Raw genomic sequence first — 40,619 nt, 5'->3', positions numbered from 1 at the left:
TTTCTTGTTTCAAGCTCGGAGTTTCTTGTTTCAAGCTCGGAGTTTCTTGTTTCAAGCTCGGAGTTTCTTGTTTCAAGCTCGGAGTTTCTTGTTTCAAGCTCGGAGTTTCTTGTTTCAAGCTCGGAGTTTCTTGTTTCAAGCTCGGAGTTTCTTGTTTCAAGCTCGGAGTTTCTTGTTTCAAACCTGAATTGTCTCATTTTAATGAAAAAGGACACGCCCCTTTTTCAGCGAAGCGAAAAGGGGTACTTCACGCTTGGAATTTCTCATTTGAAACGCGATCGCTCAATAGAGAATTTGAAAGCGCGATGTCTGATATCAAGTTCGGGTAATTAGTTATACTTCCCACAGTCATTGTACCCCACCCCTTAATCCCCTCCCCGCACGCGGGGAGGGGAGGTTTTGGCGTTAGACAAAACCGGGGTGGGGTTCAAAGGGAATTAGAAGTAATCAAGCGAACCTGATATGACGACAAGTCGCTGCGCGTCTACGCATCAAAATCCCCGATTTTTATCAAAAATCGGGGATCTTGTTTAGAGTTTCAAAAATTGCGATGCTCCCAACTTAACCAGCTAACACTTGTGTTTTTTCCTTTTCTGGCACATAGGGCTTTTCTGCACCTTGGGCGAGATATTCTGCTAACTGGGATTCAATTTGATCTCGAACAATTTGGCGATACTCTAGGAAATGTTCGTTGTGGGCGCAGGTAGCCAGGTAATGTTCAGCAACACCAGGGTTATGCTTAATAATGCTAAAGAGATGATGCCAGAATTTCCAACGAGTTTCCCGTTTGATTCCTTGGCGCCAAATCACAATTAACAAGGCTTTGATAACTACCCACTCTGGCATTTTAAAGGGTGCTTTCCATTTTGGTGTACCCATCATGAGAAAACAACGATAGGTGCGGTCTAAGTATTTAACTGGGTCATATAAATCACAAAATGCTTCAACATATTCTCTGGCAATTTCTTCCAGGGGACGAGTGGCAATAAAGTTCATCAAAGTAGTTTGGTTGATGTTGCCATCTTTGTTTTCCCGCAGTCGTCCTTCTTTTTTGAGGCGATGCCACAAGGCTGTATCTGGTAGCGCTTGTAACATGGCAAAAGTAGTGGAAGGAATTGCTGCTTGTTCTGCAAAACGGACAATGCGATCGCCTGCGCCTGTTTTTTCACCATCAAAACCAATAATAAATCCCGCCATAGGACGCAAACCTGTTTTGATAATGCTTTGCACAGATTCAACTAAAGAATTGCGGGTATTTTGAAACTTTTTCGTCATTTGCAGACTTTCTTCATCCGGTGTTTCAATTCCCAAGAACACCGCCGCAAAACCGCATTCTACCATTAATTCCATCAATTCTGGATCTTGGGCTAAGTCAACGGATGCTTCGGTGTCAAAGCGGAAGGGATAATTATGTTGTTGCATCCAAACTTTTAACTCTTTGAGCAACAACTTAACATTACGTTTGTTGCCAATAAAGTTATCATCCACCATGAAAACACCCCGCCGCCAACCTAATTCATAGAGATAATCCAACTCTGATAATAGTTGGGCTGGTGTTTTGGTACGAGGTTTGCGACCATAAAGAACAATAATGTCACAAAATTCGCACTGAAAAGGACAGCCGCGCGAAAATTGAATTGACATCATGTCGTAAGCATCAAAATCTAGCAAATCAAAGCGAGGAATCGGAGTTGAAGTGACATCTGGCTTTTCTGTAGCCCGTAAAGTACCAGATGTTTCTCCCCGTTGAATTGCTTCGACAAACATCGGGAGGGTAATTTCTCCTTCATCCAAAATCAGAAAATCTGCGCCAGCTGCTTTTGGTTCAGTTGGTGTAGAAGTAGGATAAGGACCACCCACAGCAACTAACTTCCCACGTTTTTTTGCTTCTCGAATTTGATCAAGCAAATCTTGTTTTTGGACAATCATTGCTGAGAAAATTACTAAATCTGCCCAAGCCCATTCTGCTTCTGTCACTGGACGAATGTTACGATCCACTAATTTAAATTCCCATTCCTGGGGCAAAATCGCGGCTACAGTTACCAAACCTAATGGTGGCAGCAAAACTTTTCGATTTACTAATGCTAATATCTTTTCATATGACCAAAAAGTTTTGGGAAATATCGGATAGACGAGTAATACTCGCATAAAGTTTCAATCCTCCTCACACTTTGATTATTAAATGACGCTGACTAAATAAAGAGTGTAATTTACTGTATCTAAATCTGTTAAATTCTAACATTATTAAATTTTTTCTTGGCGTTATCTAAATTTTTAGTTATGTATCTATCTGCGTTTCATGGCTATATTTGCCTTGCTTTGCACTAAATGAGTACGATAGTTAGAGTTAATTAATTCTGCTTCAGTGAAACTCTGAAAATCCAGTTAAACATACTCAACGATTAATTTACAAAAATCAAAAATGTTCCACTCGTAGCATCAAAGCTAGAGCCAGCTATGCTCAAAATCATCCCAGAGGCAATTGTTCACAACGAGAGCATAAATTTTTACTCCTCTTACACCTCCAATACGGTTCGGTTAAGAATTTTTCCTCATAATTTTGGACATGTAGAGACGCGAAATTACCCTGAGGGAAGCAAGCTCTAAGTAAATACAAAGAAGTTTATTAAATTTTTAACAATATACTGAGTAATTTATACTATACTGATTTAGTAAGGGTGAAAGTAAGTTAAAACCCTACATCCAAAATATAGACTCATTTATCAGGGTATTTTCGTTATCCAGAGTTTGGAGCGAATAACATTTGCTACAGAAAAAATTTACTTAGATTTTGCACCAGTCTCAACAACGTCAAGGAAACGAATTCTTGAGCTATTGCCAAGAAAATTTATTTTCTGATGAGATATTAGCCAGGTGGAAAATCTGAGTTCATGTCAATTACAAACGTGAACAAATGTAAAGCATAAACATATCATGACTAGAATTGCAATATCTGATATTTCTCTGGAACAAAGTTATTTTGCAGACTTATCTGAAACGGAGTCTGCATTGGTTAAAGGTGGTTTAGATTTTAACAGCTTTCTTCTCAGTTTGGCTACGCTTTCTGCTGTAGTTGCGTTGAAAAAAATTGATGCCATCCAAACGATTTTTGTTTCCTCAATTCAAGCGATCGCTGGGGTTTAATCGAGCGGGCGATATTGTGTAATGTCAAAAAAAACAGGGAATTTCCATAAAATTCAAGAATTCCCTGCTTATTGTGAGTAATTTAGACTAGTAAATTAGGAGTTATTTATATTAACTCCTAAATCTTCAATCATTACGCAAACGCTGCTGTTTTCACATCGTTGTTTGCCAACAAGTCTTGCAACTCCTCAGCGTCTACAGTTTCTTTCTCAACTAACATTTCTGCAAGTTGATCGAGAACGTGGCGGTTCTGTGTCAATACTTTCTTGGCACGGGCGTAAGCTGAATCTACTAATTGACGGACTTCTTCATCAACAGCAGCAGCAGTTTCTTCGGAAAAATCACGTTCTGACATGATATCCCGACCTAAGAACATATTGCCTTGCTGACGACCAAGGGCAACTGGGCCAAGTCTTTCACTCATACCAAATCGAGTTACCATTTGGCGAGCAACACGTGCTACTTGTTGCAGGTCGTTAGAAGCACCTGTTGTGACTTCTTCTTCACCAAAGATTAATTCTTCAGCAATACGACCACCTAAGGCCACAGCCATCTGATTCTCTAGATAGGAACGGCTATACAAACCGCTATCCATACGGTCTTCGCTGGGGGTAAACCAAGTTAAACCACCAGCACGACCACGAGGAATAATGCTAATTTTTTGCACTGGGTCATAGTCTGGCATTAAAGCACCAACCAAAGCGTGACCAGCTTCGTGATATGCGACCAATTCCTTGCGTTTTTCGCTCATGACTCGGTCTTTCTTTTCTGGACCTGCCAAAACGCGATCAATCGCATCGTTGATTTCATCCATCGAAATTTCGGTCAGGTTGCGACGTGCAGCCAGAATCGCAGCTTCGTTGAGCAGATTTGATAGATCCGCACCTGTAAAACCAGGACTGCGACGGGCAATTTTATCTAAGTCCACATCTTTTGCCAGAGTTTTGCCACGGGCGTGAACTTTGAGAATTTCCACACGTCCGGAGTAGTCTGGGCGGTCTACAACAACTTGACGGTCGAAGCGACCGGGACGCAACAAGGCTGCATCTAGAACGTCGGGGCGGTTAGTAGCAGCGATAATAATAATACCAGTGTTACCTTCGAAACCGTCCATTTCTGTGAGTAACTGATTGAGGGTTTGTTCTCGTTCATCGTTACCACCACCTAAACCTGCACCTCGCTGACGACCAACAGCGTCAATTTCATCGATGAAGACGATACAAGGCGCATTGGCTTTGGCTTGCTCGAATAAGTCGCGAACGCGGGATGCACCCACACCTACAAACATTTCTACGAACTCAGAACCAGAGATAGAGAAGAAGGGGACACCTGCTTCGCCTGCTACAGCACGAGCCAATAGTGTTTTACCTGTTCCTGGAGGGCCTACTAACAAAACGCCTTTAGGAATTTTGGCTCCAACAGCAGTGAAGCGATCGGCATTTTTCAAAAAGTCTACGACTTCGTTTAATTCCAGCTTGGCTTGGTCAATACCAGCAACATCCCCGAAGGTAACTTGGGTTTGTGGTTCCATTTGCACTCTGGCCTTGGATTTACCAAAGTTCATCGCTTGGCTACCAGGTCCATTTTGGGCGCGGCGTAATAAGAAAAACAAACCAACTAGAAGTAATACGGGGAAGAATAAGCTACTTAGTGCCTTAAACCAGAATCCTTCGTCTGTTTGAGGTAGAACAATAATATCAACGCCTTTTTCATTAAGTTCGTTGATCAGATTGGGGTCGTTAACCAAAGTCACCAATTTCTTTTTAGAGTCAAATTTGGGCGTGACTATAGCTGTAGACCTATCCGCACTAATACTGACTTTTTCTACCTTGTTGTTTCGGACTTCTTGAATAAATTGACTGTATCGCCATGTCTCTCTACTTTGGGGTTGCTTGTCAAAGAAAGCTGTTCCCAAAGCAACGACAACAATAAAAAGCAGTGCGTACAGCCCCGCATTTCTCCATCGTTTATTATTCACTGAGGTCAATCCTCCTAAGTTTGTCGTGCGAGGGCATTTTAAGAATTATGTTAACTTATCTTAAGGTATACCAAATTCCACACCTACAATGCTAGTAAAAATCTCCGTATTTTTTGAAAACAAGTATGGTGGGGATTATATTGTAGCGATCCTGTAGGCTGAATGACGGTGTGGATAGGAACAATTTCGACCACACTGTTACAATAGGCGATCGCTTCCATTTTTTTGACTAGTTCCGGTGTCCAGGGTTCCTCTCGTAATGGCTGCTGTTGTTTCAAATAGTTGATAAGTTGCGATCGCATTATTCCGGGTAAAATTCCCATTGTCAGGAGAGGTGTCCACCAACAACCATCGCACCAACCGAAAAGATTACCTGTACTTGTTTCTAGCCAATTTCCTAGACTATCTACTAATATTGCTTCTTGGATGTCTAGTTTTTGAGCGCTATTTTTCGCTAGCCAAGCACTGAGATAATTGCCAGTCTTGTGATCGGGTAAACTCCGATAGTATTTTGGGAGCGATAAGGTAGCAGATACCCCATGATTTTGTTTTTCTGTTAAGTCTTTTGGTAATTCCCTACCAGTAATCCATTCTCGCCCATCAGGAAATACAGAGATTCTGAGGATGGGGAAATGCATTGTGAGCAATTCTGCACCTTGACGTAATCGCTTTTGTTGTGGTTCGCACCAGTCAAAAGCTTGCAAACTAAATTTCAGGCGATCGTAGTGGGCTTGCCAGTTAGTTAGTCGATGCTCCAAAGATTGATTATAAACCCGCAAAGTTGTAAACACAGTTGCCCCGTAGAGTAAACCCGGATCGTCTATGGGTAACTCTAGGGTTTGGGAATGGATTAATTTGCCGTTGTACCAGTGGAAGGGGATCGGGGATAAGGGAGACACATCAATTCAAAATTCAAAATTCAAGAACAATAACAATAACAAATGACAAATGACTATTGACTCAATCTTGTTTAGGTAATCTAATCCTGGTGGAACCGTCAGGATTTTTGATGACTTTTCCTCCGAATGTTTCTATGGCAATAATTGCTCTTTGGTGGGTTTTTTCGTCAACCTGATTATTTAATACCATCATCCAGGTAGCAATCTGAGCATATTTACTATCAGGATTACGTTCTAAAAAGTCAGCTGTTTTTTGGGAAAATTCCGCGACTTGTTTACTCTCTTCATCTGTATGGTTATTTGCCCAGTTAGCAGCTTGTTGAAAAGATTGTTTGGCATTCTGAGAATCTCCTAAAAATAATAATTCGTCAATGCCTTTATAACGCCACACATAATAGGACTTGGAGGGAACCCAAGGGGAAAGAGACTTTAAGCCAGTTTTCATTAATGCTATGGAACGCTCTGGCATGGCAGCATACATAGAAGTACTGGTAGAAAGACTCAGGTAAGCTTCTAAAAATCGCGGATCGCGTTTCAAGATGACTTCAAAATATTCGGGACTAAGACTGTAACCTGTTTTCGCGCGGACTTCGTCATCACCAAAGTATTGCAAAAAATCTAGATATACGCAGTTTGCTATCAAATTATTATAACCAAAATGCGGCATTTTTTTGAGCAAATTCAACCGAAGTTTTTCTGCGTTTATTTCTCGTTCTAAACTTGCTAATGAAGCAGTTTTATGACTAGAGATTAGTTGTTGCATGTGTGGAAATTGCAACAAAGAAACACCTAAAATACACAGACAAGCTGAAAAAAATGCACCTATACTTTGACGAGAGGAAGCTAACATTACTACTTAATTGACAAATATAAATCATACTCTAGATATATAGTTCCCATATTTTCTCAGAAAGTAACAATATTCGGTAATTTAAAGTTCCAAATAGTAAACTTGGTGGAGGTTTTGGCTCTATCTATATTTTCTTGTCAGATATTGACTGAATCTAAAAAAAATTTTCAGAACGTCACATACCATATTTTGCAGCTTGATAATTCATATTTTATGGTTATTTAAGTTCGAGATTCTAATAAATTATCCTAATATATATTTTGGTAGATATTTTCTATATTAGAGTTAAGCTAAATTTTGTTAAGGATACTCATTAATTCATTTTTGTTCCATGGAGTTAAGTTAAACACTTATCTCTGATTATCGCTTTGAATAATGACAAAGTAATTGCGATTGATTCGGCTTTCAGCTTGAATAACATTTCCAGCCTTTTTAGGCATGGCAGAGTATCAGTTTTGACACCACTATTAAGGTTCTAGATAAATGTTAAAAAACAGCGAACTGAATATTAATCAGGGCTGTAATCTTAAGTGGAAGCTAGGAGACAAGCACAAAAGGTTTTCCACACTAAAAGTCCTGCAAATCATAGCAGTGGAAGAGCAGCCATAACGGAAAAATTTCATATTTTCATTACTAGTAACATCATTTCAATATTCGTACCTTGTTACTATCAGATATTGCATGTATACTAAAAACGGCTTAGAGCTTTTCTTGTTTTGAATGGTTAAAAGCTTTATTAGGTAATGGTTATAACAACTGGAGTTTAACTCAAGTTGTTAGCCTTTGGCAGCATAGATTAATAATGCATCTGTGTAAAAAATAGATGTTGTTTTTATGTGATCTTTATTTGATTGTAATTAGGTATTGAACAGAGTTTTCTACGCTATCTACAGATCCGTGTATTATGTAGTGAGGATTTATAAAGATAGCTTGAAAATTGTGATTGTTCATTGTTGATCAATATCCAAAATGAATCAGGAATAAATAGTAATTTTTCTAGTTATAGGTTGTTGTGACTTGCTTGTAACCTTGAGTAAAAAAGCAATCAACATTCAACATGGATATTGATTCAGATTCACTCGAAAATTCATACACAAAAGGCAAAACTAATGGGTACACCTCACGCTACTTTTGCAGCTACTGAGACAGCATTTCATGTGACTGGCTACGAAAAGATAGATTTTAGCCTGGTTTATGTGAATGGTGTATTCAATATAAAAAATACAGAAATTGCTGATAGTTATCAGAAATTTGGACGCTGCTTGACTGTTGTTGATGATAATGTCTACCGTTTGTATGGAGACCAAATTAAGTCATATTTTCGTTACTATGACATTGACTTAACTGTGTTTCCAATTACTATTACTGAAACTGCCAAAACCATGGCAACTTTTGAGCAAGTAATTGATGCGTTTGCTGATTTTGGCTTAATTCGTAAAGAACCTGTTTTAGTAGTTGGCGGTGGTTTAGTTACTGATGTTGTAGGTTTTGCTTGTGCGGCTTATCGTCGCAGTACTAACTATATCCGCATTCCCACGACTTTGATTGGTTTGATAGATGCTGGGATTGCTATTAAAGTAGCAGTCAATCATAAAAAGCTGAAAAATCGCCTGGGTGCTTACCATGCACCAAAGAAAGTCATTCTAGACTTTTCCTTCCTCAAAACACTACCAACAGCCCAAGTCCGTAATGGAATGGCGGAACTGGTGAAAATTGCGGTGGTAGCAAATGCAGAAGTTTTTAACTTGCTATATGAGTACGGAGAAGATTTACTGCATACACACTTTGGGTATCTCAACGGTACGCCAGAACTGCAAGAAATTGCTCATAAAGTGAACTACGAAGCAATTAAAACCATGCTGGAGTTAGAAACTCCAAATCTGCATGAACTAGATTTAGATCGCGTCATTGCTTATGGTCATACTTGGAGTCCGACACTGGAATTAGCACCGCGCGTTCCCCTATATCATGGTCATGCTGTCAACATAGATATGGCGCTATCAGCAACTATTGCTGAACGACGTGGATATATTACAGTAGCCGATCGCGATCGCATTCTTGAATTGATGAGTCGTATAGGTTTAGCCCTCAATCATCCCCTTCTAGATAGCGATTTGTTATGGTACGCTACCCAATCTATCACCCAGACAAGAGACGGTAAACAACGCGCCGCAATGCCAAAACCTATTGGTGAGTGTTTCTTTGTCAACGATCTTACCCGTGAAGAACTACATCAAGCTTTGATTGCACATAAATCTTTGTGTGCAACATATCCTCGTGGTGGAGATGGGATTGACGCCTATATCAGTGCAGAACAATCTGAGATGGTAGGAGTCTAGAATCGTGCCTAACGTTGTTAAAAAGAACACACCTAGACCCGTAACTCCCCACGGGATATTGGTCGAACAACTACAAAAAACCCTAGCTTTGGCAGAATCAGGAAATACTCCTGAAACTGTTGTCACTGCGCTGCGACAGGCGTATCAATTAGCGGCGGGTTTAGAACCTTATATTAGTGAACACACCACTCCTGAATCTGACGCCTTAGCAGCACTGATACAAAAAACTACCAAAGAAGACTGGACACAACGTTTCACTGATGGTGAAACAGTGCGTCAACTAGAACAGGAAATGCTTTCTGGACACGTTGAAGGACAAACACTCAAAATGTTTGTTCACATGACTAAAGCACAAAGTGTCTTGGAAGTAGGAATGTTCACCGGGTATTCGGCTTTGGCAATGGCAGAGGCATTACCTGATGATGGACAAGTGGTAGCATGTGAAGTGGATTCTTATGTTGCTAGCTTTGCTCAAACTTGTTTCCAGAACTCACCCCATGGTCATAAAATCACTGTGGAAGTAGCATCAGCCTTGGAAACTCTGCAAAAACTTGCAGCAGCAGGTGAATCATTTGATTTGATCTTCATCGACGCTGACAAAAAAGAATATGTGCAGTATTTCCAGATTATCTTGGATAAGAATCTACTTGCATCTAACGGCATCATTTGTGTAGATAACACTTTAATGCAGGGACAAGTTTATCTACCACCAGAACAACGCACAGCTAATGGCGAAGCGATCGCTCAATTTAACCAAATTATTACCCAAGATCCGCGTGTTGAACAAGTTATACTACCGCTTCGTGATGGTGTGACTTTAATTCGGCGATTGTCTTGAAAAACATAGGGTTTGGGTGATGCTGATGGGTTTTTTTGAGGGTGAATTTATGACACAATCTATTTCTGTTGCTTCTCCTGCGCCAAAAACGCAGTCAGTCCCGCTTGGATTTCGCATATCTGCATTGTGGAAAAATGTAGGTACGCTTGCACTGCTGTTGTTGGTATTGCCAATCAATGCTGTGATTGTGTTGGTATCGCTGTTACTGGGTCATCAATCGCAAGCGATCGCCACCGAACCCAAAAACATCTTGATTAGTGGCGGTAAAATGACTAAGGCGTTACAATTAGCCCGTAGTTTTCACGCCGCCGGACATCGAGTAGTTTTAGTAGAAACTCACAAATACTGGTTAACGGGACATCGATTTTCCAAAGCAGTAAGTAGTTTCTACACTCTACCAACACCCCAATCCGACCCTGAAGCTTATACCCAAGCCTTATTAGACATTGTTCAAAAAGAAAATATCGATGTCTATGTACCTGTGTGCAGTCCGGTTGCTAGTTACTACGACTCTTTAGCCAAACCCATACTATCCAAGTACTGCGAGGTTTTTCACTGCGACGCAGATGTCACCCAAATGTTAGATGATAAATACGCTTTTGCTGAGAAAGCGCGGAGTTTGGGGTTATCTGTTCCCAAGTCTTTCAAAATTACTGACCCGGAACAGGTGATCAACTTTGATTTTTCTCAAGAAAAGCGTCAATACATCCTCAAAAGCATTCCTTATGACTCTGTTCGTCGCTTAGATTTAACCAAACTTCCTTGTGAGACTCCCGAAGTAACAGCAGATTTTGTCAACAGCTTACCCATCAGTCCCCAAAAGCCGTGGATTATGCAAGAATTTATTCCTGGAAAAGAATTTTGCACCCACAGCACTGTCCGCAATGGGGAGTTGAGAATGCATTGCTGTTGTGAATCTTCGGCATTCCAAGTTAACTATGAGAATGTCGATCATCCCCAAATTCTGGAATGGGTGCGACACTTTGTCAAAGAATTAGGTATCACTGGACAGGTATCTTTTGACTTTATCCAAGCAGAAGATGGCACAATCTATGCGATTGAATGTAATCCGCGCACCCATTCTGCCATCACCATGTTCTACAATCATCCGAGTGTGGCAGATGCTTATCTGAGTGAAATTCCACAATTAGAACCAATTCAACCTCTTTTTAATAGTAAGCCTACCTACTGGATTTATCACGAAATTTGGCGATTGACAGGAATTCGTCATTGGTCACAGTTGCAAACCTGGTTGAAAAACTTTTTTGGTGGGAAAGATGCAATTTACAGTTTTAGTGATCCTCTACCTTTTTTGACAGTTCATCATTGGCAAATTCCTTTACTTTTGCTACAAAATTTGCAACAGCTAAAAGGTTGGCTCAGAATAGATTTTAATATTGGGAAATTGGTCGAATTTGGTGGCGATTAAATTCAGTGAACAGTTATCAGTTATCAGTTAGTCGCTGTTCGATAATACAGCATATTTCAACAAACGTGAGTTACAGAAGAACCCCACCCGCGCTACGCGCACCCTCCCCGCTTGCGGGGAGGGTTGGGGTGGGGTGCAATGACTGTGGGAAGTATATAGCGTTTCTCAATAAGCGTGAGGTACATTTTTAAAGCTGCTTGTTTTGATATCAAAGGTTTAGGTGTACTTCAGTTGCTTGGGAAACGCTACAACTAATTATCTGAACTTGATATAACTGATAATTGTTAATATTAATTATCTGACTAAAAATAATTAATTATTTATTTTATTAAAGATGGGAATCATGAAGTTTATACATAATTTTCTAGAAATTGGAGAACGAGAAACTTATTCGGAAAGACAATCAGGTAGTGTTTCTGAAAATTATCTGCTGAGTCCAGAAGAAAAGCAAAACATATTATTTACATGGAATCAGACACAAACTAATTATGATTTGTCATTTTGTCTACATGAATTATTTACAGCACAGGTAGAGAAAACACCAGATGCGAACGCTCTCAAGTTTGCTGATCAAGAATTGACTTATCATCAGTTAAATTGTCGAGCGAATCAACTCGCCCACTATTTGCAATCTTTGGGAATTGCAACTGAAGATTTAGTTGGGATTTGTGTGGAACGTTCTTTAGAAATGGTTGTGGGGTTGTTGGGAATTCTCAAAGCGGGTGCAGCTTATGTTCCAATTGACCCTGGATATCCCCAAGAACGTTTAGCATATATGTTGGAAGATTCCCAGGTGTCGGTGTTGTTGACTCAAAGTCATTTAGTTGATAATTTACCAACACGTCCAACCCACACAATTTGCTTGGATACTGACTGGGAGAAGATTTCTCAAAATAGCGATCGCAATCTCCAGAATACAACCACACCAGAAAATCTCGCCTATGTAATTTACACTTCTGGTTCCACTGGTAAACCCAAGGGTGCGATGAATACCCATCGCGGTATCTGCAATCGTCTGTTATGGATGCAAGACACTTATCAACTCACCGAACAAGATAAGGTTCTGCAAAAAACTCCCTTTAGCTTCGATGTCTCTGTCTGGGAATTCTTTTGGCCGTTGATTACCGGGGCGCGGCTGATTATAGCACAACCAGGTGGACACCGGGATAGTTCTTACCTAATTAATACAATCATCCAAGAAGAAATTACCACATTACATTTTGTCCCCTCGATGCTGCAAGTATTTTTGCAAGCTAAAGGAATGGAAAATTTTCAGTCATTAAAACGGGTAATGACCAGTGGTGAAGCTTTACCTGTGAGTTTGCAAGAACGGTTTTTTGAACGTTTGGGATGTGAACTACACAATCTTTATGGCCCTACAGAAGCAGCAATCGATGTAACGTTTTGGCAGTGTCAACCTCAAAGTCAATATCAAACAGTACCGATTGGTCGTCCCATTGCAAATACTCAAATATATATCCTAGATCAACATTTGCAACCTGTGCCTGTAGATGTCGTGGGTGAACTTTACATTGGTGGTGTGGGAGTTGCAAGAGGTTACTGGCGTCGTCCAGAATTAACTACAGAAAGATTTGTAGCTAATCCCTTTGCGACAGGACAGATGTATAAAACTGGCGACTTGGCGCGTTATTTGCCTGATGGTAATATCGAGTATGTCGGCAGAATCGACGATCAAGTCAAAATTCGGGGTTTTCGGATTGAGTTGGGAGAAATTGAGAGTACACTGACGCAACATCCCCAGATTAGCCAAGTTGTGGTTGTCGCCCAAACAGATAATTTGAATAACAAGCATTTAATTGCTTATATTGTTTCTCATCAAGAACCACCCACACCAACAGAACTGCGGAATTTCCTTCGGGATAAATTACCTGAATTCATGGTTCCCTCAGCTTTTGTATGCTTAAATTCCTTTCCTCTGACTCCTAGTGGAAAAATAGACAGGCGATCGCTTCCCAAACCTGATTTTTCTAATTTAATAACTCATGAAAATTTTACTCCTCCACGCAATGACTTAGAGAGAAAATTAGTACAGATTTGGTCAGAAATTTTACAGATTTCGGAAATTGATATCAGAGATAACTTTTTTGAAATTGGTGGCAATTCTCTTTTAGCATTACATTTAACAAATGCCATTGAACAAAAATTTGGTCGAGAGTTATCATTGTCAACTTTACTTACCAATAGTTCAATTGAGAAACTAGCAGAAATTCTGCAAAACTCCACAGATATTTTTTCCAACTCACCTATAGTAGCAATTCAGCCCAAAGGTACGAAACGTCCCTTCTTCTGCATACATCCAGCCGGGGGACATGTACTTTGCTATTTTAGTTTGGCGCATTATTTAGGCACTGACCAGCCATTTTATGGTTTACAAGCACAGGGTTTTTATGGTGAAGAAGAACCACTAACTACAGTTACAGAAATGGCTAGCCTTTATGCTCAAGCGATACAAACAATTCAACCCACAGGCCCATATCAAATTGGTGGTTGGTCATTTGGGGGAGTAGTTGCTTACGAAACGGCTCAACAATTACACCAACAAGGAAAAGAAGTTTCATTACTAGCAATTTTAGATTCCTACGTGCCAATTTTGTTAGATAAAAATAAAAAAATTGATGATGTTTACTTAGTTGGTGTATTGTCGCGTGTATTTGGTGGAATGTTTGGTCAAGATAACCTGATTTTACTAGCCGAAATCGAAAATTTGAGTGTCGAAGAAAGCTTAAATTACATCATCGAAAAAGCACGCCAAGCCAAAATTTTTCCACCAGGAGTGGAACGTCACAATAATCGCCGAATTTTAGATGTTTTAGTAGGAACATTAAAAGCCACTTATTTTTATCAACGTCGTCCCTATCCTGGGAAAGTTACCATTTTTAGAGCCAGAGAAAAACATATCATGGCTCCTGATCCTACTTTAGTTTGGGTAGAATTATTCTCAGTTTTAGCTGCTGAGGAAATTGAAATTCATAACGTACCCGGTAATCACTATTCATTTGTTTTAGAACCTCACGTCCAAGCCTTAGCTGAAAGCTTGCAAAAATGCTTATTATAAAACAATACGCTTGGTGTTAAGAGGGTGTTTTAAAAGTTTTGAAGAGTCAAATCTTATGCCAATCGCTTTATTATAATACGGATCATAGCAAGGTAGATAAACGTCTCTGATGTTTCAGGCAATAACTCGCGTGTCTCTGACCAATCGACGACACCCCATCAACCAACCAAAAGTTCGTTCAACGACCCAACGTTTTTTGAGTATGGCAAAGCCCTTAGTTTGTTTTGGTCGTAGAACTACTTGTACAATCCAAGCTCCTGTTCGATCCGAGTTCAGTCTCGGAGACTATCATGAATTTTCAACCACGTCCCATCTTTACGCCAATTGGTATTAGCCTCAAACAATTAAAGTCAATCTTTAGAATGAAATAACCCTGCATATAAGACTGTTACAATCAAAAACCATAGTCTGTATCTTGGTTATATAAATTGAACATACTAATACCGTTTATTCAAAACCCTGAAACTTCTGGCAACACTCTGCAAATCTCTGAACTTTTGCAACGATTTCTGGAGCAGCATCAAGGTGATGAGGTACGCCTACGGGATTTATTTAACGAGATGGGGGATCGAGCGTTTAGTTCAACACTGTTGATCTGCGCTTTGCCTGAAGCCTTACCTCTGCCAATTCCTGGAATTTCCGCCCTCCTTGCCATGCCCTTACTGCTGGTTTCCGGTCAGTTAGTACTCGGATTCGAGAAACCCTGGCTGCCCGACTGGATACTAGATCAGCCCTTCAAACAAGAGCACTGTGAGCAGGTTATTTGCGGGGCCATCCCTTTTCTAGAAAAGCTGGAATGCTTTTTTGAACCCCGTTGGCCGTTCTTCACCAGCCCTGAAGCTGAACGGTGTGTCGGCGTGATTTTGTTATTTCTCAGCTTCATCATTGCCCTGCCAATTCCTTTTGGTAATATGCTGCCGGCGATCATCATCGTTATGATCTGTCTTGGCTTGATTGAAAAAGACGGGCTAATGATTGTAATTAGTGGTATGGTTGCCGGCATCACTCCGGCACTTCTATTGTTAGTCCTGTAAGCTTAGTCAAGCAGAATTCGGTTTAATACCAGTTAAGCCGAATAATTATAATGTCATGTATAGGCGGCAAAAATCTTTTTACACAAGCAACTAAACTCCGAGTCAATTTTTGAGTACAAAAGCAAATCAGTCAGTTAAAAACAGATTAATCCGAAAGTGGAAAAGAGCTTGTAATCATGACAGTTCAATCAGAGAGAATAGATTATCAAGTTGTTCATGCGATCACTGGACGGATTCGCATTAAGATTCCTAGTCTGCGAATAGATCCCGACTATGCCGATAAGTTACAGCGATTGGTGAAGTCTCTGGGTGCGGTAACACATGTGCATATTAATTATGCTAGTGCTTCAATTGTAATCGAGTATAATACTATAGGTATTGAGAACAAAGCAATACACAAAGAACTAGCAAACTGCATTCAGCAAGCTGGTGGCATAGGAGCAGATGTGTCAGTTCCTCCTGAATCTTCTGAGCAACATGTACCAGAAACAATCAACAAACATGATACAAGCACTGAAGTGGTTTGTGCGGCGGAGCAACCTGAAAATAATGTTTCCAAGGTCATAAAGAAATCCATAGGAATCCAGATACCTGATGAATATTTATCTAGCGATCAATTCCCCATTAACGTCGATCTGGCTCGGAAAGTGTTTGAGGTTGGTATTCCCGCCGCCTACGTACTAGAACCTCTTAATGCTGAACTTGACAAGTTTGAAGCTGAAAATGAGAAAAACACACAGTTGCAGCGTATCAGACTTAAACTTGAAGCCTTTCTCAAGCCAGGAGGTTTTCTGGTCAATGGCATAGCTCGCGGTCAATTCAGAGAATCTTTTGTTTTAAATCCTATAAGTCGCAAAAAACATTACACTCCCTGGGTTTCGATTACTGCTGTCGGGTTAGCAGAACTTGATGCCACCGTTGTTGATGAAACAATCTGTGTTAACCTAACCAAATTGAATATCTCTGGTGAAGAGGATCAGTGGTACAAAAAATTAGTCAAATATGCATTTGAGTTCCTTTTCAAAACCAAACTCGTAGCCAAAATTAACGATGCTTTATCTCAAATTAATGGTGTAAAGATCCAGCAACTTTTCTTTCAGGTAAAAGGAGATGAAAAGTTACGCAAACGCGCTCAGGAGCTAGGTTTGTCTCCTTCTAGGCTAGATGAGTTGTTGGAGCTAGTCGAGGTAAACGCCAGAGTTTCTCCCGACTATTTATGGCTATATGTTCAGCTTTGAGTTGAGCAGGAAGTGCTAAAAGTGGCGCGAATTGGTACTTTTGCAGGAGTCGCCAATAAGTAAATCAAGGGGCTAAGGGCAATTGCGACTAAGGCAGCGTGAGATTGAACACTCGACTCTTTTAGAACCGACATTCCGCAGATATTAAAGCAGATTGAATAAGTAAACCCAATATTTTCTTTTTCTTTATGAGGTTACGCCCGTAGGTCCCACACCTTTTTTGTATTCATCACTTAAAATGTAAAAACCCGGTTTTCCATAAGCTAGAAACCGGGTTTCTTTATGCATAATTTGCCTAAACCAATGATTGAAGTCGATCATCTAAGTAAAACATACGGTTCGACCCAAGCAATTAGCGATGTAACTTTTAATGTCGAACCAGGAGAAATTCTGGGGTTTTTGGGACCGAATGGTGCTGGTAAAACTACGACAATGCGAATTTTAGCTGGCTATTTACCCGCAACAAGCGGTACAGCTAGAATAGCTGGCTTTGATGTTCATGAACAATCTTTGCTAGTGCGCCAAAGAATCGGTTATTTACCAGAAACACCACCGCTATATCCAGAAATGACGGTGGAAGGATTTTTGTATTTTGTGGCGCGGATCAAAGGAGTGTCAGCAGGCGATTGCACAACTAAAATTACAGCCGCGATCGAACGTTGCAACTTGCAAGACAAACGTCACGTCATTATTCGCAAACTCTCTAAAGGATATAGACAACGTGTTGGTATTGCTCAAGCGATCGTTCATGATCCACCAGCTATAATTCTGGATGAACCAACCGTCGGACTCGATCCTCGACAAATAATTGAGGTGCGAAATTTAATTAAAAGCCTGGCTGGAACCCATACTATTATTCTTTCTACCCATATTTTGCCAGAAGTTAGTATGACCTGTAGTCGTGTTGCCATCATCAAAAGCGGAAAAGTTGTAGCAACAAACACTCCAGAACAACTCATGACCCAGTTGACAAGTGGAGCTGGCTATGAATTAGAAATTGGTGGTGAAGCAAATTTAGCTAAACAAGTATTGCAAAATTTGCCCAGTGTGAGTCAGATAGAATCAATTCCTTTAGCAACAATGCATGGTTTGTCTCCCAAAGACAATCGTGCTTATCTGCGAGTTATATCCCACTCAGGTACAGAACCAGGTAAAGATATCGCCGCAGCTTTACTGCGTACAGGATTTGATTTATATGAAATGCGGCGTGTCAGTGCCACACTCGAAGATGTATTCTTACAACTAACTACAGAAGAAAAGACTCTCGAACCAGAGACAAACTCAGCAGCCAATGAGGAGGAAGCAGCTTAATGGGTGTTGTACTGAGTAATATTATTGCCATTTATCGCCGAGAATTACAGAGTTATTTTGTCTCGCCATTAGCTTATGCGATCGCTGGCGTTTTTTGGTTTTTAGCTGGGTTGTTTTTTATCTTAATTTTGATGGGGCCAGATGGTATTTTGGCAGCAGTCACGGCCTTAGATTTACAAGGACAACAGTATGGAGTACCAGTACCACCGATAGATGTACCTTATGAATTTGTGCGAGCATTTTTAGATCGCATGGGATGGCTGTTACTGTTTATACTGCCGCTTTTTTCGATGGGACTTTATGCAGAAGAACGCAAGCGCGGGACATTAGAACTTTTAGCAACATCTCCATTAACAAACTGGGCTGTAGCTATGGGTAAATTATTAGGCGTAGTTACATTTTTTATTACCCTAATATTGCCGATGTTGGCGTTGGAAGCGATCGCTTTAAGTGCATCAACTCCACCCATACCTCCGACAATTCCTCTGTTGGGACATGTAGCATTAATTTTGCTCGCAGCAGCAATTTTATCCTTGGGTATGTTTATTTCTTCTTTAACAGACAGCACGATTTTAGCTGCTGTCCTCACTTTTGCTGTGATTTTATTACTGCTGTTTGTAGATTTAATTGCTAAAACTATCAATGGCCCCATTGGCGAAGCTTTGGGTTATTTGTCATTACTCAAACACTACAATAATCTGATTCAAGGGATTTTTGATAGTAGCAGCATCATCTTGTTTGGTAGTTACATTATCTTAGGTATATTTCTGACTGCACAATCAATTGATGCACTCCGCTTTCAACGACAGTAATTATTAGTCATTTGTCATTTGTTATTGGTTATTGGTCAAACAATTTTGGATTTTAGATTTTGGATTAACCCCACGGATAAATCTGCTTTTTTTACCCTACTTGGAATTATTGGTTATTAGTTATTAATTAATAGTTACTACTTTTTACAAATGACAAATGACCAAACAAGGCAAAAGTCAAAAGGCAAAAGGCAAAAGAAAGAAAAGAGAAAATGGTCACAAGCCCCTAAATTTGTTTATGGAACAAAATAAAAACATTTATTTTGAGATGCATAGCACGAGAAATAATATGTCCGTGGTTATTTCCCCTCAATTTATTTATGGGGATTATCTTTTTACTTTTTACTTTTTACTTTTTACTTTTTAAAAATGACAAGGGACAAAGGACTAATAGAATGAAAACTATCTCTACAAAAAAACTTTGGAAATATTTGATTTGGCCAGGTTTATTTTTAGTTGCTGCTGGCTTAACAATCGGTGTAATTTCAGAACGTTGGGGAACAGTCCCCCTAGCATTTATTATTTCTGGGGTAATAGTAATTGGTTTATGGTTAATATGGCAAAGCCAAGAGAATAACTGGTGGGGACGCCGTTCGACTCAAGCTGGTACTAATGCTTTAGTTGCAAGTTTGGCAGTGTTAGCAATTTTAGGGTTAATTAATTTCTTTGCTAGTCGCTATGAATTTCGGGCAGATTTAACAGAAACTAAGTTGTTTACTCTTGCCCCTGAATCAAAAGAACTGGTACAAAATTTAAAACAACCAGTCAAAGTTTGGGTATTTGATGTCACTCAAAATCCTCAAGATCGAGAATTATTGGAAAGTTATCAAAAGCAAAACTCTCAGTTTAAATTTGAATACGCTGATCCGCAGGCCAAACCAGGGTTGACTGAGAAATTTGGCGTGAAGGATTTTGGAGAAGTTTATCTAGAATCTGGTGAAAAAAAGCAATTAGTGCAAGTTGTGAATGTTAGCGATCGCCTTTCGGAAATTAAATTAACTAATAGTCTCCAACAAATTAGCAGTACCAGCACAACTAAAGTTTACTTCCTTCAAGGTCACGGCGAACACCAACTTTCAGCAGGTGAAGGTGCTATTTTCCAAGCTTCCCAAGCATTAAGCAACAAAAATTATACTACTGCCCCACTTAATTTGATTTCTCAATCTACTGTTCCTAGTGATGCTAATGTTTTGGTGGTGGCTGGCCCAAAGCGAGAATTATTTGATACTGAAGTCAAAGCTTTGCAAAACTATCTCAATCAAGGTGGTAATTTAGTCCTGATGATTGATCAAGGTACAGACCCCAAAATTGATAGTTTGCTGACACAATGGGGTGTGAAGTTAGATAATCGTTTGGCAATTGATGTCTCTGGGAATGTTAGCCTTGGGCCTGCTGTTCCCATTGTTACAGAATATGGTCAGCATCCGATTACTAAAGATTTTGGTAACGGTATTTCTTTTTATCGTTTAGCACGACCAGTTAATACTACTCCAGTACCGGATGTTGAAGCCACAAAATTACTCATCACCAAGCCTTATCCTAACACTTGGGCAGAAAGCGATCTCAACAACGAAAACTTAGAATTCAATGAAGGAAAAGATCTCAAAGGGCCTCTCACGTTAGGTGTAGCTTTAACGCGGAAACTACCAGCTTCAACTAAAGCTACTCCTAGCCCTACACCAACAATATCACCAGAAGCAGAAACTAAACCCTCTCCCACTCCCAGTACTTCTGTTTCTCCTTCTGTTTCTCCTAGTCCTACTCCTAGCAATTCAACCGTTACTGAATCACGCATGGTAGTTATAGGAGATTCAGACTTTGCTACAGATAATTCATTTACACAACAGCTAAATGGTGACGTATTTCTCAACTCAGTCAATTGGGCTAGTCAGCAGGATCGTCAACCCCTTTCGATTCGCCCCAAAGAAGCAAAAAACCGCCGCATTAATTTAACAGGCTTACAAGCAAATATTTTAGCTGTATCTTCTCTGTTAATTTTACCTTTGATTGGGTTTGCAGTAGCAGTTCTTTTGTGGTGGTTGCGTAGATAAATAGTTACCAATACGCTTGGTGTTAAGGTTTTGGAACAAGGGTGTAGGGGTGTAGGAAGATTTTTTGGGGTAGGGATAAAATTTTTCGGAGTCTTTTAAAAAACTCTTATTTCCTCTTACACCCTCACACCCTTACTCCCTTACTCCCTTACACCTCTTTTTCTTAACAAATGACCAATGACTAAAAAATGAAATTACAGCGAACAACTTTAATTTTGGTTATGTTAATGCTGGGTTTGGGTGGTTTTGTTTATTTTCATGAATTTTATTGGAAAACTCAGCAAGAGGAAATCAAAAACAAAAACCAGCAAATTTTCTCTTTTCAGGCGGATGATGTACAGTCTTTAGCAGTCAAGACAAAAAGTGCCACTATTATTTTGGAACGCAACAATAATTCTGATCGTCCAAAATGGCGGATGACATCTCCCCAACAAGTACCAGCCAATGATGCTATCGTTTCTTATTTAACAGATTTATTAGTCAAAGGTGAAAGCGAACGCACGATTTCAAGTTCTGTTAACCAATTAGGAGAATTCGGTTTAACTGCACCCCAAGCAACTATTGATATTAAACTCAAAAATCAGCAAAATCATCAGTTGCTTTTAGGTAAATCTGACTTTAATAATCGTTTTTTATATGCTCAAACTGATCTAAATCCGAAACCAGACGGTAATGTAGATGTGCTACTGGTATCTAAAGATTTTGGGAATGCAGTTAATCGAGAATTATCAGAATGGCAAGAAACGCCAAATCAGAGTGAGAGTACACCTTTACCCAGTTTGAATTTACCCATTTCGCCAAAGAAGGAAAAAACTAAATGATCAAGGGAATACCAAAAAAGAAACTATAGTTGGGAATAGGGAACAAAGAACAGGGTTAAACTTGATAATCTCCTTTTCTAGCTGCATTAAATCTGTCGCATCCGAGGAGCATCTTTACCTGTGCATAGCCAGTAGATTGGTGCTAGCAAACCAAAAGGTTTCCAGTACTTTGGTCGGGCGATCGCTGTTTAAGCCTCAACATATTCGCACAGAGTTGTCGGTTCAGGTATTGGTAAACCGTCTTCGCGTAAGCTTTCCAAATGAAAAGTTATAGCTTCTCTCATCTGTTCCTCTACTTCTTCAAGAGTTAAACCTGTTGCTACACACCCAGGTAAATCTGGAACATAGGCAGAATAATCTCTTTAACTTTCATTATACATCCAGCCCCACCACCGTTAACTGGGGCGGATGCTCAACCATAAACTGATAATATATCTCCTGTTTTCTCTGAGCAGAAATCATCAAATCCCATTCCAACATCCCCATTTCACCTAATTGAATTTGGGGATTAGTGCGATTCAGACGGACTTTTATTTGTTCATTACGGCTGACTGGTAATTGTTCAGTTAATTTTAAATTCGCTGGTTGATTGAGCAAATTGGTAATTATTAACCGATATGCATAACTAATTCTGCGGTTACTACCAATTAATTTTTTCTCAACTTGCCGTTCAACTAACTCACGCTCAATTTTCAAACCTTCGTCAATACCTAAATTAACTTTAAACTCTTGTCCTGGCGCAATATTTTCTAGCTGAGTGCTACCCACAAAAATATTGTCACGATAAATATTTGCTTTACCTGCTAACAAAGTCGCACCTTCCGAGTTATTTTTTACCTTTGCTTGCAGATAAGCGAAACTCACCAAGCGCGGCATTGCGATGTAATTAAAACTACATGGAAAATCATCATTAAAGATTGTCGTTTTATGGGGTGTGCCATCACTAGGTATATTTCCGCTACTACTCAGTTTAAAAGTAACTACACTACCTTCCCTAGATACTTCTGCTACCACAGTTTCAGCTGCTATGTCTGCTTGTACTTCTGCGCTTCCTGGTGCTGGAGTTGGCATTGCTGTATCGGCTTCCCCAGCACCTATCTGACTCCTAGCACGCATTGGTGCTGCTGTCATTACGTAACTTTGTGGCATAAGACGAGGTGCGTCAATATACCAAGGTTTTAGTTTAGGTGGGAGTGTACCTAGTCCTGGTTTAGCGGTAGAAAGGGTAAGATCTACACCCAGCCAATCTTCACCCGTGCTTTGTGTTACTTCTGCAAGATAACCGAGATTGACAACATTGCTGTTACTGCTTACCCGTAGATCATACAAAGGAGTCCAACTCGCACGACTCACTAGGTAAGATACTTCGAGTTCAAATTCGCCTGCACCCGCAGGTTCTATACCTACACTCAAGCTTAAACTTTCTTTGGGATGGGGTGTTTGAATAGTTTGCAACTGCTGGCGGAGTGCTTGTAATTGCTTGTCTAATTCTTTCTGACGAGTTTTGCATTCGGTTGTGGCGATCGCATACTCACCATACTGACTTCCTATAAAGTTCAGAAAATCTAATGTCTCGCTCAGATTGAGATTTTTCCGCGCCAGACTAATGGAAAATTGTTCTTCTGTTTTCTCGCGCAAACCTTGAAGAAAGCTAGATTGTAACGCCAAAGCATCAATTTGTGCTTGTAGATGTTGCCATTCTGCTTCTAATTGTTGAATTTGCTGAGTCAAGTGAGCAACTTTTGCTGCTACAGGTTCAGTAGAAAACATGCGATCGCATTTCACTTCCAGTAAGCGTACTGCTACCTTTCCCTTACCACTAACCCTAACAGACTCTGTTTCAACAATCTCCGGCAGTGGAGTAATTACCAATTCTTTTTCTTGTCCTGTTAAGGAGACTATACCTTTTCTTGTTACCAAAGCTTTGTCAGAGTACACCGTCACTGCCACAATCTGACTTGCTACGATTTTCCGCACAGATGGTATTTCTGGGTTCTCCACTGCCAGTTTCCCCCTATGTTTTAATATAGACGCGCTGGTTCATTTTGCAGTTTTACAGGTCTAGCCGTCAACTTTGCTGGGTTTGTAGTGTAGACGCGTTAGCGGCTTCCCGTACGCCGTAAGGCGTTCCTGTAGGGTAGGGTACGCTTAAGCGTTCATAAAGGACTAAAGTCCTCACTACAAACCTCTCAAAGTTGGTGTGGCGGACTACTAGTATTTACTTCAAATCTTTGTTACTTCAGTCAGAGAAAAGTCAAAGTTGAGACATTACATCTTTAGCTGCTTCTAGCGTTCTGTCGATATCTTCTTCTGTGTGAGCAAAAGAAGTGAAGCCAGCTTCAAATTGTGATGGTGCCAAGTAAATACCATGTTCTAACATCCCACGATGGAAGCGAGCAAATTTAGCCAAATCTGATTTTTTGGCATCTTCGTAGTTATGAACAGGACCAGCAGTAAAGAACAGACCAAACATAGCACTGATGGAATCGCTACAAGCTGGATGACCAGTTTCTTGGGCAATTTGCAACAAGCCATTTGCGAGTTTCTTGGTCATCTGCTCTAAGTACTCGTAAGTACCAGCTTTTTGTAGTAATTCTAGGGTCTTAATACCCGCAGTCATGGCTAGGGGATTACCAGAAAGAGTTCCGGCTTGATACATTGGGCCAGCAGGGGCAACCATTGACATGATATCCTGACGACCACCATAGGCTCCGACAGGTAAACCACCACCGATAACTTTGCCCAAGGTTGTGAGATCGGGGGTAATACCAAACTTCTCTTGAGCGCCACCGTAGGCGATGCGGAAGCCTGTCATTACCTCGTCAAATACCAATAAAGCCCCGTGTTCCTGGGTAAGTTCCCGTAACCCTTCTAAGAATCCAGTATCGGGAGGAATAAACCCAGCATTACCTACTACTGGTTCCAAAATTACTCCAGCAATTTGGTCGCGGTTTTCTTCAAATAGAGCTTTCACAGCTTCCAAATCATTGAAAGGTGCAGTTAGGGTACTACTAGTAACCGATTTGGGAACACCTGGGGAATCTGGTAAACCCAGAGTAGCTACACCGGAACCTGCTTTCACCAGGAACATATCAGCATGGCCGTGGTAGCAGCCTTCAAACTTGATGATTTTTTCACGTCCAGTGAAAGCCCGCATTAATCGCAACACTGCCATACAAGCTTCGGTGCCAGAGTTAACAAATCTTACCATTTCAATGCTAGGAACAGCATCGATCACCATTTCTGCCAAGACGTTTTCTAGCACGCAAGGCGCACCAAAACTAGTGCCTTTTTCCAAAGCTTCATGCAATGCTGCAATTACTTCTGGGTGAGCATGACCACAAATAGCTGGGCCCCAAGTGCCAACATAATCGATGTATTGATTGCCATCGACATCCCAAATGTATGCGCCTTTAACGTGGTCAAATACAATCGGTTGTCCTCCCACAGATTTGAAGGCGCGAACAGGGGAATTTACCCCTCCTGGCATCAAGTTTTGGGCAGCTGCGAATATTTCCTGTGATTTTGTGGTTTTAATTGTTGTATTTACCAAGGTTCTCTCCTCAACAGTGGGATAATTAAAGCTCTATCTTGGGATAGGGGTGAAGTATTCTCAGAACTTCTATCGTATAAAATTACCTGAACCAGGAAAATAACAATATGTTATACAAGTCCAATCAAGACTTGCCTGTAGAGATTCGCACCCGCTTATCCGAGGCACACCAAGATGTTTACCGGGCAGCTTATAATTCGGCAATTCATTGGTATGGTGAAACTACAAAGGCTCATCAAGTCGCTTTAAGTGCTGTTAAGATGCAGTCTGCTATGCATAAAAGTTATGTTATTTAAGTCTGGATAGAAAAAATTTTCAGACAAAAAGTGCCAGTTGTCCTCTTTAGAATGGTATCGTAAACCATAAATCATTCTCGCTTTTTTTGAAGCACCTGGTATGTTTTTTTCTGCGAGCAATTCTCAACGTCAAGTCATCCCTGTTGATCAAATTCGCTACGATGATCGCGGTCTTGTCCCGGCTATTGTCCAAAATTATCTAGATGGTACTGTTTTGATGATGGGATGGATGAATCGGGAGTCCCTACAGAAAACTTTAGAAACAAGAGAAACTTGGTTTTGGAGTCGTTCCCGTGAGGAGTTATGGCATAAGGGAGAGACTTCTGGCCACATTCAGAAAGTGCAAAGTCTTCGTTACGACTGTGATAGTGATGCATTACTCATTGGAGTTGAGCAGGTAGGAGATATAGCCTGTCATACTGGTGAGCGCAGTTGTTTTCATCAGGTAGAAGGAAATATCACTCCACCACCTGCTGATACTTTATCACAAGTATTTGCTGTAATTTGCGATCGCCGTGATCAGCCCCAGGAAAGTTCATACACTTGTAAACTATTGTCTGGTGGTGATAACAAGATTTTAAAAAAAATTGGTGAGGAAAGTGCAGAGGTCGTCATGGCGTTTAAGGATGATGATCACGATGCGATCGCATCAGAGGTTGCAGATTTGTTATACCATACGCTTGTCGCTCTTGCTCACCATCAAGTTGATTTGAAATCGGTGTATCGCAAGTTACAGGAACGTCGGCGCTAATTTTTCTGTATTTATACGGTTATGAACACTTGGTTTAATTAAAAATAAATTTTGAATTTTGAACTTGTAGGGTGTAAGGGTAGTAAAAATCCTTACACCTTAATTGTGCTGGTGAACAATTACCAAAAACTAATCAATGAAATAAGTTAATCTAATATTTTTGTAATTCTTATTATTCTCGCAAATTTTCCTCACTGATTCCACAGAGTTTCCACAGGCTATTTCCTAGTTTTCCACAGATAGTTTACGACGGTATCAGCTTTTGACCCTTGAGGTGGGGATTGTTTGTTCATAACTGTCAGAGATATTTAAGACTGAGTTTAAGTTAATAAATATTACAAAAAAAGCTTAAAAGCCCTATATTTTCGTAAGTATGTATTTTTCATGAACTGATTCGTAATATTTCGCAGCATTGACAACCCCACCCCCTTTTGGCGCAAAATGATGCGGCTTACCTTTTTAGTCTGCTCTGATGTGAAATCTAAAATCGCAAATCTAAAATCCAAGAGATTGACCTTACTACAGAATTATTGGCAGGCAAAGAAAGAGCCTACACACTCTCATCCTGTGGCTATAACTCAAAGCAATATTTCCTAGTCAATGGACACCGCCAAGGAGAAAAACCTCATGAATACAACTGTTAGCATTTTTACAGAAATTCCTGAAACACTACACGAATCTCTCAAAATCTACTTAGAAAAGCATCCTGATTGGGATCAAAACCGGGTCTTAACGGCGGCGCTATCATTGTTTTTACTCCAAAATGGAGATAGCGATCGCCGAGCTGCTCGTGTATACTTAGAAACCTTGTTTCATCACTGCTAGATATTAATACTGTGTACTAAATTATGCCTAAAAGCTAATTTAGTAGACATCTTGGTCATGGGTGTTTCAATTAGCAGTGTAATTAAGTAGACTATGCTATTTAGTATCCAATTCAACATCTACTATCCTAAGTAGCCAAATTTTTGTGAACATGAAGCGGCCGTCAACTGTACTTAGATGTAGCTATCTACCGAAATTAAATGATCGAGCGGCACAAGCCGCTCAAAATCTCTCTAATGGAAGATGCTGCGTTTGGACGTAATCTGTATTGCTTTTCGCAGAGTACGCTTACAGCAACTAAATAAATATTAAATATTAAATATTAAATATTAACTATCAACTATTAACTATTAACTAGCAATCTTGGATTTTGGATTTTGGAAAATGGAATTGAGGTCAATCCAAAATCGCAAATCTAAAATCCAAAATTGATTGACCATTGACTACTGTGGTTTATCTGGCTGCTGAGATTGAGGAGGACATTCAAATTTGTAGCCAACACCACGTACAGTCTGAATTAATGCTGGCTGGCTAGCATCAACTTCTATTTTCTTGCGAATTTGACCTATGTGTACATCTACAACCCGTTGGTCGCCGACGTATTCATAATCCCAAACTTCCTGGATTAGTTCAGCTCTTCGCCAAACTCGACCTGGATGACTAGCCAAAAAATGCAGCAAGTCAAACTCCAAGGCGGTTAGAGGTACTGGTTCATGATTGAGTGTTACCTCTCGCCGCACCGGATCGATCATCAACTTTTCAAATATCAGACGTTTTTGTTCTGCTGTGGTTACAACCCGTTGACGCCGCAAAATAGCTGCGACTCTGACTTCAAGTTCTCCCAGACCAAATGGTTTGGTGAGATAGTCATCAGCACCTTTAGAAAAGCCGCGAATCTTGTCAGCTTCATCTGCACGGCTGGTTAACATCAGAACAAAAACGCCATTGCGGCTTTGCATTTCTTGACAGAGGTTGAAGCCGATCACGTCTGGTAAATTAACATCCAAAATTACCAAATCTGGATTAAATTGCTCAAATAGAGCTAGAGCAGTCTTACCATCTTCAGCAGCCTCCACCTGATAGTTCTGCTTCATCAAAAAGCGTTGGATTAAATTCCGTACCGCAGGGTCGTCATCAACTACAAGAATCTTGGCGGGAGCCATGACCATCACTTTGCACAAAAATTTATTAGGATAAACATACAGGCTGCGTAAAAAACGCATTTCCTGCTAAGGACAAAATAAAATCTACAAGGTTAAGGCACAAATTTCCTGAATGATCCAGATAATTAGTTTAATCAGGATTTTCGACTACTAGAGTGCGAATTTTATGATCATGCCACCCTGAACTGTTTTAGGCTAATAGTTGTTAACCTTGTTTGTAATAAGTAGATGCTCTTACGTTAGCCGCAAACCTAAGTAAACTAAGATACTTTTATATCTTTATTACTTAGTAATTTCAACGCTATTAATTTTAAATCGATATGCGGCTTTATGGTAAAAGGGAATGTAAGGCTTCCTAATTAAAACTTAATCAAGGTACAGTCAACAACCAAATTGGAAATGGAAAAGCTATTTTTTTCATGAAAGAAAGGCTTGTAGGTATTTTTAACTCAAATTCTAGAGTAGAGCTAGAATTTATGAACGACATTAGGGGATACACGGAGTTATAACAATATGTTAAAGTGTCTATAGTTAAAAGTACCAGGTCGATTCTGCTTACAGATGCTACGATTCAGGTATGATACATAATAAATCGACTGAAACATTGGTTTCGACCGACACAAAATCTCAATTTATTTTTTTTGTAAATCAAAGATTGCTGCCGAGTAAGGCTAAAGTTATAAACTCACCATGAGCGAGCAAAGTCCCTACGAAAAACTTGGGGTGTCTGAAGAAGCTAGCTTCGATGAAATTCAAGATGTTCGTAATCGCCTCTTGCAGCAACATAGCGGCGACAGCAAGCGTCTAGAAGTCATAGAAACAGCTTACGATGCGATTTTGATGGATCGCTTGCGGATGCGCCAAGAAGGAAAAATTAAAGTACCAGAACGTATCCGATTTCCAGAACGCCTTGTCCAAGCACCTCCAAAAGAAACTCCCGCACCTCGTGAAAAGTCGCCTGTATGGCTGCAAAATTTTTTGGATAAACCAACACCAGCAGATATGATTTTACCAGGTGCTTGGTATCTGGGTTTAAGTGCTATAAGTGTGTTTTATCCAGGTGGGGGCGATCAAGTTTTACAGATGGCGTTAGTAGTTGGTGTAGGTATTAGTATTTACTTCATCAATCGCAAAGAAGGTAAATTTGGTCGAGCAGTTTTATTTATTCTAGTTGGTCTAATTACTGGTTTAATTGCTGGAGGAATAGTTGCTAATTTGGTATTGCCACAAATACAGCAGTTTGTTAGTCTGACACCAAATCAGTTCTCTACGGTGGTAACTTTTGTTTTATTGTGGTTGATTAGTAGTTTTCTTAAGTAAATAACCTGAAAAAGGGAAAAGGAAAAAGGGTGATCACAAAACTCCTTTAACCTTTACCCAACGAATTACCAATTATCTAGTTCCAATTGGTTGTAAAGCTTGTTCTAAAACTAAATCAACAGCTACACTAAAATTCTTAACAATAAAATCTGGCTGATAAAATTCTAGTTGTGCGCGATCGCGGATACCACTCTCTACAGCAATTGCTTTTATATCATGCCTTTTAGCAGCAGTGATATCAGCTTCTGTATCTCCTACCATCCATGTATCTGTAGCGCCTGGTAATTCTTTCAATGCTCGTGCCATCAACAAGGGTTTATCATCAATGTCACGGGTTTTTACATAGTCATTACTCAGACAATAGCAGCGATTCTGTGGAAAAAATTTACTTAAATCATACTGTTTGAAAGCGTAATCTAGCTCTCTGACTCGACGCATAGTCATAACCGCTAAATCAACACCAGCTTCTTGAAGTTTTAACAACGTATCCACAGCACCAACCGCTAGGCGATCATACTGGAAATAAGGTTCTGTATGTACTGTATTTCGCCGTAGTTTGGAAAACTCTTGTGCTTGTAACTCATCTAAACCAGAAGACATAGCGATTTGGGTTTCGCTAATGCGCGATCGCTTCATTTGCCAAAATTCTGCTTTTGAAAGTTCTTGCACTTGTTGAGATGGACGGCTGATTTTCTGTAAGCAGAACTGATACACACGGTAGTATCGTTCTGAAACATCCATAATTGGGCCGTCAAAGTCTGTTATAAGTCTTAACATTTTGTTAAAAAAATAATACTTAAATTTATCTTTACATTAGCCCAGATTTAGCGATGTTTGGGTTTTAAATATTTGATGAATGAGTTTTGGATTACTAATCAGATGTAGATTTGCGATCAACTACTGACAAAAATTCTGTATTCTGTCATTGGCTCGTCATTTGGTGATGAAATGTGTTCTTTTTCTGCTCCTAACTCTGCATAGACATAAAGACCACGCTTACCTCTGAGATGTCCGTAGACACAGCCATCAGCACAAGCTGCTTCAAATTCCTCGCGTATGGCTTTGATTCTAATCGCCATCTGTCTGTTCTCATACTCCCTAACAAGCACCCCGTTTCATTTGTTCTCGTTCTATGGCTTCAAATAAAGCTTGAAAATTGCCTTCACCGAAACCTTGAGCTTGGCGACGACGTTCTATCAATTCAAAGAAAAAAGTTGGCTGTTCAAAGATAGGCTGAGTGAAAATTTGTAGCAATAAAGCATGGGGAGTCTGTGGGTTCCAGTCCACCAAAATTTCTTGTTGAGCGATCGCTTTTAATTCCTCAGCAGTCAGGGGAAGTTCTCGACGTTCTTTGAGTTGCGAGTAATAAGTTTGGGGAACTGGGAGCAAAGATAAACCACAAGCACGAAATTGAGCGATCGCACTGACAATATTGTCAGTGCGTAAAGCAATATGTTGAATTCCGGAGCCTTGATTGACATTTAGAAATTCTTGAATTTGGGAATTAGCTGAAGTTGGTTCGTTAATGGGCAATTGTACATTGCCACAGCGAGAAACCATAACTTGGCTAGATAAAGACGAGCGATCCGTTTGAATTCTAAATGTCTGCTGGGGTTGAAAATCAAGAATTTTTTCGTACCACGTTACTGCACGCTCTAGATCACCCATTGCGACATTGAGGACAATATGATCTATGGCGGCGATTGAAAAGGACCCGGAAACTAATGTTTCATTATGATCTGCGTTTTCCGAAACTGCGTTAGTTAAACAACCTCTTTCGATCAATGTATGTGACACAGAACCCCAAGCAGCTATTTTGCTCCATTTAATGTATTTATCTCCTTGTTGATGATGTTGGATGGGTTGTAAAACTTTAGTACCGTATGGTTGAGCGCGAGCGATCGCTGCTTCTACATCCTCAACAGTAAAAGCAATATCTGCTACACCGGGGGGATGTTGATGGAGAAAATCTGCCACTGGACTGATAGGTAATAGTGGTGAAGATAACAAAAAGCAAACAGAACCACTTTTTACTGCTTCTGTACAGGTGTGAAAATTACTCCCGTTGTCTATATGTATAAAAGGGGTTAAGAGTGTCGAACTTTCAACGGTTTGAAAACCAAGATGACTGACAAACCAATCACGCCAAGCTTTGGCATCTTCCACGTAAAAGTGAACCCAATTAATTTTCATAAGGTAAGAGAATCCAGCACAACAGCCTATCTGTCTCGTTATTTTGCCTTTTTTGCTGAATTTTCAAGTCATTCCTAAGCAATAAATTAGTTATTGGTCATTTGTCATTTGTCATTTGTCATTTGTCATTTGTCATTTGTCATTAAGTATTAATTATCTCTCTTGTCCCCCTTGTCTGGCGACTCCATTAAATCTCAGTACCGATCGCCAACCGCACTCCCCAAAAGATAATTAAAGCTGCAATAGCTAGCCAGTCAAGTCTTTTGAGGCGTAGATCGTGCCATTGAACTCGATGTTCATTAGGACTCGTAAAGCCTCTTACCATCATTGCATTTGCCATTTGTTCTGCTCTTAGTAGTAGATTTTCCAAAAGTCTCTCTGCTATTAGCATCCAAACTTTGATTGCTCCTTTCAATCCCAATTTTTTCCAGTTTATTGCTCTTGTCATGACAGAGCGAACTAAATTCTGTACTTCTTCTAAAACCAAAGGTATAAACCGTAACGACAAAGTTAACATTAATGTGATTTCAGTTACAGGTATATTAAACCTTTGTAGCGGTTGCATTAAGCTTTCGAGAGCGGCTGTGATTTCTTCTGGTGCGGTTGTTAGTAGATATAAATTAGTACTATAAATAACAGTAAATAATATTGTACTTAGGCTAATTGCTAAATCTAAAGAACGACGAGTTACTTTGATTGCGCCTTTTTCAAATAGTACGTAATTATATTTTTGTTGCTTCTGAGTGGCTAAATTTTTATTGGTTGGAGTTGTAGTTGGAGTTGTAGTTAGAGTTGCAGAAGTAGTAGGATTTGGTTGCTCAGTTAAGATGATATCGTTAGCTGGTAGGCGTGGTTGATATCTTATACCCAAACCATCAGGGCTAATAGCAGCAATCACTAACACAAAAAAGCATAGCATTAATAACCAACCCATCTGCTGCTGCCAAACTCGCTTGGGTATTCTGGCAATTAAGGTAGCAATAATCAACAATACTACCAGTAATATTCGCCACAAGTTGTTAGCAAAAATGTAGGTTGTAAGAAAACTCATCAACCAGATAAACTTGACACGTGGGTCAAGCTTATGTAACCAAGTTTGCGGTTGTTCTAGATAAAGACCGATTGGTAGCGATCGCAGTAAATCCATGTTTCAATTTTAGATTTTAGATTACCCTGCGGGTAGACACGGAGTGCCTACCAAAGGTAGCCGCAGAAGCGTCTATAGATTTTGGATGATTGAACTATTTGTAAGTTCCCAGATTTATGATTTTAGACAGGTTTCCCCAATCTAAAATCCACGCATCCAAAATCCAAAATTCTAGACGCGGGCTGCTCTATTATTACTAACACTTTCCATATCTCGAGCTTTTTTACTCCGCCAGAACAATCGGATCGGAGTACCCTTAAATCCTAATTGCTGCCGGAATTGTCGTTCGATATAGCGGCGGTAGTTATCGTTAAAACGTTTAGCATCATTGACAAACAATGCTATTGTAGGTGGCTGAGAGCTAACTTGCGTACCGTAATAAATTTTACCTTGTTTGCCACTGCGGCTGACTGATGGTGAATGCCAGCGAACTGCTTCCTCTAGAACTTCGTTAATCACCGAAGTGGTGACGCGGCGCTTGTGTTCATCGGCTGCTTGATTTACCAATTCCAAAATCTTCTCTACTCTTTGTCCAGTCAAAGCGCTGACAAAGATAGTTTCTAACCACTCAGTAAAATGTAGCCTTTCTTGCAAATGTTTTTCGTAATCGTAAATGGTATAAGAGTCTTTGTCTACCGCGTCCCACTTATTAACCACAACAACGCAGGCCCGGCCTTCTTCAATTACCCGTCCCGCTAACTTTTGGTCTTGTTCTGTAACACCATCAATAGCATCAATTACTAATAAAACTACATCTGCACGACGAATCGCTTTAAAAGCACGATTAATACTAAAAAATTCCGGGCCGTATTCTACGTTTTTCTTTTTGCGAATTCCTGCGGTGTCGATTAAAACATAGGTTTTGCCATCACGTTCGATTTTAGTATCAATTGCATCACGGGTAGTACCGGAAATTGGGCTAACAATTGCTCTCTTTTCACCAACAAAAGCATTAAGTAAGCTTGATTTCCCAACATTTGGACGTCCAATAATTGCGATTTTGATTTCATCAATATCTGGAATATCTTGGACTGGTTGTAAATAATTTACTAGTTCGTCTAGTAAATCTCCCGTACCGCTACCATGAATAGCAGAGACGGCGAAAGGTTCACCTAATCCTAAATTCCAAAATTCAGCAGCTTGGATTAAACCTTGTTCTGGAGATTCGCATTTATTTACAGCCAACAGCACAGGTACGGGTTGTTGTCGTAACCATGTAGCGATTTCTTCGTCAGCTGCTGTCGGTCCGGTCAGACCATCAACTACAAAAATAGCCGCACTGGCTTCTGCAAGTGCAGCCATAGCCTGTTGGCGAATTAATGGCAAAAATTCGGTGTCATCATTAAAGACTAAACCACCAGTATCGACAACCATAAATTCGCGATCGCGCCAAAAAGCACTCAAGTATGTGCGATCGCGTGTTACTCCTGGTTGATCATAAACAATAGCAGATTGCTCTCCCGCCAAACGATTGACAAAAGTCGATTTGCCCACATTTGGGCGACCAATAATAGCTACGATAGGAAGTCTCATAATGTCGATGCAGAATACTGCAAATCTTTATTGTAGCGATTAGAGCTGTTCTTTTTATCTGTTTACCATTTAATTTAGTAGTAAGTCCTGTTAGCTTTCCTTGCTCAGAATTTAGTTCAGCTAAGAATCTTCAATTAAAATTCAAAAGTAATCAAGAATCTATAAACAATAAACTATATTTTTGATAATTCAATGCCGTTCACCAAAAAAATTTTTCGTGTTGATGACCTGAATGTGCAAATTTATAACTGTGAAGCTGAATTAGGCGAGAATGTAGCAGAAATTGCACGTGATTATTTACAGGAAGTTTTACAAAAAAATGGTCATGCTGCTGTATTGCTAGCTACAGGTAATTCTCAGATAAGATTTCTTGATACATTGATAGCATTGGGTGGTATAGATTGGTCGCAGGTTACTTGTTTCCATTTGGATGAATACTTAGGAATTTCTGCTGGTCATCTTGCTAGTTTTCGACGCTATCTACGGGAACATTTTCACAAACGAGTCAACCTGAAAGAATTTCACTATATCGAAGGTGATGCTTTAGAACCTTTAGTTGAATGCGATCGCTACAGCAAATTATTGCAAGCACAACCAATCGATTTATGTTGTTTGGGTGTGGGAGAAAACGGACACATCGCTTTCAACGATCCATCTGTGGCTAATTTCCAAGATGCTTACAGTGTGAAATTAGTGAAATTAGATCAAGCGAATCACAAACAGCAAGTTAAGCAAGGCCATTTTCCGAATTTAGAAGCTGTACCAAAATATGCTTTTACTGTTACGATTCCCTTGATTTGTTCTGCCAAAAAAATTCTCTGTCTTGCACCAGGATCACACAAAGCTAAAATAGTGCAACAGATGTTACAAGAAAATATTAGTACAGATTGTCCTGCTTCTATTCTTCGCAAATATTCTCAAGCAACATTGTTTTTGAATCAAGATTCTGGTTCATTGGTTAGCAGTTAAGTAAATCGGCACAAATAAAGCTAACTCGTTGAGGTCGTCATTTGTTATACTCTACGAAAAGCCGAAGAAGGCGCGTCTATTTTATTGGTCATTAGTAAGGGTTTTAGGCTTGTTTACTTTTCGTAACATGCTTAGGTTTATTCCCGCCAACTTACTTAGTTAAGAACAGGGAAACAAATTTCCGGCGATTTACCAGACATGCTGTTTGTCACGTCTGGTAAAAAAATCCATTGAAATTGGTTTAGATCAATTTAAAATCGACTAGGATCATCATCCAGTGCTAACAAGAAGTTAATTAAGTCAGTTTGCTTGTTGCGAGTCACATAGAATTCATGACCAGTACCATCAAGATTACTCCTTACCAAAGCAGGATTAGCTTTGTTTGTTGCTATAACTTGGGTGCGAAGTTCCTCATCTAGCAAGGCGCGTAAGCTACTAGCAGGATCGGCGGGAATGCTTTGACTGAGAGTTCCAGTCAATCCCAAGCCAGAGGGGTCAACTATACTAAAGCTACCATCTGAGTTAATTTGCAAACTTCCTGCTCGTACTGCTGCACCACCATCATGCAAATATGGTGCGCTCAAGTAAAGACCCCTTAAAGAAGTAGTTTTGTAACCTCCATCCGGCAATATACCTGTGGGTAAAGTTGTAGAGTTAACAGAAATACCGTCTGTTGGTACATCCAGTACTGTAGCATCGACAGGTACAGGTACAGGTGTATCGAAGCTGTATATTTTTGGTGCTACTAACAAATTATTGAGCTTGAGGCGAGACTTACCACGTTCTGGATTAGTACCAATTTCACTGACTGGATGAATTTTGTTGTCAGTAAAGAAAGGTGGAATATGGCAAGTTGCACATCCGGCTTCCTGAAAGATTTTTGCCCCCCGCACGACAGAATCGCTTCTGAGTGCTTGCCAATTTTCGCGAGTGCGGTTAGCAGGTGGTAGTAAGTTATTTTGGAATACTGACATGGCATTGTTAGCAAATAAGAACTTACCACTAGCGATATCATCTGGCTTGTCAGTGTTGGGGCTAAAAACCAAACCATTATATGTAAATAAACTAGGGTTCAAATCTGGGTAAGTACCTGTTCCAGGTGCAGGAATTTGATCTTCTAATTCCGCTTGGGTAAGATCTGGTGCAACCTGACGTAGCCACTCCGAAGGTTTAACTGGTTTTCCCAGTGGTAAACGCAAACGTGGATCGGCAGCATTTTGGAGAAATGCACCAATGTAGACTTCTGAGTCTATACCAAGGGTTTTTTGACTTAGTTGTGCAGCTGCTAACAGATTCACTTCTGAAGAATGCACACCATTGTTGAAAGCACTAAGTCCAGCAAACGGCCCAACAGCAAACTGACCATCAGAAGAATAAGGATGTGTCTGAAAAGTAAAGATACTGGGAATTTGAGTAGTATTATCAATGCCATCCGGTGAACTCTCGAAGTGACCAAAAGGCACATCTAACACAGCATCATCAAAGGCTTGCTCAAATTTATCAGAATCAGGCAATTTGATCAATTTACCTTCGCTATCAATAATTGTCTTGCCTTTACCTTGGTATTGTGGATCTAGGGGATTAAAGTTTAACCTGGCAAACCCAGCAGCAGAATTTGGTGCTAAAGCAATCAAAAAGGGAATAGCAAGTTCACCATTGGGTATCCCTGCTAGGCGTTTACCTTGATCAGAAACAACAGCGTGACAGACTGCACAGGTAATATCGCCGTTTTCTTTGATTCCCAAAGGGAAAAACGTTCCTCTTTCCACTTTAAAACCTGTGTTAAGCACAGTTCCTTTGGGAAAAGTCCGACTACCCAGTGTTATTTCTTTTTGCAGGGTAATTTGTAAGTTGTTGGTTGACTGTCCACGTAATTGTGCGATCGCTGTAGTTAATTCTGGCAAGATGCGAAATAAGCCTTGTCTAAAACCAAACACATCTTGCAAACCGAAATTATCACCTATTTTCCGGTTAAAAAATATATCCTCGCCTTTGTCAATTAATTCTTGCGTAATTTCGACTGCTCCTATTTTTTGATAGGAAATTGGATCACTCGGATCAAGTTCTTTTTCTTGTACCAACTTTGCTGCATCTTCAGGACTCAGGAGTTTACCGAAGTAGTCATAATAGCCAAGTGGTTGAGTGGATGCAGCTTGTAAAAGACTAATTTTGGCTAGGCTTGGCTGACCTGCCATCAACCAATTAGATAGCAGAATGCCAGAAAAACTAATGATAAAAACGAATACCAAAAAGAAAATTCGAGCCTTAAATGCAAAAAATCCCCTAAATCCACTTTGTTTAGGGACTGTTTTTTTATTTTTCATAGTTATTGGCTTTTGATTTATGTAGTTAGGTAAAGCGTGCAAATACGTATATGCACAGTAACAAAAGGTTTTTTGTGATGGAGTATTATACTTTTATATTTCAGTATTTACTGAACAATAAACAGATTTTGCAACTCAAATTAATATTGTGAAAATACTTGAAATATTTTATGCAATGTTTACTACATGAAGTATGTAGAGACGTATCATAGTCAGCTTATACCGTTTCACAAAAACGTAGAGGTGTATGACTGTATGTCCCTACCCATGTGTTTGTATCATTAAAAAAGTGAAATGGTATTAACCAAAATTCTCAAGATAGTTAAAAATTAAACGTATAAAAATTATTTTATGTATATTCTTAATCTATTCTTTACCTCTAGTTAGAGTGACTGCCTATATTCTGAATAACGGCAAATACTCTCAATTTTTATAAAAATTATGGATCTCAAAGATAAAGTTGCGATCGTGACTGGGGCTAGCAGTGGTATCGGTACAGCCATAGCTCATAATTTAGATGAAGCTGGAATGAAGCTGGTTTTAACAGGGCGATCGCAACAAAAACTGTCTGAACTTGCAAATCAACTTAAAAATGCCACCATTGTTCCAAGTGAAATTACTGAGCCTGCTTTACCACAACGTCTTCTTGATACTGCACTGTCAGAGTTTGGGTCTTTGGATGTCATCATTAACAATGCAGGTGTGATGCACATGATGTCAATTGAAGAAGCCGACATCGAAGCGTTGTGCAACATGATCCGCGTCAATTATGAGGCTGTGGTGAGAATGTGTTACACAGTCTTGCCTTATTTTAAAAAGCAAAAAAGTGGCTTTATCATCAATATGTCGAGTATATCGGGATTAAAAACTACACCGATGATCGGTGTTTATGATGGTACTAAACATGCTGTGGAAGCTTTTACAGATTCCTTACGGATGGAATTAGCTGGTTCTGGTGTTGGGATTGCGACTATAGAACCTGGCGCAGTCGCAACAAATCTTTATGATTCTTGGCGTGAAAGTGGTAAGCAAGGCTACGACGAAATAGTCTCACAGCCACTACAAGCTGATGATGTTGCCCGTTGTGTACGTTTTATTTTAGAACAACCTGCTTCTGTAATTGTGCCTCGCCTGTTTGTAGTTCCAGCCGCATCGCCTGTTTAACAAATTTTGATCACTTCCCTCTTTACTTAGCAAAGAGGGAGTTGTTGTTACTGTATAAAATTTGCCATAAGGTAATTGCGAAAACCCTTGAAATACTATTTACATAAAATAAAGCCGCATTGAGTCATTGCTATGACAACCAAACAAGCAATTTTTATAGTACGCCTTGTATACCTTTGTATAGCAGTGGAGAAAAAATAGTCGCGCTTGAGCAGAATAATTGGTAACAGTCACGTTCCGTTCTTAGGAAAGTGCGGGGTGGTGACACCTCAATGTTAGCGACCCCATCGACTCTAACCAGCTGAGTTAGCGCGATCGCGACCATAAACGAATCACAAGCCAAGTCAACGCGCTTGCTATCACCCCGGCAATGATACTGTATACCAGTGGGATGAAGATATTAAAACTAGGGTCATTGCGGAAGGTGGGCTTTAGCTCTTCCTTTAAACTCATAACAAGAGAACCTGTAGCTAATCCTACACCGACAATGCCCACAGTATTTTGGAAGTTGCGATCGCGTTCAGCCTGGTCAACTTCAACGCGGCTACGAAGCGTATTAATTGAAATATCTAACCATTTAGAACTCATCTCCATATGCTCATAGTCTTTTGTTATTTGTAGCAAATATTTATCGGTCACTAAGTTACTAAATCCTTCTAAAAAATTCAGTTCACTTTCTCCCTCTGCTTGTTTTACCATTCTCTCCAAGCGTTTTTTGTAATTACTTAAATTTATCTCTATCGTGCGACCTTGAAAATCGAGATAGCTTAAGTTAATTGAATAAGGAGTTAGCGTATTCTGTACCTGAAACAAGGATTGCCGGACTTGTTTTAACTCAATATGGGAATTATCTTTTTGGCTAAGTTCAATAGCCTTTTGGATTGTAACTAAATAATTTTTAATATATTGTTTGATCAACCGACTTTGACCATATGCCCACAGGATTTTGTGGCGATAGCAAAATAAGCGCATCCAATCAGGATAGAATCTGGCGGCTTTTTCGGCAGTGGCTTCATCTGGATAAAGAAGAATAATAATGTGCTGATTTTCTTGAATACTTTGAATGTGAGTCGGAGATGCCATTCCTTCTTCAATTGTTAAATGATATCGCGAGAGTTCAAATATATATGCCCCTAGAATCTGCCCTTGTCCTTGCAGATTTTGTTTCCAATTTGAATCAGGCATTAACTCTTGATAGCAAGCTTTGGCAATATCTTCAGGTTTTTTTTCTGAGTTTTTGGGCAGTTGACCAGAAATCATCCACGTTTGCCCAATTGTGGCAACTTCACCATTTAATCTTTGCGAAATTTCATGTTTGAGTGCTGCAAAGCATTTGGTTGGTTGTGCCTGAGTTTTATTGTTAACTGAGCAGTCTAGTAGCAGTCCATAAGTATCACCGATCCGCACAGGATAGTAATAGCCCTCAAAGGGGTACTGGGTATCCCTACCTTCAAACTGTTTTATTTTTGTCTTAGCTAGTAATTCGACATATTCGACCTCAAAGTCTCTATCAAAGAAGTCCGGGAGCGTGAGAACCCCTATCTTTTAAGGAGGGGATGAA

General features: G+C 39.9%; 33 protein-coding genes and 2 pseudogenes. 18 read left to right on the top strand and 17 right to left on the bottom strand.

The window, feature by feature from the left end; all coding sequences use genetic code 11:
- Positions 1–181: hypothetical protein (locus AC5JMK_RS18425; RefSeq protein WP_495910748.1), on the bottom strand; the 181-nt coding region annotated here is incomplete at its 3' end.
- Positions 182–561: 380 nt separating this feature from the next.
- Positions 562–2,148, bottom strand: coding sequence for a B12-binding domain-containing radical SAM protein (locus tag AC5JMK_RS18420; RefSeq protein ID WP_096677055.1), 1,587 nt, complete (start codon positions 2,146–2,148; stop codon positions 562–564).
- A gap of 786 nt (positions 2,149–2,934) precedes the next feature.
- Between AC5JMK_RS18420 and AC5JMK_RS18415 the strand changes: the two genes are divergently transcribed.
- A complete protein-coding gene (locus AC5JMK_RS18415; RefSeq protein WP_096677054.1) occupies positions 2,935–3,144 on the top strand; it encodes a hypothetical protein in 210 nt (69 codons plus the stop codon).
- 133 nt (positions 3,145–3,277) lie between these two features.
- Here AC5JMK_RS18415 and ftsH3 read toward each other — a convergent pair whose 3' ends face one another.
- The 3 genes from ftsH3 to AC5JMK_RS18400 all read right to left on the bottom strand — a co-directional run bounded on the left by ftsH3 (position 3,278) and on the right by AC5JMK_RS18400 (position 6,871).
- Entirely contained in the window at positions 3,278–5,122 is a 1,845-nt protein-coding gene (gene ftsH3, locus AC5JMK_RS18410) for an ATP-dependent zinc metalloprotease FtsH3 (protein WP_096677053.1), read from the bottom strand.
- Between the two features lie 83 nt (positions 5,123–5,205).
- Positions 5,206–6,003, bottom strand: a complete 798-nt coding sequence (locus AC5JMK_RS18405; protein WP_495910752.1) for an aminotransferase class IV — start codon at positions 6,001–6,003, stop codon at positions 5,206–5,208.
- 79 nt (positions 6,004–6,082) lie between these two features.
- Positions 6,083–6,871 (bottom strand): hypothetical protein, encoded by a 789-nt coding sequence (locus AC5JMK_RS18400; RefSeq protein WP_495910747.1) that lies wholly within the window; start codon positions 6,869–6,871, stop codon positions 6,083–6,085.
- A gap of 1,109 nt (positions 6,872–7,980) precedes the next feature.
- Between AC5JMK_RS18400 and AC5JMK_RS18395 the strand changes: the two genes are divergently transcribed.
- From AC5JMK_RS18395 to AC5JMK_RS18380, 4 genes are all read left to right on the top strand, one after another.
- On the top strand, positions 7,981–9,210 hold the full coding sequence (locus AC5JMK_RS18395; RefSeq protein ID WP_096677051.1) for a sedoheptulose 7-phosphate cyclase: 1,230 nt from the start codon (positions 7,981–7,983) through the stop codon (positions 9,208–9,210).
- Positions 9,211–9,214: 4 nt separating this feature from the next.
- The gene (locus tag AC5JMK_RS18390) at positions 9,215–10,048 is read left to right on the top strand and encodes an O-methyltransferase (RefSeq protein ID WP_495910746.1); all 834 of its coding nucleotides are present in this window, start codon (positions 9,215–9,217) and stop codon (positions 10,046–10,048) included.
- A 49-nt stretch (positions 10,049–10,097) separates the two neighbouring features.
- On the top strand, positions 10,098–11,477 hold the full coding sequence (locus AC5JMK_RS18385) for an ATP-grasp domain-containing protein (protein ID WP_495910745.1): 1,380 nt from the start codon (positions 10,098–10,100) through the stop codon (positions 11,475–11,477).
- A 343-nt stretch (positions 11,478–11,820) separates the two neighbouring features.
- Positions 11,821–14,553, top strand: coding sequence for an amino acid adenylation domain-containing protein (locus AC5JMK_RS18380; protein WP_495910744.1), 2,733 nt, complete (start codon positions 11,821–11,823; stop codon positions 14,551–14,553).
- 53 nt (positions 14,554–14,606) lie between these two features.
- Here AC5JMK_RS18380 and AC5JMK_RS18375 read toward each other — a convergent pair.
- Positions 14,607–14,805, bottom strand: a pseudogene (locus tag AC5JMK_RS18375) (transposase); the annotation flags it as partial.
- 176 nt (positions 14,806–14,981) lie between these two features.
- Here AC5JMK_RS18375 and AC5JMK_RS18370 point away from each other — a divergent pair.
- The 7 genes from AC5JMK_RS18370 (at position 14,982) to AC5JMK_RS18340 (ending at position 21,820) form a co-directional block, all read left to right on the top strand.
- Positions 14,982–15,587 (top strand): exopolysaccharide biosynthesis protein, encoded by a 606-nt coding sequence (locus AC5JMK_RS18370; RefSeq protein WP_096677048.1) that lies wholly within the window; start codon positions 14,982–14,984, stop codon positions 15,585–15,587.
- Positions 15,588–15,763: 176 nt separating this feature from the next.
- Entirely contained in the window at positions 15,764–16,825 is a 1,062-nt protein-coding gene (locus AC5JMK_RS18365) for an HMA2 domain-containing protein (RefSeq protein WP_096677047.1), read from the top strand.
- 303 nt (positions 16,826–17,128) lie between these two features.
- Positions 17,129–18,136: an ABC transporter ATP-binding protein gene (locus tag AC5JMK_RS18360; RefSeq protein ID WP_096679119.1), complete on the top strand. Its 1,008-nt coding sequence runs from the start codon at positions 17,129–17,131 to the stop codon at positions 18,134–18,136.
- Complete coding sequence (locus tag AC5JMK_RS18355; RefSeq protein WP_495910743.1) at positions 18,136–18,948, top strand: ABC transporter permease; 813 nt, start codon at positions 18,136–18,138, stop codon at positions 18,946–18,948. The genes AC5JMK_RS18360 and AC5JMK_RS18355 overlap by 1 nt, the downstream gene beginning before the upstream one ends.
- A gap of 157 nt (positions 18,949–19,105) precedes the next feature.
- Positions 19,106–19,315 (top strand): hypothetical protein, encoded by a 210-nt coding sequence (locus AC5JMK_RS18350; RefSeq protein ID WP_495910742.1) that lies wholly within the window; start codon positions 19,106–19,108, stop codon positions 19,313–19,315.
- Positions 19,316–19,343: 28 nt separating this feature from the next.
- Positions 19,344–20,999 (top strand): GldG family protein, encoded by a 1,656-nt coding sequence (locus tag AC5JMK_RS18345; protein ID WP_495910741.1) that lies wholly within the window; start codon positions 19,344–19,346, stop codon positions 20,997–20,999.
- 188 nt (positions 21,000–21,187) lie between these two features.
- A complete protein-coding gene (locus tag AC5JMK_RS18340; protein ID WP_096677043.1) occupies positions 21,188–21,820 on the top strand; it encodes a DUF4340 domain-containing protein in 633 nt (210 codons plus the stop codon).
- A gap of 188 nt (positions 21,821–22,008) precedes the next feature.
- On the opposite strand, the pseudogene AC5JMK_RS18335 reads toward AC5JMK_RS18340, so the two are convergent.
- The 3 genes and pseudogenes from AC5JMK_RS18335 to hemL all read right to left on the bottom strand — a co-directional run.
- Positions 22,009–22,164 (bottom strand): annotated as a pseudogene (locus tag AC5JMK_RS18335) (type II toxin-antitoxin system HicB family antitoxin); the annotation flags it as partial.
- Between the two features lie 28 nt (positions 22,165–22,192).
- Positions 22,193–23,821, bottom strand: a complete 1,629-nt coding sequence (locus tag AC5JMK_RS18330) for a mucoidy inhibitor MuiA family protein (RefSeq protein ID WP_096677042.1) — start codon at positions 23,819–23,821, stop codon at positions 22,193–22,195.
- A 253-nt stretch (positions 23,822–24,074) separates the two neighbouring features.
- Complete coding sequence (hemL, locus tag AC5JMK_RS18325) at positions 24,075–25,373, bottom strand: glutamate-1-semialdehyde 2,1-aminomutase (RefSeq protein WP_495910740.1); 1,299 nt, start codon at positions 25,371–25,373, stop codon at positions 24,075–24,077.
- 107 nt (positions 25,374–25,480) lie between these two features.
- Here hemL and AC5JMK_RS18320 point away from each other — a divergent pair, with 107 nt between their 5' ends.
- The 3 genes from AC5JMK_RS18320 to AC5JMK_RS18310 all read left to right on the top strand — a co-directional run bounded on the left by AC5JMK_RS18320 (position 25,481) and on the right by AC5JMK_RS18310 (position 27,245).
- Positions 25,481–25,669, top strand: a complete 189-nt coding sequence (locus AC5JMK_RS18320) for a ChaB family protein (protein WP_096677040.1) — start codon at positions 25,481–25,483, stop codon at positions 25,667–25,669.
- Positions 25,670–25,769: 100 nt separating this feature from the next.
- Entirely contained in the window at positions 25,770–26,420 is a 651-nt protein-coding gene (gene hisIE / locus AC5JMK_RS18315) for a bifunctional phosphoribosyl-AMP cyclohydrolase/phosphoribosyl-ATP diphosphatase HisIE (RefSeq protein WP_495910739.1), read from the top strand.
- Positions 26,421–27,047: 627 nt separating this feature from the next.
- Entirely contained in the window at positions 27,048–27,245 is a 198-nt protein-coding gene (locus AC5JMK_RS18310; RefSeq protein ID WP_009454132.1) for a DUF2811 domain-containing protein, read from the top strand.
- Positions 27,246–27,688: 443 nt separating this feature from the next.
- On the opposite strand, the gene AC5JMK_RS18305 is transcribed toward AC5JMK_RS18310, so the two are convergent.
- Positions 27,689–28,408 carry a response regulator transcription factor gene (locus AC5JMK_RS18305; protein ID WP_016865534.1) on the bottom strand — a complete coding sequence of 240 codons (720 nt, stop codon included), beginning with the start codon at positions 28,406–28,408 and terminating at the stop codon, positions 27,689–27,691.
- A 690-nt stretch (positions 28,409–29,098) separates the two neighbouring features.
- Here AC5JMK_RS18305 and AC5JMK_RS18300 point away from each other — a divergent pair.
- Positions 29,099–29,728, top strand: coding sequence for a CPP1-like family protein (locus tag AC5JMK_RS18300; RefSeq protein WP_096677038.1), 630 nt, complete (start codon positions 29,099–29,101; stop codon positions 29,726–29,728).
- 72 nt (positions 29,729–29,800) lie between these two features.
- Here AC5JMK_RS18300 and AC5JMK_RS18295 read toward each other — a convergent pair whose 3' ends face one another.
- The 5 genes from AC5JMK_RS18295 to der all read right to left on the bottom strand — a co-directional run bounded on the left by AC5JMK_RS18295 (position 29,801) and on the right by der (position 34,601).
- Entirely contained in the window at positions 29,801–30,505 is a 705-nt protein-coding gene (locus AC5JMK_RS18295) for an HAD family hydrolase (protein ID WP_096677037.1), read from the bottom strand.
- Positions 30,506–30,621: 116 nt separating this feature from the next.
- Complete coding sequence (locus AC5JMK_RS18290) at positions 30,622–30,807, bottom strand: hypothetical protein (RefSeq protein WP_096677036.1); 186 nt, start codon at positions 30,805–30,807, stop codon at positions 30,622–30,624.
- Positions 30,808–30,826: 19 nt separating this feature from the next.
- Entirely contained in the window at positions 30,827–31,921 is a 1,095-nt protein-coding gene (hppD, locus tag AC5JMK_RS18285) for a 4-hydroxyphenylpyruvate dioxygenase (protein WP_096677035.1), read from the bottom strand.
- A 187-nt stretch (positions 31,922–32,108) separates the two neighbouring features.
- Positions 32,109–33,068: an energy-coupling factor transporter transmembrane component T family protein gene (locus AC5JMK_RS18280; protein WP_096677034.1), complete on the bottom strand. Its 960-nt coding sequence runs from the start codon at positions 33,066–33,068 to the stop codon at positions 32,109–32,111.
- Positions 33,069–33,239: 171 nt separating this feature from the next.
- Positions 33,240–34,601, bottom strand: coding sequence for a ribosome biogenesis GTPase Der (der, locus tag AC5JMK_RS18275; RefSeq protein ID WP_096677033.1), 1,362 nt, complete (start codon positions 34,599–34,601; stop codon positions 33,240–33,242).
- 192 nt (positions 34,602–34,793) lie between these two features.
- Between der and AC5JMK_RS18270 the strand changes: the two genes are divergently transcribed.
- Positions 34,794–35,570 carry a glucosamine-6-phosphate deaminase gene (locus AC5JMK_RS18270; RefSeq protein ID WP_096677032.1) on the top strand — a complete coding sequence of 259 codons (777 nt, stop codon included), beginning with the start codon at positions 34,794–34,796 and terminating at the stop codon, positions 35,568–35,570.
- A gap of 251 nt (positions 35,571–35,821) precedes the next feature.
- On the opposite strand, the gene AC5JMK_RS18265 is transcribed toward AC5JMK_RS18270, so the two are convergent.
- Positions 35,822–37,894, bottom strand: coding sequence for a hypothetical protein (locus AC5JMK_RS18265; protein WP_096677031.1), 2,073 nt, complete (start codon positions 37,892–37,894; stop codon positions 35,822–35,824).
- Between the two features lie 441 nt (positions 37,895–38,335).
- On the opposite strand from AC5JMK_RS18265, the gene AC5JMK_RS18260 reads away from it, so the two are divergent.
- Positions 38,336–39,058 carry an SDR family oxidoreductase gene (locus AC5JMK_RS18260; protein WP_096677030.1) on the top strand — a complete coding sequence of 241 codons (723 nt, stop codon included), beginning with the start codon at positions 38,336–38,338 and terminating at the stop codon, positions 39,056–39,058.
- A gap of 306 nt (positions 39,059–39,364) precedes the next feature.
- On the opposite strand, the gene AC5JMK_RS18255 is transcribed toward AC5JMK_RS18260, so the two are convergent.
- Positions 39,365–40,465, bottom strand: a complete 1,101-nt coding sequence (locus AC5JMK_RS18255; protein ID WP_495910738.1) for a hypothetical protein — start codon at positions 40,463–40,465, stop codon at positions 39,365–39,367.
- Between the last annotated feature and the right edge of the window lie 154 nt (positions 40,466–40,619).

The organism is Pelatocladus sp. (assembly GCF_059505505.1).
This window is presented reverse-complemented; position numbering and strand designations above follow the sequence as displayed.

What these genes read in the sequence shown, in the direction of transcription:
- AC5JMK_RS18355 (WP_495910743.1), top strand. Translation starts at nt 18,136, where the DNA reads ATGGGTGTTGTACTGAGTAATATTATTGCCATTTATCGCCGAGAATTA.
- AC5JMK_RS18380 (WP_495910744.1), top strand. Translation starts at nt 11,821, where the DNA reads ATGAAGTTTATACATAATTTTCTAGAAATTGGAGAACGAGAAACTTAT.
- AC5JMK_RS18340 (WP_096677043.1), top strand. Translation starts at nt 21,188, where the DNA reads ATGAAATTACAGCGAACAACTTTAATTTTGGTTATGTTAATGCTGGGT.
- AC5JMK_RS18400 (WP_495910747.1), bottom strand. Translation starts at nt 6,871, where the DNA reads ATGTTAGCTTCCTCTCGTCAAAGTATAGGTGCATTTTTTTCAGCTTGT.
- AC5JMK_RS18420 (WP_096677055.1), bottom strand. Translation starts at nt 2,148, where the DNA reads ATGCGAGTATTACTCGTCTATCCGATATTTCCCAAAACTTTTTGGTCA.
- der (WP_096677033.1), bottom strand. Translation starts at nt 34,601, where the DNA reads ATGAGACTTCCTATCGTAGCTATTATTGGTCGCCCAAATGTGGGCAAA.
- AC5JMK_RS18385 (WP_495910745.1), top strand. Translation starts at nt 10,098, where the DNA reads ATGACACAATCTATTTCTGTTGCTTCTCCTGCGCCAAAAACGCAGTCA.
- AC5JMK_RS18290 (WP_096677036.1), bottom strand. Translation starts at nt 30,807, where the DNA reads ATGGCGATTAGAATCAAAGCCATACGCGAGGAATTTGAAGCAGCTTGT.
- hppD (WP_096677035.1), bottom strand. Translation starts at nt 31,921, where the DNA reads ATGAAAATTAATTGGGTTCACTTTTACGTGGAAGATGCCAAAGCTTGG.
- AC5JMK_RS18300 (WP_096677038.1), top strand. Translation starts at nt 29,099, where the DNA reads ATGAGCGAGCAAAGTCCCTACGAAAAACTTGGGGTGTCTGAAGAAGCT.
- AC5JMK_RS18295 (WP_096677037.1), bottom strand. Translation starts at nt 30,505, where the DNA reads ATGTTAAGACTTATAACAGACTTTGACGGCCCAATTATGGATGTTTCA.
- AC5JMK_RS18395 (WP_096677051.1), top strand. Translation starts at nt 7,981, where the DNA reads ATGGGTACACCTCACGCTACTTTTGCAGCTACTGAGACAGCATTTCAT.
- AC5JMK_RS18305 (WP_016865534.1), bottom strand. Translation starts at nt 28,408, where the DNA reads ATGGCTCCCGCCAAGATTCTTGTAGTTGATGACGACCCTGCGGTACGG.
- AC5JMK_RS18365 (WP_096677047.1), top strand. Translation starts at nt 15,764, where the DNA reads ATGACAGTTCAATCAGAGAGAATAGATTATCAAGTTGTTCATGCGATC.
- AC5JMK_RS18350 (WP_495910742.1), top strand. Translation starts at nt 19,106, where the DNA reads ATGACCAAACAAGGCAAAAGTCAAAAGGCAAAAGGCAAAAGAAAGAAA.
- AC5JMK_RS18360 (WP_096679119.1), top strand. Translation starts at nt 17,129, where the DNA reads ATGATTGAAGTCGATCATCTAAGTAAAACATACGGTTCGACCCAAGCA.
- AC5JMK_RS18320 (WP_096677040.1), top strand. Translation starts at nt 25,481, where the DNA reads ATGTTATACAAGTCCAATCAAGACTTGCCTGTAGAGATTCGCACCCGC.
- AC5JMK_RS18345 (WP_495910741.1), top strand. Translation starts at nt 19,344, where the DNA reads ATGAAAACTATCTCTACAAAAAAACTTTGGAAATATTTGATTTGGCCA.
- AC5JMK_RS18265 (WP_096677031.1), bottom strand. Translation starts at nt 37,894, where the DNA reads ATGAAAAATAAAAAAACAGTCCCTAAACAAAGTGGATTTAGGGGATTT.
- hisIE (WP_495910739.1), top strand. Translation starts at nt 25,770, where the DNA reads ATGTTTTTTTCTGCGAGCAATTCTCAACGTCAAGTCATCCCTGTTGAT.
- AC5JMK_RS18270 (WP_096677032.1), top strand. Translation starts at nt 34,794, where the DNA reads ATGCCGTTCACCAAAAAAATTTTTCGTGTTGATGACCTGAATGTGCAA.
- AC5JMK_RS18280 (WP_096677034.1), bottom strand. Translation starts at nt 33,068, where the DNA reads ATGGATTTACTGCGATCGCTACCAATCGGTCTTTATCTAGAACAACCG.
- AC5JMK_RS18415 (WP_096677054.1), top strand. Translation starts at nt 2,935, where the DNA reads ATGACTAGAATTGCAATATCTGATATTTCTCTGGAACAAAGTTATTTT.
- AC5JMK_RS18310 (WP_009454132.1), top strand. Translation starts at nt 27,048, where the DNA reads ATGAATACAACTGTTAGCATTTTTACAGAAATTCCTGAAACACTACAC.
- AC5JMK_RS18260 (WP_096677030.1), top strand. Translation starts at nt 38,336, where the DNA reads ATGGATCTCAAAGATAAAGTTGCGATCGTGACTGGGGCTAGCAGTGGT.